We start from the raw sequence: 55,471 nt of genomic DNA, 5'->3' as shown, positions 1-55,471 counted from the left end.
ATCCGTGCTTGGATGGCACCTCAAGACCAACCCCATGAAAACTTTGTCTTCCCAGAAGAGGTACTCCCCCGTGGTAACGCTCTCTAGTAATTCGATTTTCGCCACCAATCGCGACCAAGAATCCTCCGGTTTCGCGTGGTGGGCCGGTAATGCTCGTCTGATTAATCTTTCCGGCAAACTTTTGGGTGCCCACGTCGCCCACGCTGGCCTGATCGTCTTCTGGGCCGGTGCCATGACCCTGTTCGAGTTGGCTCACTTTATTCCTGAAAAGCCAATGTACGAGCAAGGGCTGATTCTCATTCCCCACATTGCCACCCTTGGTTGGGGCGTTGGCTCTGGGGGTGAAGTGGTGGACACGTTCCCCTTCTTTGTGGTTGGGGTGGTTCACCTGATTTCCTCTGCTGTTTTGGGCTTTGGTGGGGTTTACCATGCCATTCGTGGCCCTGAAACCCTTGAGGAATATTCCTCTTTCTTTGGCTACGACTGGAAAGATAAAAACAAGATGACGACGATCCTCGGTTTTCACCTGATCGTCCTTGGTATTGGTGCTCTACTGTTGGTGGCCAAAGCCATGTTCTTTGGTGGCCTCTACGACACTTGGGCACCCGGTGGTGGTGATGTGCGTGTCATTACCAACCCCACCCTTGACCCACGGGTGATCTTCGGCTACTTGCTGAAGTCTCCCTTTGGTGGTGAGGGTTGGATTGTCAGTGTCAATAACCTTGAGGACGTTGTCGGTGGTCACATTTGGATCGGTCTGATCTGTATTGCTGGTGGGATTTGGCACATTCTGACGACGCCCTTTGGCTGGGCACGCCGTGCCTTCATCTGGTCTGGGGAAGCCTATCTCTCCTATAGCTTGGGCGCCCTGTCCATGATGGGCTTCATTGCCACCTGCTTTGTCTGGTTCAATAACACGGTTTATCCCAGTGAATTCTACGGCCCCACAGGTCCAGAAGCCTCTCAGGCTCAGGCAATGACCTTCTTGATCCGTGACCAAAAACTGGGTGCTAACGTGGGTTCCGCTCAAGGCCCTACGGGCCTAGGTAAATACCTGATGCGCTCTCCCACAGGGGAAATTATTTTCGGTGGTGAGACAATGCGTTTCTGGGATTTCCGTGGTCCTTGGTTGGAGCCGCTGCGTGGTCCCAATGGTCTTGACCTCAACAAGATCAAAAACGATATCCAGCCCTGGCAAGAGCGGCGTGCCGCTGAGTACATGACCCATGCACCTCTTGGCTCCTTGAACTCTGTGGGCGGTGTGGCCACCGAAATCAACTCGGTGAACTTCGTGTCACCCCGTTCTTGGCTGGCTACGTCCCACTTTGTCTTGGCCTTCTTCTTCTTGGTGGGTCACCTGTGGCACGCAGGTCGTGCCCGTGCAGCTGCCGCTGGTTTCGAGAAGGGGATTGACCGCGAGTCTGAACCCGTGCTCTCGATGCCTAGCCTTGACTAAGCTCGGCTGCTAAACGCCGTCTATCACACCCTGACTCCCATCGCAATTGATGGGGGTCTTTTTTTTGAGAGGACTTAATCTCTGAGTATCCTTAGCAGATGGTCAGCAATGCGATCGCTGGCGCCGGGTTCCCCCATGCGTTCCTTGCCGTTGGCGGCAATTCGCGCCATTAAGGCAGTATCCTGCCAAATCTTGTAGAGGGTGGGGATAGCCGCCTGGGGATCATCCAGCAAGAAAATGGACTCCCCAAGGAGAGATTTTTGACTACGGGCAAAAGCCTCGGTAAACTGCGGACCTGCACCGGCAAAGGTAATCACGGGTTTTCCTAGGCCAACGCACTGCTCTGTGGCGGTTCCGGCGAGGGCAATTCCCCCTTCTGCCCAGTGCAAGAATTCACGGAAGTGCTGGGAGCTTAAAATTAGTTTTTGCTTCCCCAATTGCCATGCACGGGTGTCCGGTAAGGGACTGGGGATGGGTTGCCAATGCTTAAGGCTCTGCTCAAGGGAATGGCAGTCAAGGTTCGGACTCACGGCGGCCAAAAAGATCAACGGTCGATCGGGATAGGGGAGGATTGCCTGCAATATCCGTTGCCAATTGCGATAGGCCTCAGGAGCACGGGATCCCGGCAACAGCACAATTGTTTTTGTTCTAAAAGGAGAAGGGGCAGGGGGTGGCATTACCAAGTCCATCATTGGATTGCCATAGTAGTGGACGGTATAACCCAGTTGCCGCAGGTTCTTTGCCGTCAGGGCATCGCGGACAAAAACCCCTCGACAGCGGGGCGATCGCCACAACCATCGTTCCCAAGGCAGGTAATCACTCCCCGCCCAGCCCATGCCCCAACGATAGGGGCGCCCCGTGGCATCGTATAGGTAATAGTCAGACTTGGCAGTGCCGATAAAACTATAGGTTTCCCCTGTACAATAGGCCAGCAATAGGGGCACAATATCGCCCACAGCTAACAGATGCCCTGCCGATAATCGCTGCCAATGCTGAACGGCACGAACCTGCGCCCCTAAAAGTCCTAGCAGCCCTGCCCTAAGATCTCGCCATAGCTGTCGCAGATCTCTGTAAACGAAACCCCCAGAGGGGAGGATTTTGCCGGGATGCAACAAAGAAATTCCCAACCGAGTATAGGCAGCCCCTAGGCCCACCAAGGGCAATGCCATCAGGTCTAGGTTTGGACACCGGTGCCGCAAAGCCTGCAAAATTGAGCTGGTGATCGCGTCCTCACCATGACCGTTACTAAGACAAAGGAGCCGCTTCATATTTTCATTCGCTCAAGGTTGCTGGGAATCCTCATCGTGCGGCGCTATGGTGATGCTTTGGCAGTTCTCCGTTTAGACGTTTTCGGATTGGCGAGATCCACAAGGGTACGTAAGCGTGCTTGAATCTGTTGATGCCGTTCGACCCCCTCAAAAGCAAAGGGATTGTACCCGCGATCGCGCACCAAGCCGCGAATATAACGAATGCGTTCATCGGTGGGCGGGTGAGTCGAAAACCACGGCAGCGGTGGCTCCTGATTGCGGTATTCCTTTTTGAGAGTATGCATGAGGTTGAGAAGGCCATCGGCGGCATAGCCTGCCCTTGCGAGAATCCGCGTGCCCAAGATATCCGCCTCTCGCTCCATCTCTCGACTATAGCGAGTTACGAGAAGTCCTGTCACGTAGCCACCCGCCGGTAACAACCGCGTTAGGTTGGCCGTGGCCGTCCCCTGTGTCATGAGGCGAAAGCCGTGGGACAGCACCGCATGAGCCATTTCATGGGCAAGCAAGCCTGCCAATTCTGCTTCGGTATTGGCCTTTAGGATTGCCCCAGAATTGATAAAGATCTTACCCCCCGGCAGAGCAAAGGCATTGAGATCATTATCTTTTATCACAAAAAACTCATACTCAAACTCATTGCGACCCGCTACTTTGGCCAGACGCTGCCCCACTTCGTTGATGTAGGCCTGAACCTCAGGATCCTCAAGCAGCTTGACTTGACGACTAATGTGCCGGGCTGCGGAGCGACCGAGGGCAGATTCCCCTTGCATCATCAATGCCATCACTTGAATCGAGTCCAAAGACAGGAGGGGATTGCCCGTGAGGGCCACGCCCACCAAGCCGGTGAGGGCACCGACAATCATGCCTTCGCGCAGTTGCCCCTGAAGGCGGCGACGAAACCGTTGCATTCGCTCTGCGGCCAGTTCCTGAAATTCTGGTGTAGCGGGGTGGTCAGGATTCAGTAGAGCAAAGCGTTGGGCAGAAAGAGCTGCTTCTAGCCACTGTTGCTGGCGATCGTAGAGGGTGACGAGGCTACGTTGAATATCCGGTTGATCGGGATAGAGGCTGGCGGCTTGTTCAAGATGGGCATAGGCCTCTTTAAGCGAACCCTGCTGCGCTAAAAACTCGGCAAAGCGCACTTGGCCGGGGATAAATTCCGGGAACTGCTCCACCAAAAGCCGCAGCGGTACGGCTTGGGCGCTGTAGAGTTGGGATCCCCCTTGCACTTCCCGCCAATAGACTTGAGCCGCAGGGGGCAGTTGACTAATTTCCAGGATCGCAGGGGGGGTGAGGCGGGGGGGTGGTAGGTTCAGCTCAGCTTTGGCCTTTTGGTAGTAGGTTTGGGCTGTTGTGGTATCGCCTAATTGCCAGTGGCGATCGCCCTCCCGTAAAAAGGCTAAACGCACCTCCTTGGCTACTTGCTCTGCTGTCAGTTTCGCTGTTATTGGCGCGGGCGAGGGAGGCTCCGCAGAATTGTCCGCCCTTGGCAGTGAATCTTCCCTAGGGGGAGCTGCCGAATCATCCTTGACCTCAGTACTGGTGGGCAGAGAAGCCGGAGATTCTACAGCAGGAGCAACTTCCGCTGCGGACTGTAGCGTTGGCGGCGGCAGGGGCAATAAATCAACGGCAGAGCCTTCGGATTGCGGTAGGCGAGCTTGGGCAAGCGCATCCTCCTTGACCAAAGCCATCACCCCCTCCTCTGCCACACCCGCTTGGAGTGGTGACATTGCTGCCGCTCTAGCCGGTTCAAGACCTGTGCCTAAAAGAAGAGCAACACCCAGCGGCCAGTAGCGTAACCCATCTTTCACCATGACACTGTCCTCCAACCACCTGATGCTTTATAGTCTAGCCGCAGCTAACAACCACAATCGGGCAACCGTTACAATAAAACTATTGGCGGATTTGAAATACAATGACCTCTGCTCTGGAAGAAAAATTACGAACTGCGTTTACACCTCAACAGGCACATCTACTAGCCGAAGTCATCCGTGAGGCCTATGACGATGTCGTCAGAGCCAAAGACTTTAATGAGTTAAAATCAATTGTCGGCGATCTAGCTCAAGCCCAAAAGCGCACCGAAGAGCGAGTTGAAGAACTAGCTCAGGCTCAAAAGCGTACCGAAGAGCGGGTCGATCAGTTGTCTGCTGCTGTAGATAGACTTGCTGCTGCTCAAGAACGCACAGAAAGAGCCGTTAGACAACTGGCGCGGCAAGTGGGGGGTCTCAGTGAAGCCCTGGGCGGCTCCCTGGAAGACTTGGCGTTGGAAGTAGTGCCGGAGATTCTCGAATACCGTTGGGGGATGGAAATTGAATTTTGCGATCGCGATACCCTGCCTCTGCGCAATGGGCAGTATGAGTTTGATTTAGTCATTCGCGGTCAGGTACAGGGACAGCCAGTACTAGTACTGGGAGAAGTCAAAAGCAACATCACAGAATCAGAAGTAGAGCGATTTTTGAACCTTGTGACCCAAGTAGAGGCTCGCGAAAACGTTCGCCCCCTCTTTTTCGGCTACCGGCTGGAACGGGCCGCCAAGGACTTGATCCGAGAACGGGGTGCCGTTATGGTCTCCACGCGGGGGAAATACTTTCCCGACTGAGCTTTGAGTAAGCAACCGCCCTAGCAGCGATAGGTAACAACGAGCAGCTCGCTGATCTTGCCCCGTTTATGGCCATTGGAATTGATCACACGGCTGGCCTTGAGTTCAATGCAGCGCCAAGAGCGATACAGTTGCAGCATGGGTTCAACCCAAGCATTGCTGAGCATGACGTAGCATCCCCGTTGTGCCAACTCCCTGACAACGTTAGCTAGGGCAATCTGTTCGGCCTCGCCAAAGGGCTGATCGGTGTAACCGGTAAAGTTGGCCGTTTTGGAAAGGGGATAGTAGGGCGGATCGAAGTAGATAAAATCCCCTGCCGTTGCCCAAGTTAAGACCTCTTGAAAATCCGCCACACTCAATATCACGTTTTGCAGGGCAAGACTGGCTTGGCGCAGTGCTTCTGGATCAAAAATCTGGGGATTGCGATAACGACCCATGGGAACGTTGAACTGCCCCGCACGATTGACGCGATAGAGACCGTTAAAACAGGTTTTGTTGAGATAAATAAAGCGAGCTGCCCGTGTCAGGGAATCAAGTTGCTGCGGATCTAAGCTACGAATGTGGTAATAAAAGCTTTCACCGTGCTGTCGGCGATATTCTGTGAGTTCTTGAATTAGATCCTCGACGCGATCGCGCACGATTTGGTAACAGTGAATCAGTTCAGGGTTGCGATCGCTCAACCGTGCCTGCTGAAAGTGAAATTTTCCGCACCGAGCCTGACCAAAGATATACCAATAGAGGGCGGCACTGCCACAGAACGGCTCGGCATAACAGCGACAGCCCGGCGGCAAATAGGGAGCCATTTGGCCTAGTAACTGGGACTTTCCCCCCGCCCATTTGAGAAACGGTTTCGGGTTTGGAATCGGTGTTGTCTCCACTAGGCCGGTGGAAACAAGATCAACAACAATCCCTGTTGTCCCACAAGCAATTCCCGCAGCAGGGTGACAATCCCCACCCAAATCACAGGACTAATATCCACTCCCCCCAAGGGCGGCACAAGGCGGCGAGTTGGTGCCAAAACGGGTTCTGAGAGCCAATAAATTACTTTCCACAGCCCTTGGGTGAGGTCAATCTGGGGATACCATGTGAGGACAATCCGCACCAGAAAGATGAGGGTAAAAATGGCGAAGGTGACGCCCAGCACCCCATTGATCACAACAACAGTAGGCATTGGCATTGCTTACGCTATCACGAGCTATTATCCCAAAAAATGATCAAGGGCAGCTTTGAGTTCAGCCAGTTCCTGATCAATGCGTCCTTCCTGAGCGGCACGGGTCACACATTCGTTCAAATGCTCATCGAGAATCAGCCGTGCCACCCGATCCAATGCTCCCCGTACCGCGGCAATTTGAATCAGTATCTCTGGGCAAGGGCGACTGTCTTGTACCATCGTCTTGATCCCACGCACGTGCCCTTCAATGCGGGAAAGCCGGTTGACGATCGCCCGCAGCGATTCCTCACTGTGATGATGGGGACGGGGATGCAAAGAAGGGGAAAAATGAGAATGCGATTCAGTGCCCACGGCCAACAGTCCTATAGAATTACAAGCGGTAAACGAGGATGAGATCACTCAAGAACGCGACAAACTAAGGTATTGTTGCCCCCTGGTGCAGGTGATCCACGGAACGGCCACTAGCTCATTGCACAGCAATTGTAGCAAACTTGCTAGCTGCGCTTGGTTTTGGGCATGGGTATTACAGCTTTTGTCTCAAGGTCATTCAGGGGGCATTTGACTGTTGCCCTTGGGGAACTCGTGATAGTATCGGGACACAGCCTGCGCAGGACTCTGTGGACAAACTGACGTGACAGAACCAATTTTTTGGTTAGCCGTGTCACTGGTATTAGTGGCCGTATGCTTGGCAGCCGTTTTGGTTGCTGCCATTCCGGCGTTTATGGAGTTGGCACGGGCTGCCCGCAGTGCTGAAAAGCTCTTTGATACCTTGGGACGTGAACTGCCGCCCACATTGGAAGCCATTCGCTTGACGGGGCTAGAGATTAGTGATCTCACCGATGACATTAGCCAAGGGGTAGAAAGTGCGGGCAATGTGGTCAAGCAGGTGGATCAGGGTATTGCGGCGGCAAAACGGCAGGTGCAAGAGGCAAAAATAACCACCCGGAGCGTCTTTGCGGGAGTAAAAGCCGCATGGCAAACGTGGAATCGTCCTAGTCGCAAACCCTCGCGGCTACCTTCGAGTCAATTGTCACCGCTGCCAGAGCGATCGCCCCAAGAACGCCGTGAGCAGGCCAAGGAAAGCTGAATTATCCCTTGACGGAGGGTAGCGACCGGCTCAGCTCCCAGTTTTAGTTGATACTCGGTGGCTAAAAGAATCTGCAAACAGGCCTGAAGGGCGGGCAGCGCAACAGTGTTCACTTCTTTTTGCAGGAAATAGACCCGTTTGGGATTCCCCACCTCGGCTAGCTTGGCAATGTGCTGATTGTCCCGCTCATGGCTGAGTAACTTGACCCATAACCACGTGCGAAATTGTTTCGTTAGAGTCGCTAGTAGGCGCAAGGGCGGTTCGTTTTGCAGCAGCAAGTCCTCCAGTTGACTCAAGGCAGTGGCGGTGTCCCCCCGCAAGAGTGTACTGGCAAGGGTGAGGCTACTTTGTTGGGTGGCATGAACAAGGGCTGTAATGTCTTCAGCAGTCAGGGGGCGATCGCCCGCAAACAAGGCCAATTTCTCTAATTCATTGTGGAGTTGGCGGCTGTCATTGCCCACGGCTTCGGCAAGGAGTTGTATCCCCTCAGGGGACAGGTGCAGTTGATGGCGTTGAGCCGCTTCACGGATCTGCTGTTCAATCTCGGCGGTTTTCCAAGGGGCAATCGGACTAAATTCCTGAATCTGACCGTACTGTTGCAGCAGCTTGACGGCTTTACTGCGGCTGTCGGGTTTTTGGGAACTGGTGAGGAGCAAATGGCAGTTCGGGGGAATTTGCGGCAAGGTCAGTTCTAAATCGGCGAGCAATTCAGCACTACAGCGTTGACCCAGCGTCGTATTCACCAGCCATACCAAGCGATCGCCCCCGCCAAAGGGTGGCGTCATTACCTGTGCTAGAGCCGCTTGAACCGCTTGGGGATCCTCACCGGCAAGTTTCTCAAAATTAAAACTCTCCCACAGGGGATCCACCACCTGTTGCCGTAGATCTTTCACGGCCTGCTCTAGCCGAAATTGATCGTCCCCCCAGTAGAAGTAAACGGGCATTGTACGGAAAACTTCCCTGATCCACTAGGATAAGGACATTGTGGCGGAGAATAAGGAGATGTTGCGTTCACTTTCAGTGCGCCGAAGGTGTTCTTGTTCCCGATGGACATCTCGCCTTTTGACGCTGGGTACACTGGGGGTAGGGTTAGCAATAGCGCCTTTGTTCTGGCAAGCTGCCGACTCCCAAGAAGCACCGTCCCAAGCACTCACGATTCTCGCTGATGTGCAGCAGGCGAATGCAATCACAGGAGTGATTACCGCACGGGGCAATGTGCAACTGCGGTATCCCGCCCGCCAAATTCAGGCCACAGCGGCACAGGCACAATATTTTAGCCGTGAAGGGCGCATTGTCCTCAGTGGGAATGTGTACGTTTTGCAGCAGGGGAACAGTCTGCGAGCCGACACCATCACGTATCTTATTGAGGAAGCAAAATTTGTCGCTCTGCCTGCCCCCAGCCGCCAAGTTGAATCTATCTTGATGATCCCCGATGACCCTAACCAACAAATTTTTACACCTGTGCAGCGCTGAGGGGCGGTTTGCGTTACCGACCACGCTTCGCCTAGAGGGAGTGTGTAAACGGTATGGCAGTCGTTGGGTGGTGGATCACGTCAGTCTCTCGGTGGCACGGGGAGAAGTGGTGGGTCTCCTCGGACCCAATGGTGCAGGGAAAACCACAACCTTTTACATGGCTACGGGGATTGAACGACCGGATTACGGGCGAGTCTGGCTGGATGATGAGGAGATTACCCATGCGCCTTTACATGAGCGGGCGCGGCGGGGGATTGGCTACCTGCCCCAAGAACCCAGTATCTTTCGCCAGTTAACGGTGGCTGAAAATATTCTCTTGGTTTTAGAAGAGACAGGCGTGCCTCGGCGGCAGTGGCGCGATCGCTTGGATCAACTCCTAACGGAATTTCGCCTCACCCACATTGCCCATACCCTTGGGCGGCGAGTCTCAGGGGGGGAACGGCGGCGTACCGAATTAGCCCGTGCTTTAGCGGCGGGTATCCAAGGTCCCAGTTTCCTGCTATTGGATGAACCTTTTGCAGGGGTGGATCCCATTGCCGTTCATGACTTACAGGACGTGATTGCTAAGCTGCGCGATCGCCAGATGGGCATTCTCATTACCGATCACAATGTGCGGGAAACACTGGAAATTATTGACCGCGCCTACATTCTGCGGGAAGGGAAGATTTTGGCCGCAGGGAATAGCTGGGAATTGGCACAGGATGCCAAAGTGCGGCAATACTACCTCGGTGAGGATTTTCGTTTCTAGGCATGATCAGAGCACTGCGGCGGTTCTGGCTGCCGACTCTCCCCCAATTAGATCAGTATCTTCTCTCACTACTGCTGCCGGGGTTTATCTTTGGCGTCACGATCTTTACCACCTTGGCACTGACCGTCGGCACGATTTTTGATCTGGTGCGGCAAATTGCTGATGCTCAACTGCCCCTGACGATCTTGCTGCAATTGATTGGCTATCAACTGCCTACCGTCTTGGTCTTGGTCTTTCCGATGGCTGTGCTGCTAGCGGTTGTGGGGGCAATGAGTCGGCTCTCGGAGGAGGGGGAGTGGATTGCACTGCGCAGTGTGGGCATTTGTTTGCGCCGTGTACTCGTACCTGTGGTGATTTTTGCTTTGTTTGTGAGTGGGTTGACCCTCGCGCTCAATGAAATCGCCGTACCGATCGCCAAATATGAATCTCAAAAACTCATGCGCGAGTTACTTCAGCAGGAGCGCACCCTCGGCTCTGGCACCGATATTTTCTACCCTGAGTACGATCGCCACGGAAATGTGCGACGCCTCTACTATGGGCATCGCTTTGACGGCAGCCGCATTCAGGGGATCACGGTTTTGGACTTTTCGCAACCGCAGATCACTCAAGTCATTAGTGCTGAATCCGCTGAGTGGAATGTGCGTGAGAGTCGCTGGTTACTCTCGCAGGGGGTGGCCTATTTGATTAGCCACACCGGGGTCAGCCGCAATCTGTTGCAATTTGAACAACAGGAGATCCGCTTGCCTCGGCCTGCCCAATCGCAACAACTGCGGCCTACCGATGTGAATGAACTCTCCATCACCCAAGCCCGCCGTGCCCTGCAACGTCTCGATCCGGAGCAAGAGCCAGAACTGGTGCGTGCCCTAGAGGTTCATGTGGCTCAATCCTATGCGCAGCCCTTTTTAGCCGTGGTCTTTGCGCTTTTGGGGGTAGGATTTGGCCTCAGTCCTTCCCAACGGCGCGGGCGGCAGGGATTTGGCATTAGTGTGGCAGTGGTGTTTGGTCAGTACGTGCTCACATTTTTTCTTGGTGCGCTGGGGACTATTGGTACACTTTCCCCCCTTGCGGCGGCGTGGTTGCCCCACGGTATTGGTTTGGCGGTGGCGATCGCCCTACTATGGCGTGCGGATCGCAGTTAGAGAGTTATGATGAAAAAAGTGCTGATTGCTGATCCATGCCGCAAACGTTTGATCTTCACGTTGTTGAGACGCGGCCCTTGTTGACGCCTGCTGCCCTGCTGGCGGATTTGCCGCTGACCGAATCCCAAGCCACCCTTGTGGCTACCACCCGCGATCGCATTCGTGACATTTTCAAGGGGCGCGATCGCCGACTCTTGGTCATTGTGGGTCCCTGTTCAATTCACGATGTCAAAGCAGCGCTGGACTATGGTGAAAAGTTGGCTCGAGTGCGCGATCGCCTGCGGGAGAGTCTTGAAATTGTCATGCGGGTTTATTTTGAAAAGCCGCGAACCTCTGTTGGCTGGAAAGGGTTGATCAACGATCCCCACCTCGATGGCAGCTACGACATCAATACCGGCCTGCGCTTAGCTCGCAAGCTCCTCCTCGATTTGGCCGACTTGGGAGTGCCCGCCGCTACGGAATTGCTGGATCCGATTATTCCTCAGTACATTGCCGACGTTGTCAGTTGGACGGCCATTGGGGCACGCACCACCGAAAGCCAAACCCACCGTCAAATGGCGTCGGGTCTCTCGATGCCCGTAGGCTTCAAAAACGGCACCGATGGTCACTTAGATTCGGCAATTAACGCCATGATAGCCGCCCGCCAATCGCATCACTTTCTGGGGATTAATGCTGAAGGCCGTGCCAGTATCGTGGCCACCACAGGCAATCCCGATACCCATCTGGTGCTGCGCGGCGGCAAAGATGGCCCGAACTATTCTGCTGCCCACATTGAAATGGCGGCGGCACTCCTCGAGCGTAAGGGACTTACCCCTCGCCTGATGGTGGATTGTAGCCATGCCAATGCCGGCAAAGACGCCCAACGCCAAGTGCTGGTGTGTGAGAACCTCGCTCAGCAGGTACAGCAAGGCTCCCGTTATCTAGCGGGAGTGATGATCGAGAGCCATCTCAAGGCGGGGAACCAACCGATTCCTAAAGATCTCTCACAGTTGGTTTATGGCCAGAGTATTACCGATCCCTGTGTGGACTTTGCGACAACAGTCAGGATGCTGGAACAATTGGCCAGTGCGGTAGGGTCGCAACTGGTCACCAGATAATTAAATTGGATTGCCCATTAAATCATAGCTAGTCACTTGCTTTTTGCAGAGGTAGAGTCAAGGAAAAGAATTCTTGCTCATCCTTGAGGATTTGAAAGACCTTATCCATGCTCGTGAGTTCAAAGAGCATCATCATTTGTTTAGGAATGTGGCATAGGTAAAGCTGTCCCCCACCTGCGCGGATAGTTTTTAGGGCCACCACAAGAGCGCCGAGACCAGAACTATCAATAAAGCTGACATCACCACAATCCAGCAATAGAGCCTGAGTCCCCCCCTGAACCAACTCACTAATGGTTTGACGAAATTCCTGAGCTTGGGGGCCACCAAAAACCCCAGACAACTTCATCACTTCGACAGGGTTAGCCATAACAGGATCACGGAAACGAGTTCCCCGCTAGTATACAGCCTTTTTTTCACAGAGATTCGTAACGGGACAAACCCCTCACCGCCCTTTCCTTAGTTCCAGCGAGGGGTGGCTCTGTGAAATTTTGTGGAGCAACCGTAACAAGCCGTAGGAGTCATAGTAGGCTTAACTCTAGCCGTTGAGAAATTTCTAGGACGATAACTCATGGTGCAACGTGGTTCTAAAGTCAAGATTCTCCGCCCTGAATCCTACTGGTACAACGAAGTGGGCACCGTCGCCTCGGTGGATCAAACCCCCGGCGTCAAATACCCTGTGATTGTGCGCTTCGACAAAGTCAATTACACCGGCTACAGCGGCAGTGCCGGTGGTGTCAACACTAATAACTTTGCCCTCCACGAAGTGCAAGAAGTGGCTCCTCCCAAAAAAGGTAAATAGTTTCTGAAACCGTGCCGGAATTACCGGAAGTTGAAACGGTACGTCGTGGGCTAGAGGCCGTCACCCTTGCGCAACCCATTGTTGGAGTCGAAGTGCTTCTAGCCCGCGCGATCGCGTTTCCTGAGCAGCCCCAAGCGTTCATTGATCACTTGCGCGATCGCGCCTTTGAACAATGGCAACGGCGGGGCAAGTACCTTTTGGCCACCTTGGATGATGGCAGTCGCCTCGTCATTCATCTGCGCATGAGTGGCCAGCTACTCTGGCTTACGACTCCCTCCCCCCCTTGTTCTCATACCCGTGTACGCTGGTTTTTCGCAACAGGGGCAGAACTCCGTTTTGTGGATCAACGCACCTTTGGTCGCTGTTGGTGGATTTCGCCACACTGCCCTCCAGAACAAGCCATTCCCCCACTGGCCACCTTGGCACCGGAACCGTTGAGTGAAGCTTTTACCGTTGAGGTCTTGGCAAAGCGGTTGGGGCATTCTCGTCGCGCCCTGAAAACGGCGCTTTTAGATCAAACCGTTGTTGCGGGCATGGGGAATATCTATGCCGATGAAAGTCTTTTCTTAAGCGGTCTGCACCCCGCCCTCCCCGCCCACACCTTAACCCCTGCCCAGATTGCTCGCCTGCACCGGGTCATACGCCAAGTGCTGAGGGAGGGAATAGCGGCGGGTGGCACAACCATTCGCACCTTTGTCACGCCCCAGGGGATCAATGGTCACTATGGAGGAAAAGCATGGGTTTATGGTCGCAAAGGGGAGGCCTGCCGCCTCTGTGGCACAACCATTGAACGACTCCGCTTGGCAGGGCGCTCCAGTCACTATTGCCCCCGCTGTCAGCCACTCTCTTGGGCAATGGGCAAATAAAGGGTGAGAATTTCTCCCGCTTGGCGATCGCGCCGTTGAATCACCTTCGCACCGACGGCTTCAATCAGGAGTTTTGCGGCCTGAAAGTTGAGACTCAGTTGCCCTGTTGCCGGATGCCACAGGAGAAGGTGCCCCAAGGCGGCGAGATCACTGCGGTGTTTGTACTGGGGCGATCGCAACTCCAGCTTCACGTGCTGCCCGGCCCGCTGCACCACCAATTGCAGTTCACTCTCCGGAGCAAGGGTTTGGCTGTAGTACTCGACTAACCCGGTCAACACCTGATCCAAGGAGGTGGGATCACTGAGGACAATGGGCAACTCCGGCGGACAATCCAGTGCCAGTTTGACTTGACGACGAGCCGCCTGTTTTTGCCAGCGCGCTAGGTTTGCCGTGAAGAGTTCCGCCAAGGGGGTCTGGCTAAAAGCAAGGGGCGGTTTAGGGCTAGGGCTGGTGAATCTTTCGGCGGCATCGCTGAGGAGATTAAAGCGGGTAATCTGATCCTGAATCTCCTGACCAATCTTTTGCAGATACTGGTACGTGCGCTGGGGTAGATTCTCTTGCCGTTGTAGCAATTGGATAAGGGTGTTGATCGTTGTCAGGGGAGTGCGCACCTCGTGGGAGAGGGCCTGCAGAAGGCTAATGTCAGCAGCCATGGAAGGGGAAGTGACCGTGAGGGGTGGGGTCTCGGGTTGACTATAATCCAGCAGCCATTGCCCAAATTGATTCACCAAGCGATAGTTCGGAGGCACCATCTGCCCGCCGGCAAACCATTGATCAATGGGGTAGAGGTTCGGGAAGGGAAGCTGCTGCCGTAACTGCTGCCAAAAGGCGTGAATTTCTTCTAAGGCAAAGGAAAAATGCAGTCCCCGCTCCCCTTGGTAAACCAGCAAGAGACTGACTTCCAGACTCAGTACCAGGCAAAAAGGACTCATCCCCTCCTTTGTCGAGGGCAAAAGGGTCATTGCCGGCAAAGGGGTATTGGCGTCCGTCGGCGGCAGGCAGAGGAGCGATCGCCCCTGGGGCAGGAGGACATAGGTTTTCAGGGGACAATCTTGAAGAATCAGGCTGGGGAAGGACACTAAAAACCCCTCTATGGGATGGGTCACTGCCAAGAGTTTGCCCAAAGCAGCAACCCCCGCTTGCCACTGCCAGAAGCGATCGCCGGCACGGGTATCCTCCCGATCACGGGCAAAATGCGAGCGTCCCATAGCAGCCGATGCAACATCCCCAACTGCCTTGACCATAGCCCCAAGGTTTCACGGTCGCCTAGGGGTAAAACCGAACTTAGGCAGCAATGATACCGTACAGATCGTACGTATCGGCTGCGGTGATTTCCACCGGGACAATGGTGCCCAAAGTCGCAACTCCCTTGACATAAACCACACCATCCACCTCCGGGGCAAAGCGGGGAGAGCGGCCGATGAATTCGCCGGTTTGGGGATTTTCCTGCTCAATGAGCACGGGCACCGTCTTGCCCACTTCGGCGGCATTTTTGCGCCGGGCAATGGGTTGTTGCAGTTGCATCAGGCGATCGCGCCGCGCTATTTTGATTTCCTCTGGAATCTGATCCGGCAGATCATAGGCGGCAGTCCCTTCCTCGGCAGAGTAGGTAAAGACTCCCACATGGTCGAATTCGTGCCGCTGCACAAAGCGGCAGAGGTGCTCAAAGTGATCCTCCGTTTCACCGGGAAAGCCGACAATAAAGCTCGTGCGCATCACTGCTTCCGGTAGTTCCTGCCGCAGCCGTTCAATCAGGCGATCGTTGACCCCCGCTTGCCAAGGCCGGTTCATTGCCCGCAGGACTTCAGGGTGGGAGTGTTGCAACGGCAAATCGAGATAGGGCAGGATGTTGGGCGTCTCCCGCATCGCCGCAATCACCTCCGGCGTCAGTCCCGTCGGATAGGCATAGTGCAGGCGAATCCAGGGCACCTCCACTTCCCCAAGGGCACGAATGAGGGTCGCTAGTTGGGGTTGGCCATATAGATCAATGCCGTAGTTGGTTGTAATTTGGGAAACAAGGATGAGTTCTTGCACGCCCTCATCGGCCAGTTGATGGGCTTCCCGCACAATGGATTCAATGGGGCGCGATCGCTGGTTGCCCCGCAGATGGGGAATAATACAAAAGGCACAGCGATAGTCACAGCCCTCGGCAATTCGCAGGTAGGCCACCGCTGCCGGTGTGGTGCGATAGCGGGGAACCGTTTCATCGGCAATGTAGGTGGGGACGGCACTGATTTGCTGCACCCGCTCGCCTCTTTCCACCCGCTCAATGACCTCAACAATGCGGTGATAATCCCCACTACCCACGACGGCCACGGCTTCGGGAATCTCCGCCAACAGTTCCCCTTGAAAGTGCTGAGCCAAGCAGCCGGTGATGACGATTTTCTTATTCGCCTCCGCCAGTTCTACGAGGGTACGCACCGACTCTTCGCGGGCGGCGTGGATAAAGCTACAGGTGTTGACCACAACGTAGTCGGCCTCGGTTTCATCGGTTCCCACCCCATAGCCTGCGGCGGCGAGAAGACCGATCATGTGCTCCGTATCCACGCGGTTCTTGTCACAGCCAAGGTGAGCAAAGGCAATTTTCGCTTTGGTTGGGTTTGGCATCTAAACGGGTCAGCACTATCTAACAGTAGGGGGTAATATCTTCACCACACTCCTCGGCCAAGTAGGTGAGGGAGCGGAAGCGCAACCCCACTAACTGATCATAAAGGGGATTGAGTTTACACAAGGGGGGAATATGGACAATCTTGCGGCCAAAAAGGGTAATGTCGCGCTCAAAGGGGCATTGGGGAGGAATCAGGCGGCAGAGAAAGCGAGCCACTTTGGCATCCTTGATCTCTAACCCATCCAGCCAGTGGCGCACGGGATCGAGTAGGCGCAGGGTTTGTTCATTGGTTTCATGCCGGCCGTCGAGGGTGTGTTTCAAGGACTCCAAGGCCTCAATTTCCAGTCCCAAGGCGCGGCAGAAGCGTTGCAGTTCGGCCTCCTCCGATTGGGAGTAAATGCCGTTGGCCAAGGCCACCATGACCGCCGTGCGCAGAAAATTCTCCGCAAGGGGGCGATCGCTCCCAAAGGTGGCCACCAGTTCTGTATCGGTGACGGGCGCAAAATGCTCAAGATCAATTTCTGGGGCAATTTCCTCGCGAATTAGACTCGCAATCAGTTGCTTCTCTTCGGGATCAAAGTGACCGTCGGCCCAGGCAATGCTCAAGAGACCCTTAATCCAAATGGCCGTTTGTTCCGGTGTTAGTTCAAGGGTAGAGACTGCGGTGGTTGCCATAGAAATTGTCCTAAGGTAACTGCTCACTATGACTGTACTCTAGGTCTTGGCCTTCGGTGCCGTCCTGAAGGACGGATAAAATCCTTGCTACAATTGACGAAGTTTTGTTAAGTAGCGTGTTGCGTCCTTGACGGTTTCGCTGTTGCCCGCCACCTGCTCAACCCCTTGGTATGCCCTTGATCCCATCTGGCAGGGGGATGCGGCGGCGATCGCCCAAGGGTTGCCCCATGATCTGTTGGCGCCTGCGTGGCAGATGCTGATTCTCGGCGATGGCTCCCCCACCCGCCACCTGCAACTGCTCACCGGTGAGACCACGGAAGTGGATGTGATTGATATGTCGGCCATCGGCTACGCCGGCGATCGCGCCCCGGCGCAACTGCAACTGATTCCGGGGCCTCGGCTGCGGCGGCAAGTGTGGCTGCGCACGGCCTCCGGTCAACGGCTGGCCTATGCCACCTCTTGGTGGGAAGCCGCCCAGGTGGATGAGTACCTACAAAACCGCGCCATGCCCATCTGGACAAACCTTGCCCAGCGCAAGGTAGAACTCTATCGGGATATTCAGGCGGTGTATCTGGGACACTCGCAAACGCTTGCTGCCGCCCTTGGGGAGGCGGGGCCATTTTGGGGGCGACATTACCTCTTTTGGCACGATCGCCGTCCCATTACGCTGATCTATGAGGTCTTTTCTCCCTACCTCTGCCGTTATCTCGGTCCGATGGGAAGTACGGCCTGGGTGACCTATTCAAACCCAACCTGACCTTCAGGCGGGTGTCTCCGTAACGTTTTGTAAATATAATATGAACAGCTTTTTGTCCCCCCAAGGGACTGCGTTCATCGTCGTCAGTTAGGGTAGCGTCATTCATGCGAGTTGCAATTGCCGGTGGTGGCTTAGCGGGTTTAGCCTGTGCCAAGTATCTAGTGGATGCAGGACATACCCCCATGGTTTTTGAGCGAGCCAACGTCTTGGGCGGTCTGGTGGCGGCATGGCAGGATGCTGATGGCGATTGGATAGAAACAGGCCTGCATGCCTTCTTTGGCGCCTACCCGAATATGCTGCAACTCCTCGAGGAACTAGGAATTAGCGATCGCCTGCAATGGAAACGCCATGCCCTGATTTTTAACCAACCGGAAAAACCGGGAGTGCTTTCGTGGTTTGATGTCCCCGATATCCCCGCCCCTTTTAATGTGCTGCTCTCGATTTTGCGCAACAACGATATGCTCACCTGGGAGCAGAAATTCCGCTTTGCCTTGGGATTGTGGCCGGCAATCCTGCGGGGTCAAAAGTACGTTGAAGCCATGGACAAGTACAGCCTGCTTGAATGGCTACGGCGTCAAGGAATTGATGAGCGGGTGAATTCTGATATTTTTATTGCTGCCTCGAAGGCTCTGACCTTTCTCAACCCCGATGAAGTGTCGGCAACGATTCCCCTGACGGCGATGAACCGCTTCCTGCGGGAACGCTATGGCTCGAAAATTGCCTTCTTGGACGGCGCACCCCCCGAACGGTTGTGTCAGCCAATTGTGGACTACGTCATGGCGCGGGGCGGTGAAGTGCACACCAACGTTGCCCTGCGGGAGATTGTTCTCAAGGAGGATCTCTCGGTGCGGTGCTTTGTCATGGGCGATCGCGAGGGAAAACAGCGCTTTGAAGTAACCGCCGATGCCTATGTTTCGGCGATGTCGGTGGATGCCCTTAAACTGCTGCTGCCGAAGCCGTGGCAAGAGCTGCCCTTTTTCCAGAAACTCAATGGCCTTGAAGGCGTACCTGTAATCAATGTTCAAGTCTGGTTTGATCGCAAACTGCCCACGGTGGATCACCTGCTCTTCTCGCGATCGCCCCTCTTGAGTGTCTATGCCGATATGAGCGAAACCTGTAAGGGCTATGCCGATCCCGACAAGTCAATGTTGGAACTGGTTTTGGCGCCTGCTGCGGAGTGGATTGGCCGCAGCGATGAAGAGATTGTTGCGGCGACCCTTGCAGAACTGGCCAAGCTCTTCCCCAGTCACCTACCGCAACCTGCTAAAGTGCTGAAAACGGCGGTGGTGAAAACCCCGCGCTCGGTCTATAAAGCCACCCCCGGTCGCCAAGCCTTTCGGCCGGATCAGGCCACGCCCATTCCCAACTTTTTCTTGGCAGGGAGCTACACGATGCAGCCCTACTTGGGGAGTATGGAAGGGGCGGTACTTTCTGGTAAGCTGACAGCGCAGGCGATCGCGAAGCGGTCCGCAGAGAGCAACGCCCCGCAGGCCTCCAAATCCTCTACTCAGACTGTCGCCAATGTTGCAACTGCCTAGAGCCGAGTACGTCCCTCCCCTGATTTCCCTCGATGAAGCCTATGAGCTTTGTCGGCAAGTGACAGCCACCTACGCCAAGACGTTTTACCTCGGCACGTTGTTGATGCCCCCCGCCAAGCGCCGCGCCATTTGGGCCATTTACGTTTGGTGTCGGCGCACCGATGAACTGGTGGATGGGCCACAGGCAGCAACGACAACAATGGCTACCCTCGATGAGTGGGAAGCGCGCCTTGAGGACATTTTTGCCGGTCGCCCCCACGATGCCATGGACTTGGCGCTGACGGCAACGCTGGAACAGTATCCCCTCGACATCCAGCCTTTTCGGGACATGATTGCCGGCCAGCGGATGGACTTGCACCGCAGTCGCTATGAGACCTTTGCCGAACTGGAACTCTACTGCTACCGCGTGGCCGGCACCGTGGGGTTGATGTCCCTTCAGGTCATGGGCGGAAATCCCTATAGCGATCGCCTGTGTTCTCCTTGGGTGGATCCCTATCAGGCCAAAGGCACCCTCAAAGATCAGGCCATTGCCCTTGGCATTGCCAACCAGCTTACCAATATCCTGCGGGATGTGGGGGAAGATATGCGGCGGGGACGGATTTATTTGCCCCTAGAGGATTTGGCTACCTTTGATTACACCGAGGCGGATTTGCAGCGGGGGGTAATTGACGATCGCTGGCGGGCGCTGATGCGCTTTCAAATTCAGCGGGCACGGCAATTTTATCGGGAGGCCGAAGTGGGGGTTGCCTACCTAGAGCGGGATGCCCGTTGGCCGGTGTGGTCGGCGCTGATGCTCTATCGCCAAATCCTTGATGTCATCGAAGCCAACGATTACGATGTGTTTAATCGGCGCGCCTTTGTGGCCAACTGGCGCAAACTGCTATTTATACCTGTTTCTTGGTTCAAGGCCAGCTTCTAGGCACCATGACAGATCTGTACGTGGATTGGGACGAGTATCATCACACAATTGAGCAGTTGGCGATCGCCATCTATGAATCGGGATGGCAGTTCAATCAAATCCTCTGCCTAGCCAAGGGGGGGCTGCGGGTGGGCGATATTCTCAGCCGTCTCTTTAATCAGCCCCTCGCGATTTTGGCGGTGTCCTCCTATGGCGGTGTAAATCCTCAAGAGCGGGGTCGCCTCACCTTCGCGCGGGATTTGACCATGACCACCGCCACCCTTGGCAGCCATGTCCTTGTAGTGGATGATTTGGTAGATTCCGGCCTTTCCTTAAAAAAGACGCTGCGCTGGCTGGAACTGAAATATGGCTTTGCCGTTGAGGAGGTGCGCACGGCTGTGCTTTGGTACAAAGCGGCCTCTTGTATTCGTCCAGACTACTACGTCCATTACCTGCCCGAAAATCCGTGGATTCATCAGCCCTTTGAACGCTACGAACAACTGACGGCAGCCGATCTTGCTCGCACCCTCACCCCCTGTCCATGACACCTCCCCTCACCCCCTCCCTGCAATGGCAGCGTCGCCACGTCCTCTCCCTCCAAGACTTTACGGTGGCAGAGCTAGATATTGTCCTGCAAACAGCGCTCAGTTTTCAGGAGGTTCTGAATCGCCGCACCAAAAAAGTCCCCACCCTCCAAGCGCGGGTTGTGGCCAATCTCTTTTTTGAAAGTTCAACGCGCACCCGCAACAGTTTTGAGCTGGCAGCTAAGCGGCTTTCTGCCGATATTCTCAACTTTTCCCCCGGCACTTCTGCCCTCAACAAAGGGGAAACAATCCTCGATACCGCCAAGACCCTGTGGGCGATGGGAGCCGAGTTCATGGTGATTCGCCATCAGCAGTCGGGGGTGCCCCAGACCATTGCGGCGGAACTGGATCGCCTTGGCGCTCAGGTGGCCGTTCTCAATGCCGGCGATGGCTTGCACGAGCATCCCTCCCAAGCCCTACTGGATCTGTTTACCCTTTGCCGCCTCTACGATCCGCAGCGACCCCGCTGTGCCCTGTTGCAGGGGAAGAAAATTGCCATTGTCGGGGATATTCGCCATTCCCGCGTGGCCCGATCCAACCTCTACAGCCTCAAGACTGCCGGTGCCGATGTGCACTTGGCAGGACCTCCTACCCTGCTGCCGCCGGAATTTGCCGACTATGGAGCAACCCTGCACTGGACGCTGGAACCCGCCCTTGCCGATGCCGATATTGTCATGACCCTGCGGCTACAGCAGGAGCGCATGGATCAACACTTGATCCCCAGTTTGCGGGAGTACCATCGGCAGTTTGGCATGACCCATGAGCGGCTGCGCCTGTGTAAACCCCATGTGCACTTGATGCATCCGGGGCCGGTGAATCGCGGTGTAGAGCTGAGTTCCGCTCTGCTGGATGATCCGCAGTTCAGTTTAGTGCATCAACAGGTAAGCAGTGGAGTGGCGGTGCGGATGGCCTTACTCTACCTCATGGGAACCTACCATGGAGCCAAGGGGGACTAGCGAATGATCAAGGTAACCTTTTTGCCGGATCAGGTCTGTGTCACAGCCGAAGCGGGTGAAAGTTGGTTGAGCGTGGCCGCGCGGGCTGGTGTGGAGATTCCCACAGGCTGCCGAATGGGCAGTTGCGGCGCCTGCATGGTGGAATTGGAGAATGGAGAAGAGATTCGCGCCTGTATCTCAACCGTTGCCGGCGATCGCCCGCCTGCTGCCGGGGAAACCGACCTTCATATTACTGCCTACGTCTTTCGCGATCCCACTTGGTAAACCCCGCCCAACTCCGAGGTGCTTTGCTTCAATGTGCCAGAATGTTTCCTGTGTTCACCTACCATCCCATAGCGATCTACCCTTGCACACTCCCACGGCGATCGCCCTTGGCAATTTTGACGGTGTCCATCGCGGGCACCAGGAGGTTATCCGTACCCTCGTTGCCGCAGCACCGCCCGGCTGTTCCCGTTCGGTCATCACCTTTTCCCCCCATCCCCAGACCTTTTTTAGCGGAAAAGCACGCCTTCTCCTGACGCCGGAAGCAGAAAAACGTGCTCTTTTGGGTCAGTATGGCATTGAGCAGGTGATTGTCCTACCCTTCAACTCTGCCCTTGCCCAACTGTCGCCCCTAGAGTTTGTCGAGCGGATTTTGGTAGAGCAGTTGCAGGCCAAGGTGTTGAGTGTCGGGTTTAACTTTGGCTTTGGCCGCGGGCGATCGGGCACCGCCGAGGATTTGCGTACCCTCTGTGCCGCCTTTGGCATCCCGGTGCATATTGTGCCCCCCTATTGTCGCGGGCGCGATCGCGTCAGTAGTTCGGCCATACGGGCCGCCCTTGCCGAGGGAGATGTGGTCTTGGCACGGGAGCTATTGGGACGCGCCTACACCTTGACGGGCACAGTAGTCCAAGGGGAACAGTTGGGACGCCGGTTAGGATTTCCCACGGCCAATGTGAGTCTGCCTCCCGATAAATTCTTGCCCCGCTACGGGGTCTATGCCTGCCGTGTGACGGGAGCCACCTTGGGTGGGGAGCAGTTGGGGGTGGCAAACATTGGCGTGCGACCGACGGTGAGTGCTCAGCAGGTCACAACGGAGGTGCATCTACTGAATTGGCAGGGAAACCTCTACAATCAAGAAATCACGCTCCATCTAGAGGCCTTTCTTCGCCCTGAGATGCGCTTTCCCAGTTTGGCTGCCCTACAGGCGCAAATTGCTGCCGATTGCCAAGTGGCGGCTCAGCTCCTAGAGCAGGTGGTTTCCTATGCGTGAACCCCTTCGGCGACTGATCGAGAACTTGGGGCAGGTAGTGGTGGGCAAAGAAGCCGCCATTGAACTCCTGCTGGTGGGGGTTTTGGCAGGGGGGCATGTCCTGCTGGAGGATGTGCCGGGGGTAGGTAAAACGCTCTTGGCCAAGGCCTTGGCGCGATCGCTAGGCGGTACCTTTCAGCGCATCCAAGCCACCCCTGATCTCCTGCCCACCGACCTATCCGGCACCAATATCTGGAATCCCAAAACTGCCGAGTTTGAGTTTCGCCCAGGGCCTGTTTTCTGTAATATCCTGCTGGCGGATGAAATTAACCGTGCCACACCGCGCACCCAATCGGCCCTTCTTGAGGTCATGGAGGAGTACCAAGTCACCATTGACGGTGTCACCTACCCCCTGCCCCAGCCCTTTTTTGTCATTGCCACCCAGAATCCTGTCGAATACCAAGGCACATTTCCCCTGCCCGAAGCACAGTTGGATCGCTTTGCCCTCTGTTTTAGCTTGGGCTACCCCAGCGAGGAAGAGGAGCTACAAATGCTGCAACGGGTGCGGGGGGGCTTGGATGTCAATCAACTGGAACCCTGCCTGAGCTTGGCGGAGATTCAACAGTTGCGCCAGCAGGTGCTACAGGTGCGGGTGGATTCAGCGCTGCAAAAGTATATCCTTGCCTTGGTGCGCTCCAGCCGCCAGAGCGATCGCATTACCTTGGGGGTGAGTCCAAGGGGTACCGTCATGCTTCAGCGCACGGCGCAGGCCTTGGCGTTTCTCAACGGCCGCGATTATGTTCTTCCCGATGATGTGAAGCAACTCGCCCCCCATGTCTTGGCCCATCGTTTGATTACCACGGCAGGGCGATCCGGGCGAGCCTGTGTGGCAGAATTGCTAGAAACGGTGGCCGTTCCCTAGGGGCAACTGCGACGACCCTTTGCCGTTTGCGGGGAACCCTCCTAGGAGTTGCAGCGAAATACTCTAATGGCGAGCTTTAGCCGTTTCACGGCATCCCCCTAGGACGGTCTGGCAGAGGCAGTGCCATCCCCTAACGAAAAGGAAAGATGGACAGTGTTGCTGTCTAGACTGCTTAACTCCCCAGGCTGGATTCGAACCAGCGACCAATCGGTTAACAGCCGACCGCTCTACCGCTGAGCTACTGAGGAATGTTGATGGTCTTCTAATATAGCGTAGCTCACGGCGCTTTGCAAGCCTCACTCTTCCTTAAGACCGACATGGGGGCCAGCGCTGTCGCAGTTCCGTGACCACTCGATCTAGGGCAACGGCATGGGAGGCCTTAAAGAGAAGGCGATCGCCCGCCTGCACCTCCCTCAATAAGTACTCCACCACTTCCTCATGGGAAGCAAACTGCCGACTGGGAATGTGCCCTGCTCCCCGCGCTAGGGCGGCTCCTTCATCGCCTTTATCGAGAATTAAAAGACCATCGAGGTTTAACTGGGCAACAGTGGCTCCCACCTGCTCATGAAAGGGGATAGAAAAGGCGTCCAATTCCCGCATGGGGCCAAGAACCGCAAAATGGCGCCGACCGGGGAGCGATCGCAACAGGTGCAAGGCCGCCACCATGGATTCTAGCCCGGCATTGTAGGTTTCATCCAAAAGCAGAATATCCGGCTCCAGCAGATAACGGCCACCGCGACCGGCAGGCAATTCCACGGTCAACTGCGGCGGCAGGCGATCGCTCTTAAGACCCAAGGCCTGCAGGACGCCAAGAGCCGCCAAGAAGTTCAGGGCATGGTGGGCACCAACGAGGGGAACGGTGTAGGTGTGCTCACCCACATGGAGGGTTTGGGGAGGAATGTAACGTCCCCGCAGGGTGCCTCCCTCTAGGCCATAGGTGATGGTGCGCCCAGACCAGACCTGCGCCGCTGTCGGCAAGAGTAAGGAGCTATCGGCATTGAGCACCGCTACTCCTGTGGGGGGCATTTCCGCCAGCAGTTCACATTTGGCTTCGGCAATGGCCTGGCGCGACCCGAGGCGGCCAATATGGGCGGTGCCGACATTGGTAATTACGGCAACATCCGGCTGGGCAATCCGGCTCAACAGGGCAATTTCACCGCGTGCCCGCATCCCCATTTCAATCACGGCAAATTGGTGGTGGGGTTCTAGTTGCAGGAGGGTTTTGGGAACGCCAATCTCGTTGTTGAAGTTGGCCTCGGTTTTGAGGACAGGGCCATAGTGGCTCAGGACGGCGGCAATCATTTCCTTGGTGGTGGTTTTGCCCACCGAGCCGGTGACAGCAATTACTTGGGCAGGACACCGCTGCCGCCACCACTGTCCTAAGCGTTGGTAGGCACTCAGGGTATTCGGCACTTGAAGTTGGGGCAGAGGAGAGGACACCGGTGCCTCGACCATCAGGGCGATCGCCCCCCCGGCGGCTGCCTGTTGCACAAATTGATGGCCATCAAAGGTGTCTCCCCGCAGGGCAACAAACAGGTTTCCCGGTGCAATCTGGCGCGAATCGGTGCAAATGCCTGTGACCGGCACATCGGGATAGACTAGCTCTAGCCCCAGCGCTTGGGCGATCGCCCCTAGGGTGGTCTTCACGCTCTTGCCCCGCCCAGCTGGCTGCACTTCAGGTAGGGTTGCAGCACCTCCGGGACGCGCACCGTCCCATCGGGTTGTTGGTAGTTTTCCAGAATGGCCGCCATGGTGCGGCCGACGGCAAGGCCGGAGCCGTTGAGGGTGTGGACAAACTGCGTTCCCTTTTGCTTGGCTCCCTTAAAGCGAATCTTCGCCCGCCGCGCCTGAAAATCCCCGAAGTTGGAGCAACTGGAAATCTCGCGGTAGCAGCCGGCAGCGGGCAGCCACACTTCGAGGTCGTAGCATTTCATTGCCGCAAAGCCCAAATCCCCGCTACACAGCTCGACCACCCGATAGGGCAGCTTCAGCGCTTGCAGAATAAACTCGGCATCGGCCACCAGGGCTTCATGTTCGGCAGCAGAGGTCTCGGGGTGAACAAACTTGACCAGCTCCACCTTATTGAATTGGTGGAGGCGAATCAGGCCACGGGTATCTTTGCCGTAGCTGCCCGCTTCGCGGCGAAAGCAGGGGGTGTAGGCACAGTGGTAAATGGGCAGTTGCTCCGCTGCTAGAATCTCATCGCGATAGAGATTCGTCACCGGCACTTCTGCTGTGGGAATCAGCCAAAGATCATCATCGTCACAGCGAAAACTTTCTTCGGCAAATTTGGGTAACTGCCCCGTTCCCGTCAGGGAGGCACTGTTGACCAGCAAGGGGGGCAACACTTCCACATAGCCGCGTTGGCGGTGGCAATCGAGCATAAATTGAATCAAGGCTCGCTCTAGGGCAGCCCCCATGCCCACCAGCGTTACAAAGCGACTCTGAGCAACTTTGACCGATCGCTCCACCTCCCAAAGTCCCCATTGTGTGGCAATCTCCCAGTGGGGTCGGCAAGGTTGCTTGGGCTTGTACTCATCCCCCCACCGACGCACCTCCACGTTGTCGCTCTCATCGCGGCCAATGGGGGTGGTTTCACTGGGAGGGTTGGGAATTGTCAGCAGCAGGCGCTCTAGCTCCTCTTTCAGTTGCCGTTCTTGGGGTTCGAGGTCGGCAAGTTGCTGCTTGAGATCGTTGGCCTCGGCTTTCAGGGCTTGAATTTCTGAATCGGTGGGGGCAGCGCCCGCCTTGATCTTTTTGCCGACGAGGGCACCGATTTCGTTACTGCGGGCTTGGAGGTGCGATCGCCGTTGTTCCAGCTGTCGCTGCTGCGCATCCAAGTCTAAAATGCGCTCGAGGTCAAAGTCACCGCCGCGCCGCCGCAGGCGATCGCCAAAAGCTTGGGGGTTCTCTCGCAGTTGTTTGAGATCAATCACAGGTAGAAGGGCACCAAGGCAAACCGCAATTGATCCTAACACCAAGGGGGAGATGGATTCTAAGGCCCCGGCCCGGTGCGGTGGGTTATTCCATTCCCCTCTCAACGGTTCGGATTTTAATCATCGGTGGCGTCAACAAGGGGTCGCCGTCCTCTAAAATGAGGGATGTATTAAGCGGTGTTAGCAATATGAGTGTCATTAGTCAGGTTCTTCTTAAAGCGGACGATGAATTGCGCTATCCCACCACGGGTGAACTCCAGACCATTAGTGACTTTTTCCAAACGGGTGAGCAACGCCTCCGCATTGCCACGACATTGGCCGAAAATGAGAAACGCATTGTTGAGCAAGCCAGCAAACAACTGTGGCAGAAGCGGCCTGACTTTATTGCACCGGGGGGCAATGCCTATGGCCAGAAACAGCGTGCCCTGTGTCTGCGCGACTATGGCTGGTATATGCGCCTGATTACCTATGGCATTCTCGCCGGTGACAAAGACCCCATTGAGCGCACGGGCATTATTGGGGTGCGGGAAATGTACAACTCCCTTGGCGTGCCAATGACGGGGATGGCAGAAGCGATCCGTTGCCTCAAAGATGCCTCCTTGGCACTGCTGAGCACTGAAGATGCGGAAGTAGCTGCGCCCTACTTTGACTACATTATCCAGGAAATGTCCTAAGAAGAGATTGACGTTTTGCACTGACGCTCTTGACCTGCAAGGGGAAAAGGGTAGAACCCATGAAACATCCCCTTGAGATTGTATTGCTCAGCAACGGCCCTGGTGAGCTGGCCACGTGGGTCTATCCTTTTGTGATAGCACTGCGGCAAGAGGTCAAAGAGAGAATTCGAGTTTCAGTGGTGATTGTTCCCTGTCCCCATGCCAGTGGTCAGGAGGCGGAGATTGCCCGCCGCTATCCGGGGGTTGATCGCGTGCTGCCGGCCACAGAGTTTTGGCACCTTGTGCGAACGAAAAAAACTCATAATAACTGGAATTGGTTTCCCCAAGGGGTAGTCGTCTTTTTGGGGGGTGATCAACTGTTTGCCGTACTGCTGGCCAAGCGGTTAGGCTATCGCTGTGTGCTCTACTGTGAGTGGCAGGCACGTTGGCAAAGATGGGTGGATGGCATTGGGCTACGGCGTCCTTTACCGGTGGGCAACACAAGAGCAAAGGTAGCGGTGGTGGGGGATTTGATGACCGATGTGTCAGCCCTCGATCTCGATTCTCTGCCTGATGTGCGCCAACAGTTAGGCATTGCCGCCGATGCTCCCCTCGTGGGTCTAATGGTGGGTTCTAAGCCCAATAAGTTAAAACTGGGTGTGCCCCTATCGCTGGCGATCGCCGACCATTTAGCGGCTGCCGATCCACCAATTCGGTGTGTGATTCCGGTGGCACCGACCCTTACCCCCACAAGCCTCAGCCGCTACGCCGATCCCGGCTTTAACCCCGAGCTGGAGTACGTCGAGGGCACCACTGCCACACTCATCCAACCCGATGAGGGGCTACCCTATCTGGAGACGCCAAGGGGGACTAAGATCCCTCTTTGGCAGCAGTTTCCCCACTATCCCTTGCTGCGGCAGGTGACCCTCTGTGTAACCACCGTTGGCGCCAATACCGCCGAACTGGCTGCCTTGAATGTGCCGATGATGGTTCTTTTGCCCGCCCAACAACTGCAGGTGCAGCGGGCACACCCTTGGGAGGGTTTGGCCGGATTGCTGGTGGGTCTGCCGGCGATCGGACGGCAGTGGACGGCGTTGGTGTTCTGGTTCCTTGTGGCCAAAGGATTGGGCTGGCGCCGCTTTTGGCAGTTGTGGCGATCGCCCCAAATAGATTGGGACTTGGTCAAACAGGGGCTTGGTTACAAGGCGTGGCCCAATATCTGGGCGGGCAAAGAAATTGTCCCGGAGCTGGTGGGTCCCGTTGAGCCGGCCGAGGTTGCAGATCGGATTAAGCGTCTTCTGCATCATCCTCAGGAATTGAGTCGGATGCGGCAGGCGTTGCAGGAGCAGGTGGGGAGGCCGGGGGCAGCGGCAAGATTGGTGGACTTGACGCTTCAGGTGGCGGGCTGGGCTGCCAGCGGTCCAAAATGTCCTTGAGCACAATTTCTGTAAACCAAATTTGGCCGACAATCACAAGGGGAAGCGCCAACAGCAAGCCCAAAAAGCCAAAGAAAATCGCAAAAACAATTTGGGAAACGAGGGTCACCGCCGGCAGGAGGGCCACCTGTTTGGCCATGACGACGGGTACCAGTAGGTACTGCTCCAACTGTTGAATGACAATGTAGGCAATCAACACTGCCACCGCTCGCCAAGGGTCGTCAATAAAAGCAATGATCATCGGCGGAATGACACTGAGGGTCGGGCCGATGTTGGGAATTGCCTCTAAAAGCCCTGCCAAGAAGGCATTGGCCAAGACCAACCGCACTCCCAACAGGGCGAGCACAACGCCGCTGACCATGCCAATCACGAGCATATTGAGACCGGTTCCCGCCAGCCAGGCCAAGAGAGCCTGCTCACTTTCGGTGAGAATCATGTCAATGCGAGAGCGGTAAAACGCCGGAAACAGGCGAATAAATCCCCTGCGGTAGGGCTGGGGATCCAGAACCAGCATCACCGTGAGAACCAACACCAGCAGCGTATTCAGTAGAACTGCCAGGGTATTGGAAAAGAGCGCAAAGAAGTTATTGAGGATTTGCTCTAGGAACGGCTCCAGTTGGGTAATGAGACGATTGAGTAACGGTCTGTCCGCGAAGTCGGCAAAAGGGAGGCGGTAAGCAAACTCATTGAGCCATCCTTCCAGTTGCGCCAAGCCTTTGGGAATCAAGACCGCCAGTTGGCGCACTTCTTGTAAAAAAGGGGGGATGATCAGCCAAAAGAAGCCAATCACCACCAGAAAGGTCATGCTTAGACTGATGGCGATCGCCCGCCCTCGTTGCAGTCCCCAGCGCTGGAGTTGCAGTTGTAGCCAGTTGAGAGCCGTGGCCAAAACAACCGCCAAAAACACCAAAAGCAAGACTTGGCGAATTTCCCAGAGGATGTAGAGACACACCCCCAGCACCAGCAAGCCAATCCACTGACCAAACGTCACTACTTTGCATCCAATCCGTGCCTCAACCCCCTATTACAGCAGGTTTTAGGCTCCTACTATCCCAACTAAAGGCATTACTAAACGACAAAGACTGTATTGTTGTCCTGGAGCTGGGGATACTCCCCTGGCGGCCTGTGGTTGAACTGGGCAAAGTAGGCGGCCAAGGGTTCCGGTAGGGTCGGTAGCATGACTTGGGTATCTCCCTTAGCAATTTCCGGCCAGAGGGACGCTAGAGCTTGGGCAAGGGGCTTGGCCTCTGTTTCCGATAAATTAAAGGGCGGTAAAGTGAGAAAGCGCACCATAAATCCTGCACCGCGCTGAAGCATCCATTCTCGTGAGAGGTCACTTAAGGTGGGATAGGCCTGCAAAGATTCAATGCGGTAGGATTCCACCTCCACTTGCCAGCCCCCTTGGGGGTGTTCCTGCAAAATGAGCCGGCGGTAGGGGTGGGGATAGCTGACGAGGGAACCGGTCGTGAGGTCAAACACCCCCTGCTCATAGGCAATGTCTTGCACATGGAGGTGTCCGGTTAAGACCAAGGCCACCCCCGCCGATCGCAACAGGGTCAATAGCTCTGCCCGATTCTCCAAGAGGTAGCGCTGTCCTATCGGACTTTGGCTCTGCTGAGGCCAATGCTCAAGAACATTGTGGTGAACCATCACCAAGCGCAGGCCGGCAAAAGGTTCTGCCAACAGCGCCGCCAACCATGCCAGTTGTCCTTGATCGACGGCTCCCACCTGCTGACCGGTTGGGCTAAATTGGTTGGAATTCAGGGCAATCAGTTGCAGGTTGTCTGCCAGCAGGGTTTGATAGTAGTGACGGGTGCTGTTGCCGTAGCCCGCGTGGGCATACCACTGGGGAAAGTCAGCCCAACCAATACGCTTGTTATCACCCAAAGGTAAAGGCACATCGTGGTTCCCCGGAATCACATAGCAGGGAACAGGCAGGGTTTGCAGATAGCGACTGAGCCAGCAATGGTTGAGGACTTCACCATCCCGCGTCAGGTCACCGGGAATCAGGAGGGAATCAATGCCTAACGCTAGAAGATGGGCAACGGCGGCTTCAAAGGCAGGGACACTGACTTCGTAGAGAAAAATGGGGGGATAATCCGTCGGAATCGTCTCCGGCAGGGCGATGTGGGGATCACTGATAATGCCCAGTCGCACGACCATGGCTATTGCCTAGTGGCGGAAGTGGCGGCGGTTGGTAAAGACCATGGCTATTCCCGCTGCCTCGGCGGCTGCGATAGACTCCTTATCCCGCAGACTGCCCCCCGGTTGAATTATTGCCGCAATCCCGGCTTGGGCGGCAGCTTGCACCGAATCGGCAAAGGGGAAAAAGCCATCACTGGCCAGAACAGCCCCCCGTGCCGCTTCACCGGCTTGAGCTAGGGCAATTTTGACCGCACCGACGCGGTTTGTTTGACCTGCCCCAATCCCTTGGGTCTGGCGATCGCGACTGACGACGATGGCATTGGACTTGACGTGCTTCACCACTTTCCAGGCAAAAATTAGCTCTGCCATCATCTGCGGCGGGAGTTCGGTGGCCGTAACCACTTGCCACGCCTCTGGATCAAGGGGGAGGGAATGACTCTCTTGGACAAGAAAGCCGCCGGCAATGGTTTGAATGGCCGCGGGGGGAGCAGTCTGCAACTCAGGTAAGGTGAGAACCCGCATCTTGGGCTTGGTTTTCAGGATCGGCAGCGCCGCTTCCTCACAGGCAGGCGCCACGACACACTCTAAAAAAGTACGGGTTAGGGCTGCGGCAGTGGCCGCATCCAAGGGGCGATTGAGGGCAACAATACCGCCAAAGGCAGAGACAGGATCGGCGGCAAAGGCACGCTCGTAGGCCTCCACAAGGGTCTTGCCCTCCGCCACGCCACAGGGATTGGTGTGTTTGATGATTACGGCAGCAGGGGCACTCTCCCCTAGGAATTCACTGATCACTGCCCGTGCCGCTTCCAGATCCAGCAGGTTGTTGTAACTGAGTTCTTTGCCTTGGAGCAGGTCAGCAGCAGCCCAACCCTTGGGGTGTGCCCCGGTCGTGTACCAAGCCGCCTTCTGGTGGGGGTTTTCGCCATAGCGCAGGACTTGTTTTTGCTGCCCCATCAGGTGAAAGACGGGGGGGAGAATCTCTGGCTCAGTACCGGGGGACGTGATTTGTTGCAGGTATTCGGCGATCGCCTGATCATAGGTTGCCGTCAGAGCAAACGCCCGCTGGGCACAGGCGAGGCGAAAGGCGGGCTGGGGATCCCCATGCAGCCGCAGCTCCTGAAGATAGGTCTCATATTGGCCGGGATCCACCAAGACCGTCACATGGGCATGGTTTTTGGCAGCGGCCCGGATGAGCGTTGGCCCACCAATATCAATTTGCTCGATTGCTTCTGCAAGGGTGACGTTGGGCTGGGCAAGGGTTTCGGCAAAGGGATAAAGGTTGACAACCACCAGATCAATGGGAGCAATCCCTTGGGCTTGCAGATCGGCCTCGTCTTGGGGGCGATCGCGCCGCGCCAAAATGCCGCCGTGGATTTTCGGGTGCAGGGTCTTAACCCGCCCGCCTAGGATTTCTGGTGCCCCGGTATACTCAGAGACTGTTGTGACCGGAATTCCTGCTGTCCGCAAGGTCTCGGCCGTACCGCCGCTGCTTAGGAGCGTAAAGCCGAACTCCCGCACCAAGGCCGTTGCCAGCTCCACCAGTCCCTGCTTATTACTGGTGCTGAGTAAGGCAATTCGCCCCATTCTGCCGTCCCCCTCAGGAATCAAGAAATTCTATTTTAGCGGAACATACTACTTACAGAGCTATCTTCGTGAATCCGCCAAATTGTTTCACCAAGAATACTCGCTACCGAGAGTACCGTGAGTTGAGGGAAGCGTTGCGTCTCCGGTACAGGAATCGTGTTGGTAACAATCACCTCTTCAAAATCCCCTCCTTGGAGGCGCTCGATCGCCGGCGGTGAAAATACAGCGTGTGTCGCACAGGCATAGACTTCCTTAGCACCTTCCCGCCGCAGTAATCGTGCCCCTTCTAAAATCGTGCCTGCTGTATCAATCATGTCATCCACGAGCACTGCCGTTTTTCCCTTCACATCCCCCACCACATTCATCACTTCGGCCACATTGTGGGCTTGGCGTCGTTTATCAATAATGGCGAGGGGCGCATCATCCAGCTTATTGGCAAAGGCACGGGCACGGGCCACCCCACCCACATCGGGGGACACGACGACAATATCCTCAAGATTTTTGCCGCGCAGGTAGTCAAGGAGAACTGGTGAGGCATAGACATGATCCACAGGGATATCAAAGTAGCCCTGAATTTGCGCGGAGTGTAGATCCATTGCTAGCACCCGACTTGCCCCCGCTTGGGTAATCAGATTAGCCACCAACTTAGCAGTAATGGACTCACGGCCAGCGGTCTTGCGATCGGCACGGGCATAGCCATAGTAGGGAATCACCGCAGTCACTTGGCGAGCCGAAGCGCGACGGCAGGCATCCACCATGATCAGCAGTTCCATCAAGTGATCATTGACGGGTCGGCAGCAGGGCTGGATCAAGTAAACATCACAACCGCGAATGGATTCTTGAATCTGCACATACAGCTCCCCATCGGCAAATCGCTTGCGCACCATGGGGCCGAGATCAATACCGAGGTAACGGGCAATTTCCTGAGCAAGGGCAGTATTGGCAGAACCCGAAAACAGCTTTAGACGACTATGATCAGAGATATGAGAGGGGGTCGTCGTGGGCAATGGCGCAGTGTGAATCACAGCATCTCCCCAAGATGGCGTGTATTTTGATTCAATCTTATCATTTCCAATTTCGGCAGCCACTACCCTAGGATTGAATTTATAACAACAAAGACGAATTTTGAGGTCATCATCTTTGCCAATGGCGCGATCGCAATTCCTACGGTTAGGGGATGTTTTTTGGTCACCGATCGGGGTAGCTTGGTTCTTCCTTTTACCTGCACTTTTGTTTCTGACAATTTTTGTTTTTTTGCCGATTTTGTACCTTGTCTATCTGAGTTTTACGACGGGTAGTTTTAGTCAAGAAGGGGTGCGCTGGGTTGGCCTCCAGAACTATCAACAGTTGTTCCTCAGTCCAGACTTTTGGCAAGTCATCGGCAATACCCTCTATTTCACAGGGGCAACTGTTCTGCCGACAATTGTGCTGCCCCTCCTGTTGGCGGTGGGTCTGAATCAAGCGATTGTGGGGCGGGATCTGTTGCGTACAGCCTACTTTTTGCCGACAATGACCTCAATTGTTGCGGCCGGTTTAGGGTTTCGTTGGCTGTTTCAAACCAATGGCCCAGTGAACCAACTGGTGCAAAGTTTAGGGGGTGAACCCATTGCTTGGCTGAGTGACCCCACTTGGGCAATGCCGGTGCTGATTTTGCTCAGTAGCTGGAAGCAGTTGGGGTTTAACCTAGTTATCTTTTTGGCAGGATTGCAAACGATTCCCCGCGATCGCTACGAAGCGGCTCTTCTCGATGGTGCCAACGCCTGGCAACAGTTTCGCTACATTACCCTGCCGGGGCTGCGACCCACGTTAGTTCTCGTCTTTGTGACAACCACCATTTTTACCTTGCGCAGTTTTGAACAGGTCTATGTGGTAACCGGTGGCGGCCCCTTAGATACAACAAACCTGCTGGTATTTTATATTTACCAACAGGCCTTCGCATTATTTGACTTTGGTTATGCCGCTGCGGCAGCAACGATTCTTTTGGGCGTCACCCTTGGACTCATTTGGCTACAATTGCGTACGCGCCAAGACCCCAACCTCTAGAGGGAGGAGCCAAGACCAGCGTAGGCACCATAGAAGAACAGCCCAACAATGACAATTACCCCCATGCCGGCCACCGTTGCCACAACCCACAGGGGGATACGTCCGCCTTCAGACAACATGATCAATTCCTCCTAAGCAGATTCGGTTATAGAGCAGATCTTTAGTTAAAGAAGTAGCTTGAAAAGAGCAACGCAAGGACGAAGATCAGCAGCAACCCTAGATAGAGGGATGTGCGATTCAGTTCGACAGGCTGACGATTTGGATTCGGTTCCATGGCTGTACCTTCCTAACGTTGGATAAACTGCATTGCCGCGATCGCCCCGAGGAAGAAAATCGTGGGCACAGCAAGGGTATGAACGGCCAACCAGCGGACCGTAAAAATCGGGTAAGAAACGGGTTCTTGATTGGGTGTGTTACTGGTCATGGCAATCCTACTTCAACTGTTCTAAAAAGGTTTCGACTTGTTGTTTGGCTTCAAAGCGATCAGTCACCAGAGGAATTGACCGCTGTTCCTGAGCATAGTAGCTATCGGGGCGGGGTGTGCCAAACACATCATAGGCCAAGCCGGTGCTGACAAAGAGCCAGCCGGCAATAAACAACGCCGGAATGGTGATGCTGTGAATCACCCAATAACGGACACTGGTAATAATGTCGGAAAATGGTCGTTCTCCTGTCGTTCCAGCCACGTTGCGATGCCTCCAAAGTGTCTAATGTAAAAAAAAGGAAACGGTACTATCTATCATACAGCCTTTTTTCACAACGATTTAGCCGCGTAAATAAGAACTGCAAGTCCCCTCCACAGCGGTGAAATGCTGAGTCTCTACGATGTTACTTACTTAAAGTCCAGCTTTGGCCAAGTCAGTGAGCACCTCTTCAGCACTCTGGTAGCGATCGCGAAAATTGTACTTGATCATTTTATTGATAATGGCAACAAACTGTGGTGAAAGATGCCGTCCCGGCTGCCAGACAATGTCCCCCGTGTGGGGGTCAGAGGGCAAATCCATCGGAGCCAGTCCCGTCAGGCCTTCAACAATCACCATGCCCAAAGAGTAAATATCACTAGCAATTACAGGTCGTCCTGCCATTTGCTCGCTAGGGGCGTAGCCACGGGTTCCAATCGAGATGGTATATTTGCCGTGCTGAAGTAAGTCCTCCGGCTGGACATGGCGTACCGCCCCAAAGTCAATCAAAAACAGTTGTTGATCACTGTGGCGGCGCATGATATTGGCGGGCTTAATATCTCGATGCACCACGCCAAACTGATGCACGTACTGCAAAATCTCCAGAATACTCTTGAGAATGGCGAGGGCTTCGGCTTGGGAGAGGGTAATTTTCTTTTCAAACTCCTCTTTGAGCGATTCGCCATCCACATACTCTTGAGTGAGATAGAAATATCCCCCCTCCTCAAAGTAAGCTAGTAATCGAGGGATACGCTCGTGCCGACCCAATTGGGCTAACGTTTCTGCTTCCCGCTGAAAGAGACGACGGGCAATAGCCAAAAAACGTTCATCCTTACGGGAGGGAACCAACTGCTTGACGACGCAAATCGGATGATCCGGCAGGTGTAAATCGGCAGCCAAGAACGTGCGCCCAAATCCTCCTTCCCCCAGTTGACTCAGGACACGGTAACGTCCCCCAACAGTTTGTGGTAGAGGTTCACTGGGTTCTTCAGTAATGTCAGAAATGACGGTGGTTTTTGGTTGAGTGCTGCTCGGGGTTTGGGTCTCTGTGGTTGGAGGTGCCGGCGAGGGGACTGTCGTGGGGGGAATCACCTCTGGAAGCTGGATGGGATCCGCAGGTGCCGAAGTCAAGGGGGCAGGGTTGGATGGTTGTGTTTCCGGTAGGTCTCCCCTCGGAGCATCTGGAATCGACAATTGGGTTTCAGGCAAGTCGGCACTGGTTGCGAATTGAGTAGGTGGGGTTGAGGCAATGTCTGGTGGTATCTCAGCAATAGACGGTTGTGTTTCAGGAATGTCCCCCCTCGTCACAGGAGCTGAAATTAATTCTGCTGGACTTAAGGTCTGAGGGATGGACAGTTGTGTTTCAGGCAAGTCCACACTGGTTGCGAATTGGGTTGACGGTGTGGAGGTCAGTTCTGAGGTAGTCAGCGGCTCAGGAAGAGTGAGTTCTGTTTCAGTCAAATTGCTATGGGGGATACCAGGGGTCTCTGGCATCGTTGTTAAGGCTTCGGGAACTGTCAGTTGGGTTTCCGGTAAATCAGGAAGCGGTGTCGAGGGAATGACTGAGGAATCCGTTGATTCGCGCGTAGTTTTAGATTCACGAATGACAACTTGGGTTTCAGGGAGATCGACACCCCTCGGTTCAGGAGTCGTTAGGGGGCGTTCTGGCAATTCTGGGGCAGACGTGTCAGCTTCGTCAGGATGAACCACTAAAAAGGTTTCCCTCTCGGTGATAGGCTGTGGTGGCGTCTCGCGGATCTCTGTGGGCGGAATTTGATTCACGACGGAGGTGAGGAGGGTGGGTGCGGTGTGGAGTTTATCTCCAGCAGCAGGGGGTGGGGTGGGTTGGATGGGGGTAAAGGAAATTGCTGTTTCGGGTTGCAGCACCGTTGCGTTGGCATCCGTCTCTAAGCGCGAGACTTCCGTTGGCGAGGTTTCGGGGATTTCCAAAATGGGGGCTGATTCGGGTGTGGTTGATTGACTGACGCCTTCAGTAATTAACTCCAAGGGAGTGGCTGAGAGGGCACTGGGGACAGCTGTTGGCGTAGAGGGGGTAGAGGAGGATTCAGCAGGACTCAAGGCACGATAGCCCAGCATTAAAACTGCCGCACTGCCAAAGCCAACGAGAGGCGCCACCAGCGGAATCCAACTCCCCTGTAAGAAGAGCAGAAATGTGAGGCCACTGAGACCCAGTCCCCCAGCCACCAACAGCGGCGCAATTACCCAGCGGTGTCCCTTGGCGATAATCAGAGCACCGAGGGCAGACCAAGCGAGAATCCAAAGGGCGATCGCCTCCTGTGGCCATGTTCCTATGGGAGAACGGTTATCCAGAGCCGCTGCCAGCAAATCTTCAAGAATCGCTGCTTGAACCACAACACCGGGGGTAAGGCGGTTGGTTTTCCCTGGCAATGTAATTGGAATCAAAAACTTGTCGTTGCTACTGCTGCCGGTAAGACCAATGAGCACAGCGCGATCGCGCACCTTTGAGGGCAGCACTTGACCTGTCAGCACCTCGCTTAGGGTGACTGTTTCATAGGGCTGGGTGGGGTGGGCATAGTTGATCAAGATTTGAAACCCGGCAGCATCTAGATTGTTGTAGCCCCCCCAGTGACTGGTTAAGGCCTGAAAGCGGGCTGTTCCCAATTCAAGGCGGTTCTGAGCTACGGCTTGGGGATTCATCCCCAGAAAAACACGCGCTAAGGCAAGGGCAAAGGACTGAGGGGTAGAGCAGCGATCGCGAGCTTCGGGCTGGCTGGCAAGAATGGCACGGCGCACCACCCCATCATCATCAATCGGAATGTCAGCAAACCCCACCTGCTCATTCGGCAGTCCAGCGGGAGGCGCGATTCCGGAATCCGCTTCGCTCCCTACTTTGCAGACAATGACAGTGTTCGGCTGGGTCAGCATCACCCGCCCCAAGGAGGGGAGCACGTCGGTCGGCGGTTTGAAGCGGTCGGGAACAGGAAAATCGCGAAAAATATCAATGCCAATGACCTTAGGCTGGTGCTCCTGCAATTCATTGACGGCTTGAATGAGCACTTCGTCGGGAATCGGGTACTGCTTGAGGGTTTGAATGTCAGCTTCAGTAATCCCGACAATTAAAAGTCGCTGCGAGGTGGCCGGTGTCGATCGCCAGCGCAGCCATTGGTCATAGGCTCTCAATTCCAAAGGTTCCAATAGGCCAACCGGCCGCAGTGTTAGGACGCCCACCGTGGCAATTGCCGTCGCAATGATCGCCGGTAAAGCGCGTTTAAGATGCTCAGGGATGGATACACGGGTCATGGCATCAGTTGGGGCTGTTCCGCTAGCGCTGAAAGATTTTGAAAGCGATCTTGCTTCTATCCTGACCTACGGTGCGGGCGATCGGCAAATTCAGGACGATAACTCTTAACATCGTCCCCACTCCAGAGACCCTAGGTGGCGGAAGGGGAAACGACTATAATCAGTGAGGTGATGGCTAAGCACAACAAGCGCTATGACGGAAACGCCCGATTCAACGACGACTTCAACCTCGACGGAAAGCACCACAGCGGCAGCACGGCAACTGCTGGGGATGAAAGGTGCCAAAAGCGGTGAGACCAATATCTGGAAAATTCGCTTGCAATTGATGAAGCCGATTACGTGGATTCCCCTCATGTGGGGAGTCATCTGTGGTGCCGCTTCGTCGGGGCAATTTACATGGAGTCTGGAGGATGTTCTCAAGGCAGCCACCTGTATGCTGCTGTCGGGGCCTTTGATGGCCGGCTATACGCAAACCCTCAACGATTACTACGATCGCGAGATTGATGCGATCAATGAACCCTACCGCCCGATTCCTTCGGGGGCGATTTCCCTTAATCAAGTGCGGGTGCAGATTGTCTTCCTCGTTCTTACGGGCTTGGGTCTAGCTGTTTTACTGGATCTATGGGCTGACCATCCCACGTTCCCCGTGACCAAAATTGCCTTGCTGGGGGGCTTTTTGGCCTATATTTACTCTGCACCACCGCTGAAGCTGAAAAAGAACGGTTGGCTCGGTAATTATGCTCTGGGGGCAAGCTACATTGCGTTGCCATGGTGGGCCGGTCACGCGCTGTTTGGGGAATTGACGCCGACAATTGTGATCTTAACGTTGATCTACAGTCTGGCCGGCTTGGGCATTGCCATTGTCAACGACTTCAAAAGTGTTGAGGGCGATCGCCAACTAGGCTTGGCATCCTTACCTGTCATGTTTGGCGTCACCACCGCTGCATGGATCTGTGTCTTGATGATTGACATTTTCCAGTTGGGAATTGCAGGTTACTTGATGGTGATTCATGCCAATCTTTACGCCGTGCTGCTGATTTTGCTGATTATTCCCCAAATCGTGTTTCAGGATATGTACTTCCTGCGGGATCCTCTGAAAAACGATGTGAAGTATCAAGCCAGCGCTCAGCCCTTTCTGGTGTTAGGGATGTTGGTGGTGGGTTTAGCCCTTGGGCATACGCTGGTGTAGTTGGGGGGCATGACGACAGCGCTGACCTTTCGAGTAGAAAAGGGGGGTGATCGCCTCGATACCTTCCTTGCCCAACAGCATCCTGAACTGTCGCGATCGCGCTGGCAGCAATTGATCCAACAGGGGCATGTGCGCCTCAACGGCCAAGTGTGCGATCGCAAAAATCAGCCCCTCAGTGGCGGTGAACTCCTCGAAGTGGTGCTGCCTGAGCCGGAGCCACCGACGTTAACCCCTGAACCCCTGCCCCTGCGCATTCTCTACGAGGATGATGAACTGCTGATTCTCGATAAACCGGTGAATTTAGTGGTGCATCCTGCGCCGGGTCATAGCCACGGAACACTGGTTCACGGTTTATTGGCCCACTGTCCGCATTTGACGGGGATTGGCGGTGTGCAGCGGCCGGGAATCGTGCATCGCTTAGACAAAGACACCTCCGGCGTTATGGTTGTCGCCAAAACGGAGTTTGCCCTATCCCATCTGCAACAACAATTGAAAGCGCGGCAAATGCAGCGCCACTACCTTGGGGTGGTTTATGGCCAGCCTTCCCAAGACAGGGGGACTGTGAGCACGCCGATCGGGCGTCATCCGGTGGATCGCAAGAAGATGGCAGTGGTGCCTCCTGAAAAAGGTCGCCTCGCTATTACCCACTGGTACGTGAAGGAGCGCTTTCGCCACTGTGCCCTTGTGGAGTTTCACCTTGAAACCGGCCGCACCCATCAAATCCGCGTTCACGCTGCCCATCTCGGTTGGCCGCTGTTGGGAGATCCCCTCTATGGCCGAGGCACACCGCTAAAAGTGAAGCTTCCCGGCCAAGCCCTCCATGCCTATCGCCTCCGGTTGCAGCATCCACGGACGGGTGAGGAGGTTGTGGCGATCGCCCCCCTACCAGAGCATCTAGAAAAGCTCCTGCGCATCTTGCGCCAGCAAGCTCTCCCCTAGGGTTGGGGCAGATCAAACATCAATAGTTTGGCCAGCAAGCCCACGGTGGCGATTAAGAGCGCCACCAGAAATCCCCAGAGGCGCGCATCTGTTCCTGCTTGGCGTTTGGCAATGTCCTGCAACGTCACCTCAATGGTGGAGATGCGCTGTCCCAATTGCGCTTCCGCGTTCTTAATTTGCTGCTCTAACTTGGCTTCAATGGCACTAATCCGCTGTTCCAGAGTCTTGATTTGCTGCTCTAGCTTCGACTCAACGGCGCTAATCTGCTGTTCTAACCTAGACTCCACAGCCTTGATTTGCTGCTCTAGTTTTGATTCAACGGCACTAATCCGCTGCTCTAACCTGGACTCAACGGTCTTGATTTGCTGCTCTAACTTTGATTCAACGGTACTAATCCGCTGTTCTAGTCTTGATTCTACAGCATTGATCCGTTGCTCTAGTTTGGCTTCAACAGCATTAATCCGCTGCTCTAGTTTGGCTTCAACGGCATTAATCTGCTGCTCTAGCTTCCCTTCGACGGTATCTATTTTCTCTTCAAGGCGTTGAAAGCGCTCATTTGTGGTGGCAATGTGGATGTCTAGCTTTTTATCAATTTGCTGGATAGCATGCTGAATGCCTTGGATGGACTCCAAGACTTGACTCAATTCAGACTGGGTTGCGGACTCACTCATTGCTTAGAAGCAGGGTTCTTTATTAATGGAGCTAAGCGGACTCGAACCGCTGACCCCTTCAATGCCATTGAAGTGCTCTACCAACTGAGCTATAGCCCCGAATCAGCAGATTCTTATTTTCGTGGAAAGTGCTGCCTTTTGTCAACTCTGTCTCTTAAAGCGAAGATAGGGACACTTGGGGCTTCTGCTCGCCCTCCTGATGAAGGGAAGTATCAAGCGACCAGTGTATAGTGAGTGTGAGTGCTGAGCAGGTAGGACTTTGGGATTCTCACCGTCCCCCTTGCAGTTGATGCGGGTAGGAATGAATCGCGATCGCTCCCCCCTTAATCCAACGCTAAAGTATGCGGGTGTGCTGCGGCAAGTCTCCCCTGAAATGGGGCAGTTTTGGCTCTCCCAAGAGGATGTGACGATTATCGGCCGTGACCCCGCTACCTGTCATATTGTCCTTGACGCTCACATCTATACTTCTGTTTCCCGCCACCATGCCCAACTTACCTGTCAAAAGCGGGGTAGCATTCCCGTGTGGGCGATCGCCGACCTCGGAAGTGTCAACGGTACCTATGTCAATCAACGGCGAGTAAAGACACCCACCTTGCTCAATGCCGGCGATCGCATTCAATTGGGACGCCAAGGGCCTGAATTTGTTCTAGAATACCTCCCCCTCACCGAAGTGGCGAGCACCCAGCCCGATCAACCCCTCACCCTCACCCAACTCCTACCGATTTTCGCAATCAATCCCGATTGGATGCGCAAAGCCTATTTGGTACCGGGAATTATCACGGTTGTTGCCGTCATCCTACTCTTTACCACTGCCGGTTCCCCCGCTGCCTTCAAAGTCATCTTGGCGCTCTACTTAGGCAGTGCCGCCTATTACTTCATCTATCAGCTCTGCGGCAAACGCAAACCTGTATGGGTTCTCCTGGGCACGTTGACGCTGGAAATTCTAATTCTCCAAAGCCCGATATTACCGGCAATGATCTATCTGTTTCGCACCGTTTTACCCGGCCAACTGCATCCACCCCATCCATCATTTTGGGTGTTATTCGGCCGCAACTTCATTGGTGCCGGACTCATGGAAGAGCTACTCAAGGCTTTACCGATGGTCGTGGCCTACGGCTTAGGGCGATCGCTCCCTAGTCCGTGGAAACAAAAGGTGGGGGTCTGGGAACCCCTCGATGGCATTCTCTTAGGAGCCGCTGCCGGCCTCGGTTTTACGTGGACGGAAACCCTTGGGCAGTATGTCCCCGGTATTGCCGGTCAATTTGGTTCTTTAGCCGGGCTGCAAGTGCTGATTCCACGGGTATTGGGATCGCTGACGGGGCACATGGCCTACACCGGCTATTTGGGCTATTGTGTGGGACTGAGTGTGTTGCGTCCCCGTTGGGCACCCTTAATCTTAACGGTTGGCCTTGGGTTGGCGGCCTTTCTCCATGCCCTTTGGAATACGGCTGCGGCCCGTTTTGGACCGATGGGGTTGGCAGGGGTGGGAATTTTGGCCTATGTGTTTCTTACTGCCGCGATTTTGAAAGCGCGTCAACTCTCTCCTACGCGATCGCAAAACTTTGCCACCCGCTTCTATGGTTATCGGTAGGGAAGGGGGGTGCCCATCCTAAGGGGATGGCCGCCGGACGAAATTCACAAAGTTACGCAGCACTTGCAGACCAACCTTGCCGGACTTTTCGGGGTGAAATTGACAGGCAAAGACATTCTTACAAGCGATCGCCCCTGTGACGGTTTGCCGACCATGGCACACAGTGGCGGCCACTAGCTCTGGATCATCGGAGACAACAAAGTAGGAGTGGACAAAATACACCCAAGGGGTGGGTGGTAAATCTTGCCAGAGGGGACAGTCAGATTGCGTTAGGGTGAGTTGATTCCAGCCCATGTGGGGAATCGTGAGGCCGGGTTCGGCGTGAAAGCGCTTGACTGTGCCGGCAAAGAGACCAAGACCGGGTTCTTTTCCTTCTTCACTTGATTCAAAGAGTACTTGAAGGCCAAGGCAAATCCCTAGGAAAGGCATCCCCTGCTGAATCACTTGGTGAATGACGGGCACCAGTCCTCGCCGGTGGAGATGGGTCATGGCCGGGTCAAAGGCACCGACCCCGGGAAGAACCACGGCATCAGCGGTAACAATGTCATCGGGGCGATCGCTCACCAGGGGCTTTGCCCCCACCACCTCAAGGGCTTTACTAACGGAATGCAGGTTGCCCATATCGTAGTCAATGATGGCGATCGCCGGTGCGCTCACAGGAGACTTCCCCAAAAGTAACCCTACTTATTCTACAGGGCTGCTCCTCACGACTTGCTTGGCATCCCGCACAATGCGAATCCCTCCCCAGAGCACAAGGCCGGCGATGCCAAATCCCACAATCAAGTCAGGATAAGGGGACTGAAAGAGGACAACCAACCCCCGGCGATCATCACACTGACATCGGCAATCACGTCATTTTGGGTAAAAATCCAACTCGCGTGCAGAGGGACTTCCCCTGGCCGATGTTTGGCAATCAGATAAAGGCAGTAGCCATTGACCACCAGTTCAAGGAGCGCGATCGCCATCATCCAATCGGCCGCTGGCGTCCTATCTGCTATAAAGCGACGGATCACATCCGCCAAAATTAAAACTGCTAGGGTCATCTGAAAAAAAAACACTCAGCCCTGCTGCGCGCGTTTTGTCTTGTGGCGATCGCCCTACAGCATGAAGGGTTTTGCGCTCCGCCCCATTTTTTGCTTCAATATGGCAACCCCAGTCGGACGTTTAATGTCATTTAATGTCCCCAAATACTTCTAGGATATTATTCGGAACATCGCAGCATACAGCGCCCCACGCCTTAGTTCGACTGGTTTTTTAGTTTGATTGATTTTGAATGACGACGCAAACTCGCCTAGAATACGATTCCCTTGGCGCCGTTGAGGTACCGGCAGACTGCTATTGGGGGGCACAAACGGCACGTTCCCTAAAATATTTTTCCATTGGTGGCCTGCGGATGCCCCTTGAGGTGATCCATGCCATGGCACGGCTGAAGAAAGCAGCTGCGATCGCCAACTGGGATCTGGGGGTTTTGGCTCCCGATAAGGCAGCCTGGATTATTCAAGCTGCCACCGAGGTCATTGAGGGACGTTGGGATGATCAGTTTCCCCTCTCCATCTGGCAGACGGGCAGCGGTACCCAAACCAACATGAACGTCAACGAGGTGATTGCCAACCGTGCCATTGAACTGGCAGGAGGAGTCAAGGGGAGCAAAACGCCGATTCACCCCAATGATCATGTGAACTGTAGCCAGTCCTCCAATGACACGTTCCCCTCGGCGATGCATATTGCCACGGTGATTCAGCTTCAGGAGCGACTGCTGCCGATGCTGCGGCATCTACGGGCAGTATTGGAGGAAAAAGTGACAGCCTTTGCGGACATTATTAAAATCGGGCGCACCCACCTTATGGATGCAGTACCTCTCACCCTGGGCCAGGAATTCTCAGGTTACGCCAGTCAAATTGCCGCCTGTCAAGCCCATATTGAGTACGTATTAGAGCATCTCTATCCTCTTGCCATCGGTGGTACCGCCGTCGGGACGGGTCTGAATGCGCCGCCGGGCTTTGGCGATCGCGTGGCTGCGGAGGTGGCGCAAATGACGGGGTATCCCTTCCGCAGGGCAGAAAATCCCTTTGCCGCCTTGGCCGCCCATGATCCCTTGGTGATGCTCAGCGGTGCCCTGAAAACCTTGGCGGCGGCCATGATGAAAATGGCCAACGATATTCGCTGGTTGGCCTCAGGCCCCCGTTGCGGCATCGGCGAGCTGATTCTGCCGGCCAACGAACCGGGGTCATCCATCATGCCGGGCAAGGTGAACCCCACCCAATGTGAAGCCCTGACCATGGTGTGTGTGCAGGTGATGGGCAACGATGCGGCAGTGGGCATTGCCGGTAGTCAAGGGAACTTTGAACTGAATGTTTTTAAGCCCTTGATCATTCACAATGTGCTGCACTCCATTGAGCTTCTGAGCGATGCGGGGCGAACCTTTACCCAGTTTTGTCTGGTGGGCATTGAACCCAATCGCAAGCAAATTCAGGCTTACCTAGAGCAATCCCTCATGTTGGTGACGGCCTTGAATTCCCATATCGGCTACGACAAGGCAGCGGCAGTCGCCCAAAAGGCCTACCGCGAAGGTAAGACCCTTAAGGAAGCGGCGGTGGAATTGGGGTACCTTACGGCCGAGGAGTTTGATCAGTGGGTGCGACCAGAGTGGATGCTGGGGGAAAAGGGCACCAGTTGACCCCGTAGAGATTGCTGCCAAAAGGGGGTATTGCCGGCGCGCGATCGCAGGCTTTGGTGGGTCACCGTCCAAGTGACCGTCGGATCAAATAGAACGAAGTTGCGACTGTTGAGCTCTAGGCGGGGTGGCTCAATGCCCAAAATCCGCGCCGGCGCCGTACTGAGGGCATGCCAAAGCTCAAGGGCACTCAGGTATTCCTTGGCAACCAGTTCCTGCCAGAGGGCAGGGAGGGCCAATTCAAGGCCAATGGCGCCGGGGAGGGCCTCGGCAAAGGAAACCATTTTTTCTTCGTAAAGCAGGGGCGTATGGTCAATGGCGATCGCCTCAATGACCCCACGTTTGATGCCTGCGATGAGTGCTTGGCGATCCTCGGCCGTTCCCAGAGGCGGCTCAAGGCGCAAATTGGGATCGTAATCGGTTAAATCCTCCACTGTAAAAAGTAAGTGCAGCCATGCCACACTGGCACTGACGTGAGGGGGCTTCTCGTTAGTGAGAATCTCCACACTGCGAGCGGTTGATAATCGCATGAGGTGAATCGGGGTTGAGACCGTGCGGGCCAATTCCAAAATCGCCAAGAGGGGAATGGTTTCACAGCAGACCGGTTGCTCCACCAGCCCTAAACGCGTGGCGACTCCACTTTGCCGCGCTACCCCATTCGCCGCCAAGGCCGGATCAAAAGGCCACAGCGCCACCGGCTTGCCGAAGGGCTGGAGATAGGTCAGCGCCCGCTGTAGCAAAGGCCAATGGGTCAATCCCCGGTTCTCACAGAAGCCGACTACGCCAGCGGCGGCCAGTTCCCCCAAATCGGTGAGCGCCAGCCCCTTGCCCCCCTGCGTCAGGGCGCCCCATACCCGTACCTTTGTCCAAGCGGTGGCCGGCACCTGTTGCCGTAGCGCTTGCCAGACTGCCGGATTATCCATCACCGGTTCGGTGGTCGGCAATAGGGTTAAATGCTGCACCCCCCCGGCAGCAGCGGCGGCCAAAAGGCTGTCGAGGGTTTCTCGCGCCTCATACCCCGGCTGACCACTGTGGCTGTAGAGATCCACCAAGGGCGGTGCCAAAACCCAATCGGTGGCTGGGATGATTTCCGCGTCAGGGGGCACGGCCGCGGGGGCGATCGCCACCAGTTGATCATCCTCCAGCAGCACATCCACGTGTTGATCTTGGCGGTTGACGGGATCCAGCAGCCGCACCTGTTGCAACAGTCGCCACACCATGGCCTACAAGGCTCCTGCTGCCGTTCGATCCAATATGCCCCCTAAATGGGTGGTGATATTCACGGCCTGTAATCGCGGCAGACCTCCCTTGAGGGGATAGTCAATCACCGTGACACTGCCATTCCCCTGCTTAAAGAGCCAGAAGTTTTCAATGCCCAAGCCGACGATGTGGCAGAGCAACACCTTATTGGTGGCATCGTGAGCCACAACCAAGACATGGTGGGGGGTGGGTGCATTGGTGGTCCAGCGTTTCAGCCACCGTTCCCACGCCTGAACCACGCGATCGCGCACCTGTGGTAGGTTTTCGCCATTGGGCATTTGCACGACGGCAGGGGTTGTCCGCCAGCGTTGCAGTTCCCCCGGATAGGCCGCCTCCACCTCCGCTTCAAACTTGCCCTCCCAATCGCCGTGGCTAATCTCCACAAGGGCAGGCTCCAACGCCAGTTCAACGCCGGGGTGATACTGCAAAATCGCCAAAGCGGTCTCCTTGGGACGCAACAGAGGACTACTCAAGGCATGGTGGAGGGGCACCTCCTTAAGGAATTCGGCCACCGCCGCCGCTTGGGCACGGCCATTCTCATTGAGGGGGACATCAATCTGCCCTTGGAAGCGTCCCTCGCGGTTCCAGTCGGTTTCACCGTGGCGCACCAGAAAGATACGTAGGGCTTGCTCCTTGAAGCGAGGCTGCGGAAAGGGATCATTGAGATGACTTGTAAGATTGAGGGCTTGCAGTTGGGCCGGTTGCCGCAGGCCATTGCCGAAATTTAAGACACTGATGCCGCCATTGGCCTGTTGCAGTCGCAGATAGCCCTTGACCCCCAAGCCGAGAGCGGTGCAAATCAGGGCACGATTCATGCCACTGTGACCCACAATAACAATCGTTTCATTGTCGTGGGCTGCCAGCAGTGCTTCCAAGACCATGGCGGCGCGATCGTAGAGATCCAATAACGGGAAAAACTCCTTGGTTTGGCCATTCTCTGTCGTAATGCTCATCATCAAGGTCTCTGGCGCTTCCTGCCAACGGCGATAGTCCTCTGGGAACCGTGCCTTTACTTCGGCAAAGGGTAGATCTTCCCAAGCCGGCAGGGCAATCTCTTTAAGTAAATCAAGGGAATGGGGTGGCTGGAGTTCAGGGTTTTGGAGCTGAGCATAGATACCCTCTGCAGTTTCCTGTGCCCGTTTCAGGGGACTGGTGTAAATCTTGCGGATGGGAATGCCCCGCAGGGCAAGACCCACTTGGGCTGCCATCCAATGACCGCGCTCCGTGAGGGAAGAGGCATCACTGTGACCTTGCACCCGCTCTTGAACATTAAACGTGCTTTCACCGTGGCGGACAATAATGACTCGCGTACTCAGAGCTTTCTCCTTAGCGATTGACAGACAACAAGCTTGGCCGTCCCACCATGCCATAAAGACTGTACCAGAAACCGTGGCTTCGAGAGCGAAAGATTCAGGAATCGGCAGGTAGCATCCCTCTGAACATCAAATAAAAATCAAAAAAACCGACCGCAGGAGCGATCGGTGAGTATTAAAGACCGATTTGTGATGGGTTAGAGGCTACTTCTTAGTGATCCGAGGAGGCTCACGGAAGAAGATGGCAAAGAAGAACAGCGCAATAATGCAAGCAAAGATGAAAACGTAGGTGATGGTTTCCATAGTAGGCCCCTAGGAATGACTAGACAGCTTCTTTGCGACGAGTGGTGACATCGCCCACCTTTTGGTAGTAGCCCCATTCCACTTGCTCCGGCGACAGTTCGGGATCAATCCCAGAGAAGACATCGCGAAACAGGGTACGGGCACCATGCCAAATGTGGCCAAAGAAGAAGAGCAAGGCAAACACCGCATGGGCAAAGGTAAACCAGCCACGGGGACTGGTGCGGAAGATGCCGTCGGAGTTGAGGGTTTCTTTATCGAATTCAAAGATCTCACCGAAGATGGCTTTACGGGCATAGCTCTTGACGGTGGGCGGATCGGTGAAGGTTTGGCCATTCAATTCACCACCGTAGAAGCTGACGGTAACCCCCTGTTGCTCAAAGCTATACTTCGACTCCGCACGACGGAAAGGAATATCGGCCTTGACGACACCATTTTTGTCGGTGAGAACCACAGGGAAGCTCTCAAAAAAGGCAGGCATCCGACGGACAAAGAGTTCTTCACCCTCCTTGTTGCGGAAGACGGCATGGCCTTTCCAAGCTTGGGCAATTCCATCCCCTTTGTTCATCGGGCCGGTACGGAACAAACCACCTTTAGCGGGGTTATTGCCAATGTAATCGTAGAAGGCCAGTTTTTCTGGAATCGCCGACCAAGCCTCTTCAAGGGTGGCACCACTGGCAAGAGAGGCCTGCACGCGGCGGTTAATTTCCTGTTGGAAGTAGCCACTGTCCCACTGATAGCGAGTTGGCCCAAAGAGTTCAATGGGCGTGGTGGCACTGCCATACCACATCGTGCCGGCAACAACAAAGGCGGCAAAGAAGACGGCAGCAATGCTGCTGGAGAGTACGGTTTCAATGTTCCCCATGCGCAGCGCTTTGTAAAGGCGTTGGGGCGGACGCACCAAGAGGTGAAATAGGCCGGCAATAATACCGACAATGCCTGCGGCGATATGGTGAGCCACCACACCACCGGGGTTATAGGGGTTAAAGCCATCGGGTCCCCATTCGGGTGCCACAGGCTGAACACTGCCCGTCAAGCCATAGGGGTCAGAGACCCACATCCCAGGGCCAAAGAGACCCGTCAGGTGAAAAGCACCAAAGCCAAAGCAAAGCAAACCGGCAAGGAATAGGTGAATGCCAAACATTTTCGGCAAGTCGAGTGCCGGCTCACCGGTGCGAGGATCGCGGAAGAGTTCGAGATCCCAATAGACCCAGTGCCAGCAGGCCGCCAAGAACAACAGACCCGAGAGCACAATGTGGGCAAGGGCAACCCCTTCAAAGCTCCAAAAGCCGGGGTCAATTCCCGTTTCGCCTGTAATACTCCAACCGCTCCAAGACCCTGTGACCCCCAACCGTGCCATGAAGGGCAACACAAACATTCCCTGCCGCCACATTGGGTTGAGAACTGGATCACTGGGATCAAAAATAGCTAGCTCATAAAGAGCCATCGACCCTGCCCAACCGGCGACCAATGCCGTGTGCATCAGGTGGGCCGCAATCAACCGCCCTGGATCATTGATCAGGACAGTGTGGACTCGGTACCAGGGTAGTCCCATTGACTACGCTCCTCCTATACAAAAATTTAGCGTTTGCATGAACAAATTTTATTAAGCAGCCGGATCACGGTAACAACCGCTTCCCTACTAAGAGTTTAACGGCCAATTTACCCGTAACTTCAGCTACGGTTGGGCAGTTTTTCTGCCAAAATGAGAATGTATTAAGAATGGTAACTAGCGTAGGTTCCTATGGCAAGCAAAGCTGAATTTGTGGCCACAAATATTAAGTTTGTTAACGAAAACAAAGAAATTATTGCTGCCAACGGCGCGAATCTGCGCTTAAAAGCAATGGAAGCGGGGGTTGACCTTTATACCCTCAAGGGCAAGCTCTTTAATTGTGGGGGCTATGGCCAGTGTGGCACGTGTATTGTTGAGATTGTCGAGGGCATGGAACACCTTTCGCCCTGCACGCCAGTGGAAGAGCGCAAGCTCCGCCGTAAGCCAGAAAATTATCGCTTGGCGTGCCAAGCCCTTGTCTATGGGCCAGTGTGCGTGAAGACAAAGCCGAAGGGCTAGACTGTGAATTCTTACTTAGGGCAATCAGGTAGCTGTTTTCAGAGCCTGTAGGACATTAGCGGCCTGCTCTAGCCATTTGAGTAGCTGAGCATCATCAATGCTGTGGGGAATACTGAGGAGGTCTTGCAGGGAGTCAGGCGATCGCCCCGTTGCCGTCTGCCACGCTTGAATGAGTTCTACATCCTTAGGAAGATGGTGACGATTGGCAGCAAGGCCGAGTGGACTGGCTAAATCATAGCGGAGGCGATCTTGCAGCTGTTCTAGGACAAACTGCCGCTGCTGCGCCCGCTGAAGAACGCTTGCGAGGGCTGCAATGTAGACGGCACTGTCACTTGAGACGGGTTCTTTTTCTAAAAAGAGTGAACCAAAACGTTGGTTTTGTTGCCATAGCAGGAAGAGGAACAAGAGGACGAACTGTAACCCTACAGCCAACCAAGGGGTACGACTGAAGTAATCGAAGAGGGTCTGAGGTACGATACCACTTGCTAGGTCCTCTGGGGTGCGTTGGCGGTAGCCGTGGAGCCATTCATCAAAGTAAATCGTTGCCCCCGGTTCGGCCACCTCCTGCAAGAGCTGAGCCACAATGGCAAAGTTGGCAAAACCCGTTTCGCCGCTATAGGCATTGGCCACCAACCAAGGATAGACCCCAAGGACATGCTGTTCATGGCTATGCGGACTCTTTGCCTGCCTGAGATAGACAATCAAGCCGTGATCATCCTTGAGGAGGGAGCGATCGCCCTGCGGAAAAGGGACGCGACGGCGCGTTTCAATCAACACATTACCTTGGGGCGTTGAGAGCCGTGCCTCAAAGGGAGCTGCTGTGGGTTCACCGTGCCAGTAGAAGCGCACCAGTGTATTGTCCTGAGCCAGCCACTCCACAAGAGGCGGTGGCCAACCGATGGGACGACCACTGATTTGAATAAAGATGTGTCCTTGGCCCTTGAGGTTGCTATAGTTCCGCTGCCAGCGCTCCACCCGAAACCCCTGCTGCTCTAGGTAGGTATAGAATTTCTGCGTGCCCCAAGGGGAGGAATCAAAGGAGGAGCCAGCGCGGCTACTCGGTGCCACCGCCAGAATCAGGAGGCCGACCACCAACAACACAAGGACAGCGAAGCCGAGGAAAAACCACTGCCGACGGTTGATTGCGATCATTGCCGGGTCTCTTGCAGGAAGGGTTCCACTTCAAAATAGGCAGCTTGACAGGTGGCTAGGGTTTGGGCATCCACCGCCTCGGCACCATAGTAACTGCGACTGTGAACTTGAAAGAGGTGCTGGATACTCCGCCGTACGGCTGGCGATCGCTCTCCCAGTTGAAAGAGTCGCTCCAATTCCCGCAGGTAGTCGCCATTAGTCCAATGGGCTTGTATTCGTAGCCAGCCCGCCTCCTGCAACCGATAGAGCAAGGCCATATAAAGGGCACGGCAGGCTCCTCGGTAATCCCCCGCCAATTGTAGGTTTTGGGCGAGTTCCAGCCACTCCCGCACGGGTTTGGGACGCTCCTCAAGGGTAGAAACGAGTGTTGCTGAGGGGGAAAGCGATCGCTCTTGCCACCATCGCCACAGGCTGCGTCCTAGGAAATACAGGGCGAATCCAAGGCCAACGAGCAAGACCCCTTGAAAGACCCAGCGTAGCCATGCCTCTAAGGAGGGGGAGTCTTCCCAAAACGGCTCCATTTGCCGGCGAAAGAGTTGCAAAAAGGTGTACTCAAGGGCTTCACTCAATTGTCGCCACTGGCGATCGCCCTGCCAGCGCAAATTATCGAGAAAGGTCACCGCCGCCAGATCTGACTACGCCTCCGATTGTCGCACAAAGAGCACAGGACACTCGGCATAGACCCGCACATAGTCAGAAAGGGAAGTGCCCAAGAGGCGATCTAAGTCGGGCAAACTGCGGGCGATCGACGGACGTCGATCCGGAGAGCCAAGAACAAGGAGATCGGCATTGGTATCGGCAGCAATGCGGCAAATTTCCTCACCGGGTTTGCCGGTGGTCAGGACACACTGGTATTCCACACCCCGCTGTTTGGCCACCGTTGCAGCTTGTGCCAGAATTGGATCTTTTTCGGCAGCAGTGCTGGGGGTATCGGCATGTCCTTTGAGGTCTGGATTCACATGGGCAAGAATGAGTTTGCCGCCTTTGACCCCCTCGATGAGGCGCACCGCTAAATCCAAAGAGGCTTTGGCTGCGGCAGAATTATTGAGCGCCACCATAATGCGGTTGATTTTCTTCACAAAGAGGTCATCGCGCACCAGCAACATGGGTCGAGAAGACAGTTGAAAGACGTACTGGCTGACGGAGTTCTCCAGAATAGATTGCAGGCGCTTGAGTCCTCGTGATCCCATGATGATCAGGTCAGAATTGATTTCATCGGCTACCTGCAACACCGTATCTTTGGGATCCCCCTCCCGAAGCATGGTGTTGACGCTAATGACAGGATCAAGGTGCAGGCGGGCAACGGCTTCCGCTAGGAGTTTGGCACCCGCTTGACGTTGTTCGGCCATCTCCTCGGCAGTAATTTTTGGTGGAATCACGTGCAAAACGGTGACGGCAGCCCGTTGAATCGCTGGCAACTCCATCAGCGACTTGAGCATTTGTTCGGATTGTCCAGTTCCAGAGTCTGCCAATAGAATATTCTCAATCATAAATTTTAAACTCCCAACATCTGGTGAGCATCACGGCACGGATGGCCACTACAGCCCTTTTCACAAGGGATGGCACACGCTGAAAACAGTCAAAACTGCTGTAGCACAGGAGCATCTCCTTTTTGTGTACCCCATATTCTAGAAAAAGGCTGTATGACGATCTTAGGTCTGGGTTAGGGGCTTGTTGGCGGAACGCTACAAATCTTAGGCATTGGCGAGAAGTGCGATCGCTGGTGGTGCTTTTGATACACTAAGCTAGAGACCGTTCAAGGAAGCTCTATGCCGCGATCGCAACGGAACGACAATTTTATTGACAAAACCTTTACGGTCATGGCCGACCTGATTCTCAAAGTCTTGCCCACCAGTTCGCAGTCAAAAACCGCCTTTGCTTATTATCGTGATGGCATGTCTGCCCAAGCAGATGGGGAATACGCTGAGGCCTTGGAAAACTACCAAGCAGCCCTAGAACTGGAAGAAGACCCCAACGATCGCAGCTACATTCTCTATAACATTGGCCTGATCCACGCCAGCAATGGCGATCATGAGAAGGCGCTGGAATATTATCACCAAGCCCTTGAACTCAATCCCCGCATGCCCCAAGCCCTTAATAATATCGCGGTGATCTACCACTACTTGGGGACACAGGCGGAGGAGCAGCAGCGCTCAGAGGAGGCTGAACAACTCTTTGATCGCGCCGCAGACTACTGGAAACGGGCAATTCAGCTGGCGCCCAATAACTATATCGAGGCGCAAAACTGGCTGAAGACCACAGGTCGCTCCAGTATGGATGTTTACTTCTAAGGGATCGCCCATGGCAACAAAAGTCATTACCCCAGAGGATGTGCGCAAGGTGGCTCACTTGGCTCGTCTAGCTGTTGATGAAAGCGAGATTGAAGCGCTGACACAGCAACTCGATAGCATCCTTGATTATGTGAACCAATTGAGTGAACTGGATGTCACGGATATTCTGCCGACGACCCGTGCGATTGAAGTCAGTAATGTGACCCGTCCCGATGTGTTGGAACCGTGGCCGAATCGGGAGGACTTGCTGGCGATCGCTCCAGATCGCGAGGATGATTTTTTCCGTGTGCCCAAAATCATGTAAGGCGTCAGGCTGTGCGGCGGCGTCAATCCCACCATTTACAACTGGACTTATTTCCCTTCCTCTCAATCTTGGCCTGTACCATTGGCACGCTGATCCTGCTTGTTGTAGTGATTAGTGCCAGTAGCCTTGGGCGAGAACGCACCAATGTGCAAATTTTGGCACGGGAAAATGCCCAAAATGAGGGGCGCACCCCCCGCTATCTAGAGTGTCGTCGCGAGGGAGCCATCCTCCATCCTCAACAGGTGCTGGTGCCCAAAGCAGACCTCGACAAGCCCACCTCCACGCTGGCCATTTTATTGGCCAACCTCCGTCGTCAGAGCGATCGCGAGTACATTATTATTGCGGTGCGCCCCGATGGCTTTGAGTGCTTTGAGGAGGTGCGCTATCAAGCAGAACGCGCTGGGGTGGCACTGGGCTACGAACCCTTCAATGCTGAGTGGGAGTTGTGTGTGCCTGCGCCGGGGCGGAGCAATTGTCCCTAGAGCCATAGCTCGTCGTCCCAAAAGTACTGGCCGAGCTTAGATTGAGCAATCTCAGTGGGAAAAGCGCTCAGGTTCACATACCTAGAAAATTTGCGATCGCTCCCCGCGAATATCCAAGTTGGGAAGTACCTTTGCCTTCAGAAATAGCTTATGCTCAGGGTAAATTCTTAAGGGGTTTCTTAAGATAAAATAATGCTCCCAGTTGCGATCGCTGCCCTACTCTTTGGCTTTGCCACCAACATGGATAACTTTAGCGTGGCTGTTAGCTATGGTCTGCGCCGCTATCGCATGAGTTGGCTGGGTAATGCCCTGATTGCCGCGCTTTCAGGTGGTAGTACCTTTTTGGCCATCGCACTAGGAGTGTGGATACAGCAGTATGTGCCTTTGATTTGGGCGCAACGCCTTGGCAGTGGTTTGCTCATGGTGATGGGGGCATCAGCACTGGTAGAGGTTCTGTTGAGCCTGAGAAATGTATCGAAAAAATCAACAGTAGGGACGTTACCAGTTCTGCACTATTCCTACGAGTTTACGCCCTACCTGAAAAGTGCCGCAGTGCTGGTGAAGCGGCAGACGACCAGCGGGAGGAATTACTCAATTTCAGCTTGTTGC

At 55.0% G+C, this 55,471-nt stretch carries 58 protein-coding genes, 2 tRNA genes and 2 pseudogenes; 29 read left to right on the top strand and 33 right to left on the bottom strand.

From position 1 onward, the window contains the following. Both ACK4IR_RS08105 and psbC read left to right on the top strand, forming a co-directional pair. Positions 1–87 (top strand): annotated as a pseudogene (locus ACK4IR_RS08105) (photosystem II protein D2); the annotation flags it as partial. Continuing rightward, positions 71–1,456 (top strand): photosystem II reaction center protein CP43, encoded by a 1,386-nt coding sequence (psbC, locus tag ACK4IR_RS08100; RefSeq protein ID WP_409873871.1) that lies wholly within the window; start codon positions 71–73, stop codon positions 1,454–1,456. The pseudogene ACK4IR_RS08105 and the gene psbC, both read left to right, overlap by 17 nt. Positions 1,457–1,530: 74 nt before the next feature. Here the strand turns inward: psbC and ACK4IR_RS08095 are convergent, their stop codons facing one another. Together ACK4IR_RS08095 and ACK4IR_RS08090 are read right to left on the bottom strand one after the other, a co-directional pair. Next, positions 1,531–2,724, bottom strand: coding sequence for a lipid-A-disaccharide synthase-related protein (locus tag ACK4IR_RS08095; protein WP_409873870.1), 1,194 nt, complete (start codon positions 2,722–2,724; stop codon positions 1,531–1,533). Between the two features lie 44 nt (positions 2,725–2,768). Then, positions 2,769–4,532, bottom strand: a complete 1,764-nt coding sequence (locus ACK4IR_RS08090) for a M48 family metalloprotease (protein ID WP_409873869.1) — start codon at positions 4,530–4,532, stop codon at positions 2,769–2,771. A gap of 101 nt (positions 4,533–4,633) precedes the next feature. Between ACK4IR_RS08090 and ACK4IR_RS08085 the strand changes: the two genes are divergently transcribed. Then, positions 4,634–5,317 carry a hypothetical protein gene (locus tag ACK4IR_RS08085; protein ID WP_409873868.1) on the top strand — a complete coding sequence of 228 codons (684 nt, stop codon included), beginning with the start codon at positions 4,634–4,636 and terminating at the stop codon, positions 5,315–5,317. 20 nt (positions 5,318–5,337) lie between these two features. Here ACK4IR_RS08085 and ACK4IR_RS08080 read toward each other — a convergent pair whose 3' ends face one another. The 3 genes from ACK4IR_RS08080 to ACK4IR_RS08070 are packed head-to-tail and all read right to left on the bottom strand — an operon-like array spanning position 5,338 to position 6,839. After that, positions 5,338–6,195 (bottom strand): DNA adenine methylase, encoded by an 858-nt coding sequence (locus ACK4IR_RS08080; protein WP_409873867.1) that lies wholly within the window; start codon positions 6,193–6,195, stop codon positions 5,338–5,340. After that, a complete protein-coding gene (locus ACK4IR_RS08075) occupies positions 6,195–6,494 on the bottom strand; it encodes a YggT family protein (protein ID WP_409873866.1) in 300 nt (99 codons plus the stop codon). The genes ACK4IR_RS08080 and ACK4IR_RS08075 overlap by 1 nt, the downstream gene beginning before the upstream one ends. Positions 6,495–6,515: 21 nt before the next feature. Continuing rightward, complete coding sequence (locus ACK4IR_RS08070; RefSeq protein WP_409873865.1) at positions 6,516–6,839, bottom strand: metal-sensing transcriptional repressor; 324 nt, start codon at positions 6,837–6,839, stop codon at positions 6,516–6,518. 280 nt (positions 6,840–7,119) lie between these two features. On the opposite strand from ACK4IR_RS08070, the gene ACK4IR_RS08065 reads away from it, so the two are divergent. Then, entirely contained in the window at positions 7,120–7,575 is a 456-nt protein-coding gene (locus ACK4IR_RS08065) for a hypothetical protein (protein ID WP_409873864.1), read from the top strand. On the opposite strand, the gene holA is transcribed toward ACK4IR_RS08065, so the two are convergent. Next, positions 7,512–8,519, bottom strand: coding sequence for a DNA polymerase III subunit delta (gene holA, locus ACK4IR_RS08060; protein WP_409873863.1), 1,008 nt, complete (start codon positions 8,517–8,519; stop codon positions 7,512–7,514). The genes ACK4IR_RS08065 and holA overlap by 64 nt on opposite strands. Positions 8,520–8,577: 58 nt before the next feature. On the opposite strand from holA, the gene ACK4IR_RS08055 reads away from it, so the two are divergent. The 4 genes from ACK4IR_RS08055 to ACK4IR_RS08040 are packed head-to-tail and all read left to right on the top strand — an operon-like array spanning position 8,578 to position 12,032. Then, positions 8,578–9,048, top strand: a complete 471-nt coding sequence (locus ACK4IR_RS08055) for an LptA/OstA family protein (RefSeq protein ID WP_409873862.1) — start codon at positions 8,578–8,580, stop codon at positions 9,046–9,048. Further along, positions 9,008–9,796: an LPS export ABC transporter ATP-binding protein gene (gene lptB, locus ACK4IR_RS08050; RefSeq protein ID WP_409873861.1), complete on the top strand. Its 789-nt coding sequence runs from the start codon at positions 9,008–9,010 to the stop codon at positions 9,794–9,796. Before ACK4IR_RS08055 ends, lptB begins: the two co-directional genes overlap by 41 nt. A 2-nt stretch (positions 9,797–9,798) precedes the next feature. Next, entirely contained in the window at positions 9,799–10,935 is a 1,137-nt protein-coding gene (locus tag ACK4IR_RS08045; protein WP_409873860.1) for an LptF/LptG family permease, read from the top strand. A gap of 35 nt (positions 10,936–10,970) precedes the next feature. Further along, complete coding sequence (locus ACK4IR_RS08040; protein ID WP_409873859.1) at positions 10,971–12,032, top strand: 3-deoxy-7-phosphoheptulonate synthase; 1,062 nt, start codon at positions 10,971–10,973, stop codon at positions 12,030–12,032. A gap of 28 nt (positions 12,033–12,060) precedes the next feature. Here the strand turns inward: ACK4IR_RS08040 and ACK4IR_RS08035 are convergent, their stop codons facing one another. Further along, positions 12,061–12,399, bottom strand: coding sequence for an STAS domain-containing protein (locus ACK4IR_RS08035; protein WP_409873858.1), 339 nt, complete (start codon positions 12,397–12,399; stop codon positions 12,061–12,063). Positions 12,400–12,600: 201 nt separating this feature from the next. Between ACK4IR_RS08035 and ACK4IR_RS08030 the strand changes: the two genes are divergently transcribed. Together ACK4IR_RS08030 and ACK4IR_RS08025 are read left to right on the top strand one after the other, a co-directional pair. Then, entirely contained in the window at positions 12,601–12,831 is a 231-nt protein-coding gene (locus ACK4IR_RS08030) for a photosystem I reaction center subunit IV (RefSeq protein ID WP_409873857.1), read from the top strand. 11 nt (positions 12,832–12,842) lie between these two features. Then, positions 12,843–13,697 (top strand): DNA-formamidopyrimidine glycosylase, encoded by an 855-nt coding sequence (locus tag ACK4IR_RS08025; RefSeq protein ID WP_409873856.1) that lies wholly within the window; start codon positions 12,843–12,845, stop codon positions 13,695–13,697. Here the strand turns inward: ACK4IR_RS08025 and ACK4IR_RS08020 are convergent. From ACK4IR_RS08020 to ACK4IR_RS08010, 3 genes are all read right to left on the bottom strand, one after another. After that, positions 13,667–14,905 carry a sensor histidine kinase gene (locus tag ACK4IR_RS08020; RefSeq protein ID WP_409873855.1) on the bottom strand — a complete coding sequence of 413 codons (1,239 nt, stop codon included), beginning with the start codon at positions 14,903–14,905 and terminating at the stop codon, positions 13,667–13,669. The two genes, ACK4IR_RS08025 and ACK4IR_RS08020, sit on opposite strands and share 31 nt — an antisense overlap. Before the next feature lie 76 nt (positions 14,906–14,981). Beyond that, complete coding sequence (rimO, locus tag ACK4IR_RS08015; RefSeq protein ID WP_409873854.1) at positions 14,982–16,304, bottom strand: 30S ribosomal protein S12 methylthiotransferase RimO; 1,323 nt, start codon at positions 16,302–16,304, stop codon at positions 14,982–14,984. Between the two features lie 19 nt (positions 16,305–16,323). After that, positions 16,324–16,980 (bottom strand): Mo-dependent nitrogenase C-terminal domain-containing protein, encoded by a 657-nt coding sequence (locus tag ACK4IR_RS08010; RefSeq protein WP_409873853.1) that lies wholly within the window; start codon positions 16,978–16,980, stop codon positions 16,324–16,326. Positions 16,981–17,107: 127 nt separating this feature from the next. On the opposite strand from ACK4IR_RS08010, the gene ACK4IR_RS08005 reads away from it, so the two are divergent. From ACK4IR_RS08005 to ACK4IR_RS07970, 8 genes are all read left to right on the top strand, one after another. Next, positions 17,108–17,737, top strand: coding sequence for a chorismate lyase (locus tag ACK4IR_RS08005; RefSeq protein WP_409873852.1), 630 nt, complete (start codon positions 17,108–17,110; stop codon positions 17,735–17,737). Between the two features lie 104 nt (positions 17,738–17,841). Continuing rightward, a complete protein-coding gene (gene pds, locus ACK4IR_RS08000) occupies positions 17,842–19,275 on the top strand; it encodes a 15-cis-phytoene desaturase (RefSeq protein WP_409873851.1) in 1,434 nt (477 codons plus the stop codon). Beyond that, positions 19,259–20,194, top strand: a complete 936-nt coding sequence (locus ACK4IR_RS07995; protein ID WP_409873850.1) for a phytoene synthase — start codon at positions 19,259–19,261, stop codon at positions 20,192–20,194. The genes pds and ACK4IR_RS07995 overlap by 17 nt, the downstream gene beginning before the upstream one ends. Before the next feature lie 5 nt (positions 20,195–20,199). After that, on the top strand, positions 20,200–20,718 hold the full coding sequence (locus ACK4IR_RS07990; RefSeq protein WP_409873849.1) for a phosphoribosyltransferase: 519 nt from the start codon (positions 20,200–20,202) through the stop codon (positions 20,716–20,718). Continuing rightward, entirely contained in the window at positions 20,715–21,713 is a 999-nt protein-coding gene (locus tag ACK4IR_RS07985; protein ID WP_409873848.1) for an aspartate carbamoyltransferase catalytic subunit, read from the top strand. Before ACK4IR_RS07990 ends, ACK4IR_RS07985 begins: the two co-directional genes overlap by 4 nt. 3 nt (positions 21,714–21,716) lie before the next feature. Continuing rightward, the gene (locus ACK4IR_RS07980; protein ID WP_409873847.1) at positions 21,717–21,977 is read left to right on the top strand and encodes a 2Fe-2S iron-sulfur cluster-binding protein; all 261 of its coding nucleotides are present in this window, start codon (positions 21,717–21,719) and stop codon (positions 21,975–21,977) included. A gap of 31 nt (positions 21,978–22,008) precedes the next feature. After that, the gene (locus tag ACK4IR_RS07975; protein ID WP_409873846.1) at positions 22,009–22,965 is read left to right on the top strand and encodes a bifunctional riboflavin kinase/FAD synthetase; all 957 of its coding nucleotides are present in this window, start codon (positions 22,009–22,011) and stop codon (positions 22,963–22,965) included. Next, positions 22,958–23,866, top strand: a complete 909-nt coding sequence (locus ACK4IR_RS07970) for an AAA family ATPase (protein WP_409873845.1) — start codon at positions 22,958–22,960, stop codon at positions 23,864–23,866. Before ACK4IR_RS07975 ends, ACK4IR_RS07970 begins: the two co-directional genes overlap by 8 nt. Before the next feature lie 176 nt (positions 23,867–24,042). Here ACK4IR_RS07970 and ACK4IR_RS07965 read toward each other — a convergent pair. The 3 genes from ACK4IR_RS07965 to serS form a co-directional block, all read right to left on the bottom strand. Further along, positions 24,043–24,114 (bottom strand) — tRNA-Asn (locus tag ACK4IR_RS07965). Positions 24,115–24,172: 58 nt separating this feature from the next. After that, on the bottom strand, positions 24,173–25,513 hold the full coding sequence (gene murF / locus ACK4IR_RS07960; protein WP_409873844.1) for a UDP-N-acetylmuramoyl-tripeptide--D-alanyl-D-alanine ligase: 1,341 nt from the start codon (positions 25,511–25,513) through the stop codon (positions 24,173–24,175). Beyond that, a complete protein-coding gene (gene serS, locus ACK4IR_RS07955) occupies positions 25,510–26,802 on the bottom strand; it encodes a serine--tRNA ligase (RefSeq protein ID WP_409873843.1) in 1,293 nt (430 codons plus the stop codon). The genes murF and serS overlap by 4 nt, the downstream gene beginning before the upstream one ends. 188 nt (positions 26,803–26,990) lie before the next feature. On the opposite strand from serS, the gene apcD reads away from it, so the two are divergent. Further along, positions 26,991–27,476 carry an allophycocyanin subunit alpha-B gene (gene apcD / locus ACK4IR_RS07950; protein ID WP_409873842.1) on the top strand — a complete coding sequence of 162 codons (486 nt, stop codon included), beginning with the start codon at positions 26,991–26,993 and terminating at the stop codon, positions 27,474–27,476. 1,266 nt (positions 27,477–28,742) lie between these two features. On the opposite strand, the gene ACK4IR_RS07945 is transcribed toward apcD, so the two are convergent. From ACK4IR_RS07945 to ACK4IR_RS07930, 4 genes are all read right to left on the bottom strand, one after another. Beyond that, entirely contained in the window at positions 28,743–29,882 is a 1,140-nt protein-coding gene (locus ACK4IR_RS07945; protein ID WP_409873841.1) for an AI-2E family transporter, read from the bottom strand. Positions 29,883–29,959: 77 nt separating this feature from the next. After that, positions 29,960–31,054: a metallophosphoesterase family protein gene (locus ACK4IR_RS07940; protein ID WP_409873840.1), complete on the bottom strand. Its 1,095-nt coding sequence runs from the start codon at positions 31,052–31,054 to the stop codon at positions 29,960–29,962. A gap of 9 nt (positions 31,055–31,063) precedes the next feature. Beyond that, positions 31,064–32,620, bottom strand: coding sequence for a bifunctional phosphoribosylaminoimidazolecarboxamide formyltransferase/IMP cyclohydrolase (gene purH / locus ACK4IR_RS07935; RefSeq protein ID WP_409873839.1), 1,557 nt, complete (start codon positions 32,618–32,620; stop codon positions 31,064–31,066). A gap of 35 nt (positions 32,621–32,655) precedes the next feature. Next, entirely contained in the window at positions 32,656–33,645 is a 990-nt protein-coding gene (locus tag ACK4IR_RS07930) for a ribose-phosphate pyrophosphokinase (protein WP_409873838.1), read from the bottom strand. A 121-nt stretch (positions 33,646–33,766) separates the two neighbouring features. On the opposite strand from ACK4IR_RS07930, the gene ACK4IR_RS07925 reads away from it, so the two are divergent. Next, positions 33,767–34,663 carry a carbohydrate ABC transporter permease gene (locus tag ACK4IR_RS07925; protein ID WP_409873837.1) on the top strand — a complete coding sequence of 299 codons (897 nt, stop codon included), beginning with the start codon at positions 33,767–33,769 and terminating at the stop codon, positions 34,661–34,663. Here ACK4IR_RS07925 and ACK4IR_RS07920 read toward each other — a convergent pair. The 5 genes from ACK4IR_RS07920 to ACK4IR_RS07900 form a co-directional block, all read right to left on the bottom strand. Continuing rightward, positions 34,660–34,779, bottom strand: a complete 120-nt coding sequence (locus tag ACK4IR_RS07920; protein ID WP_099798822.1) for a photosystem II reaction center protein J — start codon at positions 34,777–34,779, stop codon at positions 34,660–34,662. The genes ACK4IR_RS07925 and ACK4IR_RS07920 overlap by 4 nt on opposite strands. A gap of 44 nt (positions 34,780–34,823) precedes the next feature. Beyond that, entirely contained in the window at positions 34,824–34,937 is a 114-nt protein-coding gene (locus tag ACK4IR_RS07915) for a photosystem II reaction center protein L (RefSeq protein WP_149820459.1), read from the bottom strand. Between the two features lie 12 nt (positions 34,938–34,949). Next, complete coding sequence (gene psbF / locus ACK4IR_RS07910) at positions 34,950–35,087, bottom strand: cytochrome b559 subunit beta (RefSeq protein WP_099798824.1); 138 nt, start codon at positions 35,085–35,087, stop codon at positions 34,950–34,952. A 7-nt stretch (positions 35,088–35,094) separates the two neighbouring features. Next, positions 35,095–35,349, bottom strand: coding sequence for a cytochrome b559 subunit alpha (psbE, locus tag ACK4IR_RS07905; protein ID WP_011057381.1), 255 nt, complete (start codon positions 35,347–35,349; stop codon positions 35,095–35,097). 150 nt (positions 35,350–35,499) lie between these two features. After that, positions 35,500–38,625: a CHASE2 domain-containing protein gene (locus tag ACK4IR_RS07900; protein WP_409873836.1), complete on the bottom strand. Its 3,126-nt coding sequence runs from the start codon at positions 38,623–38,625 to the stop codon at positions 35,500–35,502. Positions 38,626–38,818: 193 nt separating this feature from the next. Between ACK4IR_RS07900 and chlG the strand changes: the two genes are divergently transcribed. Beyond that, positions 38,819–39,814 carry a chlorophyll synthase ChlG gene (gene chlG, locus ACK4IR_RS07895; RefSeq protein WP_409873835.1) on the top strand — a complete coding sequence of 332 codons (996 nt, stop codon included), beginning with the start codon at positions 38,819–38,821 and terminating at the stop codon, positions 39,812–39,814. 9 nt (positions 39,815–39,823) lie between these two features. Beyond that, the gene (locus ACK4IR_RS07890) at positions 39,824–40,753 is read left to right on the top strand and encodes an RluA family pseudouridine synthase (RefSeq protein ID WP_409873834.1); all 930 of its coding nucleotides are present in this window, start codon (positions 39,824–39,826) and stop codon (positions 40,751–40,753) included. On the opposite strand, the gene ACK4IR_RS07885 is transcribed toward ACK4IR_RS07890, so the two are convergent. Then, complete coding sequence (locus tag ACK4IR_RS07885; RefSeq protein ID WP_409873833.1) at positions 40,750–41,424, bottom strand: ATP-binding protein; 675 nt, start codon at positions 41,422–41,424, stop codon at positions 40,750–40,752. The genes ACK4IR_RS07890 and ACK4IR_RS07885 overlap by 4 nt on opposite strands. Before the next feature lie 26 nt (positions 41,425–41,450). Beyond that, a tRNA-Ala gene (locus tag ACK4IR_RS07880) sits at positions 41,451–41,523 on the bottom strand. A 160-nt stretch (positions 41,524–41,683) separates the two neighbouring features. Here ACK4IR_RS07880 and ACK4IR_RS07875 point away from each other — a divergent pair. Next, positions 41,684–43,015, top strand: coding sequence for a PrsW family glutamic-type intramembrane protease (locus tag ACK4IR_RS07875; RefSeq protein WP_409873832.1), 1,332 nt, complete (start codon positions 41,684–41,686; stop codon positions 43,013–43,015). 18 nt (positions 43,016–43,033) lie between these two features. Here the strand turns inward: ACK4IR_RS07875 and hisH are convergent, their stop codons facing one another. Beyond that, on the bottom strand, positions 43,034–43,672 hold the full coding sequence (hisH, locus tag ACK4IR_RS07870; RefSeq protein ID WP_409873831.1) for an imidazole glycerol phosphate synthase subunit HisH: 639 nt from the start codon (positions 43,670–43,672) through the stop codon (positions 43,034–43,036). Positions 43,673–43,794: 122 nt separating this feature from the next. Continuing rightward, positions 43,795–44,073, bottom strand: coding sequence for a cation transporter (locus ACK4IR_RS07865; protein WP_409873830.1), 279 nt, complete (start codon positions 44,071–44,073; stop codon positions 43,795–43,797). A 215-nt stretch (positions 44,074–44,288) separates the two neighbouring features. On the opposite strand from ACK4IR_RS07865, the gene fumC reads away from it, so the two are divergent. After that, positions 44,289–45,692 carry a class II fumarate hydratase gene (gene fumC, locus ACK4IR_RS07860; protein WP_409873829.1) on the top strand — a complete coding sequence of 468 codons (1,404 nt, stop codon included), beginning with the start codon at positions 44,289–44,291 and terminating at the stop codon, positions 45,690–45,692. On the opposite strand, the gene ACK4IR_RS07855 is transcribed toward fumC, so the two are convergent. The 4 genes from ACK4IR_RS07855 to psbB all read right to left on the bottom strand — a co-directional run bounded on the left by ACK4IR_RS07855 (position 45,644) and on the right by psbB (position 50,117). Further along, positions 45,644–46,909, bottom strand: coding sequence for a dihydroorotase (locus ACK4IR_RS07855; protein WP_409873828.1), 1,266 nt, complete (start codon positions 46,907–46,909; stop codon positions 45,644–45,646). The two genes, fumC and ACK4IR_RS07855, sit on opposite strands and share 49 nt — an antisense overlap. Before the next feature lie 3 nt (positions 46,910–46,912). Beyond that, entirely contained in the window at positions 46,913–48,319 is a 1,407-nt protein-coding gene (locus ACK4IR_RS07850; RefSeq protein WP_409873827.1) for a histidine phosphatase family protein, read from the bottom strand. A 147-nt stretch (positions 48,320–48,466) separates the two neighbouring features. Then, positions 48,467–48,565: a photosystem II reaction center protein T gene (locus tag ACK4IR_RS07845; protein ID WP_011057371.1), complete on the bottom strand. Its 99-nt coding sequence runs from the start codon at positions 48,563–48,565 to the stop codon at positions 48,467–48,469. Positions 48,566–48,584: 19 nt separating this feature from the next. Continuing rightward, positions 48,585–50,117 carry a photosystem II chlorophyll-binding protein CP47 gene (gene psbB, locus ACK4IR_RS07840; RefSeq protein ID WP_409873826.1) on the bottom strand — a complete coding sequence of 511 codons (1,533 nt, stop codon included), beginning with the start codon at positions 50,115–50,117 and terminating at the stop codon, positions 48,585–48,587. 189 nt (positions 50,118–50,306) lie between these two features. Between psbB and ACK4IR_RS07835 the strand changes: the two genes are divergently transcribed. Next, positions 50,307–50,633, top strand: a complete 327-nt coding sequence (locus tag ACK4IR_RS07835) for a 2Fe-2S iron-sulfur cluster-binding protein (RefSeq protein WP_409873825.1) — start codon at positions 50,307–50,309, stop codon at positions 50,631–50,633. A gap of 24 nt (positions 50,634–50,657) precedes the next feature. Here the strand turns inward: ACK4IR_RS07835 and ACK4IR_RS07830 are convergent, their stop codons facing one another. The 3 genes from ACK4IR_RS07830 to ACK4IR_RS07820 are packed head-to-tail and all read right to left on the bottom strand — an operon-like array spanning position 50,658 to position 53,275. Then, complete coding sequence (locus ACK4IR_RS07830) at positions 50,658–51,785, bottom strand: DUF4350 domain-containing protein (RefSeq protein WP_409873824.1); 1,128 nt, start codon at positions 51,783–51,785, stop codon at positions 50,658–50,660. Beyond that, positions 51,782–52,405, bottom strand: a complete 624-nt coding sequence (locus ACK4IR_RS07825) for a DUF4129 domain-containing protein (protein WP_409873823.1) — start codon at positions 52,403–52,405, stop codon at positions 51,782–51,784. The genes ACK4IR_RS07830 and ACK4IR_RS07825 overlap by 4 nt, the downstream gene beginning before the upstream one ends. 15 nt (positions 52,406–52,420) lie before the next feature. Next, positions 52,421–53,275 carry a universal stress protein gene (locus tag ACK4IR_RS07820; protein ID WP_409873822.1) on the bottom strand — a complete coding sequence of 285 codons (855 nt, stop codon included), beginning with the start codon at positions 53,273–53,275 and terminating at the stop codon, positions 52,421–52,423. 279 nt (positions 53,276–53,554) lie between these two features. Between ACK4IR_RS07820 and ACK4IR_RS07815 the strand changes: the two genes are divergently transcribed. From ACK4IR_RS07815 to ACK4IR_RS07800, 4 genes and pseudogenes are all read left to right on the top strand, one after another. After that, entirely contained in the window at positions 53,555–54,076 is a 522-nt protein-coding gene (locus ACK4IR_RS07815) for a photosystem I assembly protein Ycf3 (protein ID WP_149819824.1), read from the top strand. A 10-nt stretch (positions 54,077–54,086) separates the two neighbouring features. After that, complete coding sequence (gene gatC, locus ACK4IR_RS07810; protein WP_409873821.1) at positions 54,087–54,380, top strand: Asp-tRNA(Asn)/Glu-tRNA(Gln) amidotransferase subunit GatC; 294 nt, start codon at positions 54,087–54,089, stop codon at positions 54,378–54,380. An 11-nt stretch (positions 54,381–54,391) separates the two neighbouring features. Further along, entirely contained in the window at positions 54,392–54,862 is a 471-nt protein-coding gene (locus ACK4IR_RS07805; protein WP_409873820.1) for a hypothetical protein, read from the top strand. Positions 54,863–55,054: 192 nt separating this feature from the next. Beyond that, positions 55,055–55,471: pseudogene (locus tag ACK4IR_RS07800) on the top strand (hypothetical protein); the annotation flags it as partial.

The sequence above is a fragment of the Thermosynechococcus sp. genome (genome assembly GCF_046299635.1).
In the GTDB taxonomy this organism is placed as follows: Bacteria; Cyanobacteriota; Cyanobacteriia; order Thermosynechococcales; family Thermosynechococcaceae; genus Thermosynechococcus.
Note: the sequence above shows the minus strand (reverse complement) of the source record. Positions and strands in the feature narration are given on the sequence as shown.

Coding starts and splice junctions, on each gene's coding strand:
- ACK4IR_RS08095 (WP_409873870.1), bottom strand. CDS start 2,724: ATGAAGCGGCTCCTTTGTCTTAGTAACGGTCATGGTGAGGACGCGATC.
- ACK4IR_RS08090 (WP_409873869.1), bottom strand. CDS start 4,532: ATGGTGAAAGATGGGTTACGCTACTGGCCGCTGGGTGTTGCTCTTCTT.
- ACK4IR_RS08085 (WP_409873868.1), top strand. CDS start 4,634: ATGACCTCTGCTCTGGAAGAAAAATTACGAACTGCGTTTACACCTCAA.
- ACK4IR_RS08075 (WP_409873866.1), bottom strand. CDS start 6,494: ATGCCAATGCCTACTGTTGTTGTGATCAATGGGGTGCTGGGCGTCACC.
- holA (WP_409873863.1), bottom strand. CDS start 8,519: ATGCCCGTTTACTTCTACTGGGGGGACGATCAATTTCGGCTAGAGCAG.
- ACK4IR_RS08055 (WP_409873862.1), top strand. CDS start 8,578: ATGTTGCGTTCACTTTCAGTGCGCCGAAGGTGTTCTTGTTCCCGATGG.
- lptB (WP_409873861.1), top strand. CDS start 9,008: ATGACCCTAACCAACAAATTTTTACACCTGTGCAGCGCTGAGGGGCGG.
- ACK4IR_RS08045 (WP_409873860.1), top strand. CDS start 9,799: ATGATCAGAGCACTGCGGCGGTTCTGGCTGCCGACTCTCCCCCAATTA.
- ACK4IR_RS08040 (WP_409873859.1), top strand. CDS start 10,971: ATGCCGCAAACGTTTGATCTTCACGTTGTTGAGACGCGGCCCTTGTTG.
- ACK4IR_RS08035 (WP_409873858.1), bottom strand. CDS start 12,399: ATGGCTAACCCTGTCGAAGTGATGAAGTTGTCTGGGGTTTTTGGTGGC.
- ACK4IR_RS08030 (WP_409873857.1), top strand. CDS start 12,601: ATGGTGCAACGTGGTTCTAAAGTCAAGATTCTCCGCCCTGAATCCTAC.
- ACK4IR_RS08020 (WP_409873855.1), bottom strand. CDS start 14,905: ATGGGACGCTCGCATTTTGCCCGTGATCGGGAGGATACCCGTGCCGGC.
- rimO (WP_409873854.1), bottom strand. CDS start 16,304: ATGCCAAACCCAACCAAAGCGAAAATTGCCTTTGCTCACCTTGGCTGT.
- ACK4IR_RS08010 (WP_409873853.1), bottom strand. CDS start 16,980: ATGGCAACCACCGCAGTCTCTACCCTTGAACTAACACCGGAACAAACG.
- pds (WP_409873851.1), top strand. CDS start 17,842: ATGCGAGTTGCAATTGCCGGTGGTGGCTTAGCGGGTTTAGCCTGTGCC.
- ACK4IR_RS07995 (WP_409873850.1), top strand. CDS start 19,259: ATGTTGCAACTGCCTAGAGCCGAGTACGTCCCTCCCCTGATTTCCCTC.
- ACK4IR_RS07990 (WP_409873849.1), top strand. CDS start 20,200: ATGACAGATCTGTACGTGGATTGGGACGAGTATCATCACACAATTGAG.
- ACK4IR_RS07985 (WP_409873848.1), top strand. CDS start 20,715: ATGACACCTCCCCTCACCCCCTCCCTGCAATGGCAGCGTCGCCACGTC.
- ACK4IR_RS07980 (WP_409873847.1), top strand. CDS start 21,717: ATGATCAAGGTAACCTTTTTGCCGGATCAGGTCTGTGTCACAGCCGAA.
- ACK4IR_RS07975 (WP_409873846.1), top strand. CDS start 22,009: ATGTGCCAGAATGTTTCCTGTGTTCACCTACCATCCCATAGCGATCTA.
- ACK4IR_RS07970 (WP_409873845.1), top strand. CDS start 22,958: ATGCGTGAACCCCTTCGGCGACTGATCGAGAACTTGGGGCAGGTAGTG.
- apcD (WP_409873842.1), top strand. CDS start 26,991: ATGAGTGTCATTAGTCAGGTTCTTCTTAAAGCGGACGATGAATTGCGC.
- ACK4IR_RS07940 (WP_409873840.1), bottom strand. CDS start 31,054: ATGGTCGTGCGACTGGGCATTATCAGTGATCCCCACATCGCCCTGCCG.
- purH (WP_409873839.1), bottom strand. CDS start 32,620: ATGGGGCGAATTGCCTTACTCAGCACCAGTAATAAGCAGGGACTGGTG.
- ACK4IR_RS07925 (WP_409873837.1), top strand. CDS start 33,767: ATGGCGCGATCGCAATTCCTACGGTTAGGGGATGTTTTTTGGTCACCG.
- ACK4IR_RS07915 (WP_149820459.1), bottom strand. CDS start 34,937: ATGGAACCGAATCCAAATCGTCAGCCTGTCGAACTGAATCGCACATCC.
- psbF (WP_099798824.1), bottom strand. CDS start 35,087: ATGACCAGTAACACACCCAATCAAGAACCCGTTTCTTACCCGATTTTT.
- ACK4IR_RS07900 (WP_409873836.1), bottom strand. CDS start 38,625: ATGACCCGTGTATCCATCCCTGAGCATCTTAAACGCGCTTTACCGGCG.
- chlG (WP_409873835.1), top strand. CDS start 38,819: ATGACGGAAACGCCCGATTCAACGACGACTTCAACCTCGACGGAAAGC.
- ACK4IR_RS07890 (WP_409873834.1), top strand. CDS start 39,824: ATGACGACAGCGCTGACCTTTCGAGTAGAAAAGGGGGGTGATCGCCTC.
- ACK4IR_RS07885 (WP_409873833.1), bottom strand. CDS start 41,424: ATGAGTGAGTCCGCAACCCAGTCTGAATTGAGTCAAGTCTTGGAGTCC.
- fumC (WP_409873829.1), top strand. CDS start 44,289: ATGACGACGCAAACTCGCCTAGAATACGATTCCCTTGGCGCCGTTGAG.
- ACK4IR_RS07855 (WP_409873828.1), bottom strand. CDS start 46,909: ATGGTGTGGCGACTGTTGCAACAGGTGCGGCTGCTGGATCCCGTCAAC.
- ACK4IR_RS07850 (WP_409873827.1), bottom strand. CDS start 48,319: ATGGCATGGTGGGACGGCCAAGCTTGTTGTCTGTCAATCGCTAAGGAG.
- ACK4IR_RS07845 (WP_011057371.1), bottom strand. CDS start 48,565: ATGGAAACCATCACCTACGTTTTCATCTTTGCTTGCATTATTGCGCTG.
- psbB (WP_409873826.1), bottom strand. CDS start 50,117: ATGGGACTACCCTGGTACCGAGTCCACACTGTCCTGATCAATGATCCA.
- ACK4IR_RS07835 (WP_409873825.1), top strand. CDS start 50,307: ATGGCAAGCAAAGCTGAATTTGTGGCCACAAATATTAAGTTTGTTAAC.
- ACK4IR_RS07830 (WP_409873824.1), bottom strand. CDS start 51,785: ATGATCGCAATCAACCGTCGGCAGTGGTTTTTCCTCGGCTTCGCTGTC.
- ACK4IR_RS07820 (WP_409873822.1), bottom strand. CDS start 53,275: ATGATTGAGAATATTCTATTGGCAGACTCTGGAACTGGACAATCCGAA.
- ACK4IR_RS07815 (WP_149819824.1), top strand. CDS start 53,555: ATGCCGCGATCGCAACGGAACGACAATTTTATTGACAAAACCTTTACG.
- gatC (WP_409873821.1), top strand. CDS start 54,087: ATGGCAACAAAAGTCATTACCCCAGAGGATGTGCGCAAGGTGGCTCAC.